Annotated in this window: 52 protein-coding genes; 33 read left to right on the top strand and 19 right to left on the bottom strand. The window is 63.1% G+C overall.

The genetic code is table 11. The features are described from left to right. Positions 1 to 117: 117 nt before the first annotated feature. Entirely contained in the window at positions 118 to 483 is a 366-nt protein-coding gene (locus WCY17_RS10800) for a hypothetical protein (RefSeq protein ID WP_372702196.1), read from the bottom strand. Positions 484 to 1,149: 666 nt separating this feature from the next. On the opposite strand from WCY17_RS10800, the gene WCY17_RS10795 reads away from it, so the two are divergent. Together WCY17_RS10795 and WCY17_RS10790 are read left to right on the top strand one after the other, a co-directional pair. Beyond that, a complete protein-coding gene (locus WCY17_RS10795; RefSeq protein WP_372702195.1) occupies positions 1,150 to 1,395 on the top strand; it encodes an AbrB/MazE/SpoVT family DNA-binding domain-containing protein in 246 nt (81 codons plus the stop codon). Beyond that, positions 1,395 to 1,742: a type II toxin-antitoxin system PemK/MazF family toxin gene (locus WCY17_RS10790; protein ID WP_372702194.1), complete on the top strand. Its 348-nt coding sequence runs from the start codon at positions 1,395 to 1,397 to the stop codon at positions 1,740 to 1,742. Before WCY17_RS10795 ends, WCY17_RS10790 begins: the two co-directional genes overlap by 1 nt. Before the next feature lie 2 nt (positions 1,743 to 1,744). Here the strand turns inward: WCY17_RS10790 and WCY17_RS10785 are convergent, their stop codons facing one another. Both WCY17_RS10785 and WCY17_RS10780 read right to left on the bottom strand, forming a co-directional pair. Beyond that, entirely contained in the window at positions 1,745 to 3,343 is a 1,599-nt protein-coding gene (locus tag WCY17_RS10785; RefSeq protein WP_372702193.1) for an amidohydrolase, read from the bottom strand. Between the two features lie 175 nt (positions 3,344 to 3,518). Continuing rightward, complete coding sequence (locus WCY17_RS10780) at positions 3,519 to 4,331, bottom strand: enoyl-CoA hydratase (RefSeq protein ID WP_372702192.1); 813 nt, start codon at positions 4,329 to 4,331, stop codon at positions 3,519 to 3,521. Positions 4,332 to 4,501: 170 nt separating this feature from the next. Here WCY17_RS10780 and WCY17_RS10775 point away from each other — a divergent pair, with 170 nt between their 5' ends. The 20 genes from WCY17_RS10775 (at position 4,502) to cas5e (ending at position 24,454) form a co-directional block, all read left to right on the top strand. Further along, positions 4,502 to 5,767, top strand: coding sequence for an ABC transporter substrate-binding protein (locus WCY17_RS10775; RefSeq protein ID WP_372702191.1), 1,266 nt, complete (start codon positions 4,502 to 4,504; stop codon positions 5,765 to 5,767). Between the two features lie 31 nt (positions 5,768 to 5,798). Beyond that, positions 5,799 to 6,545, top strand: coding sequence for an SDR family NAD(P)-dependent oxidoreductase (locus tag WCY17_RS10770; protein ID WP_372702190.1), 747 nt, complete (start codon positions 5,799 to 5,801; stop codon positions 6,543 to 6,545). A gap of 25 nt (positions 6,546 to 6,570) precedes the next feature. Continuing rightward, positions 6,571 to 7,341 (top strand): SDR family NAD(P)-dependent oxidoreductase, encoded by a 771-nt coding sequence (locus WCY17_RS10765; RefSeq protein WP_372702189.1) that lies wholly within the window; start codon positions 6,571 to 6,573, stop codon positions 7,339 to 7,341. 51 nt (positions 7,342 to 7,392) lie between these two features. Next, positions 7,393 to 8,661 carry an ABC transporter substrate-binding protein gene (locus WCY17_RS10760; RefSeq protein ID WP_372702188.1) on the top strand — a complete coding sequence of 423 codons (1,269 nt, stop codon included), beginning with the start codon at positions 7,393 to 7,395 and terminating at the stop codon, positions 8,659 to 8,661. A gap of 11 nt (positions 8,662 to 8,672) precedes the next feature. Beyond that, positions 8,673 to 10,319: an AMP-binding protein gene (locus tag WCY17_RS10755; protein WP_372702187.1), complete on the top strand. Its 1,647-nt coding sequence runs from the start codon at positions 8,673 to 8,675 to the stop codon at positions 10,317 to 10,319. Next, positions 10,316 to 11,074, top strand: a complete 759-nt coding sequence (locus WCY17_RS10750) for an SDR family NAD(P)-dependent oxidoreductase (protein ID WP_372702186.1) — start codon at positions 10,316 to 10,318, stop codon at positions 11,072 to 11,074. Before WCY17_RS10755 ends, WCY17_RS10750 begins: the two co-directional genes overlap by 4 nt. Positions 11,075 to 11,143: 69 nt before the next feature. After that, positions 11,144 to 12,322, top strand: a complete 1,179-nt coding sequence (locus WCY17_RS10745; protein ID WP_372702185.1) for an acyl-CoA dehydrogenase family protein — start codon at positions 11,144 to 11,146, stop codon at positions 12,320 to 12,322. Positions 12,323 to 12,345: 23 nt separating this feature from the next. Next, complete coding sequence (locus tag WCY17_RS10740) at positions 12,346 to 13,488, top strand: acyl-CoA dehydrogenase family protein (RefSeq protein ID WP_372702184.1); 1,143 nt, start codon at positions 12,346 to 12,348, stop codon at positions 13,486 to 13,488. Then, on the top strand, positions 13,485 to 14,279 hold the full coding sequence (locus WCY17_RS10735; RefSeq protein ID WP_372702183.1) for an enoyl-CoA hydratase/isomerase family protein: 795 nt from the start codon (positions 13,485 to 13,487) through the stop codon (positions 14,277 to 14,279). The genes WCY17_RS10740 and WCY17_RS10735 overlap by 4 nt, the downstream gene beginning before the upstream one ends. A gap of 35 nt (positions 14,280 to 14,314) precedes the next feature. Then, positions 14,315 to 15,097: a hypothetical protein gene (locus WCY17_RS10730; protein WP_372702182.1), complete on the top strand. Its 783-nt coding sequence runs from the start codon at positions 14,315 to 14,317 to the stop codon at positions 15,095 to 15,097. Positions 15,098 to 15,102: 5 nt separating this feature from the next. Then, the gene (locus WCY17_RS10725) at positions 15,103 to 15,975 is read left to right on the top strand and encodes a branched-chain amino acid ABC transporter permease (protein ID WP_372702181.1); all 873 of its coding nucleotides are present in this window, start codon (positions 15,103 to 15,105) and stop codon (positions 15,973 to 15,975) included. Next, entirely contained in the window at positions 15,972 to 16,949 is a 978-nt protein-coding gene (locus WCY17_RS10720) for a branched-chain amino acid ABC transporter permease (RefSeq protein ID WP_372702180.1), read from the top strand. Before WCY17_RS10725 ends, WCY17_RS10720 begins: the two co-directional genes overlap by 4 nt. A gap of 50 nt (positions 16,950 to 16,999) precedes the next feature. Next, on the top strand, positions 17,000 to 17,722 hold the full coding sequence (locus tag WCY17_RS10715; RefSeq protein WP_372702179.1) for an ABC transporter ATP-binding protein: 723 nt from the start codon (positions 17,000 to 17,002) through the stop codon (positions 17,720 to 17,722). Beyond that, positions 17,709 to 18,413 carry an ABC transporter ATP-binding protein gene (locus WCY17_RS10710; protein ID WP_372702178.1) on the top strand — a complete coding sequence of 235 codons (705 nt, stop codon included), beginning with the start codon at positions 17,709 to 17,711 and terminating at the stop codon, positions 18,411 to 18,413. The genes WCY17_RS10715 and WCY17_RS10710 overlap by 14 nt, the downstream gene beginning before the upstream one ends. Beyond that, the gene (locus WCY17_RS10705) at positions 18,410 to 19,003 is read left to right on the top strand and encodes an acyl-CoA thioesterase (RefSeq protein ID WP_372702177.1); all 594 of its coding nucleotides are present in this window, start codon (positions 18,410 to 18,412) and stop codon (positions 19,001 to 19,003) included. Before WCY17_RS10710 ends, WCY17_RS10705 begins: the two co-directional genes overlap by 4 nt. Before the next feature lie 115 nt (positions 19,004 to 19,118). Then, positions 19,119 to 19,817, top strand: coding sequence for a TetR family transcriptional regulator (locus WCY17_RS10700; protein WP_372702176.1), 699 nt, complete (start codon positions 19,119 to 19,121; stop codon positions 19,815 to 19,817). 193 nt (positions 19,818 to 20,010) lie between these two features. Beyond that, positions 20,011 to 22,050: a type I-E CRISPR-associated protein Cse1/CasA gene (gene casA, locus WCY17_RS10695; protein WP_372702175.1), complete on the top strand. Its 2,040-nt coding sequence runs from the start codon at positions 20,011 to 20,013 to the stop codon at positions 22,048 to 22,050. Continuing rightward, on the top strand, positions 22,047 to 22,697 hold the full coding sequence (gene cas6e / locus WCY17_RS10690) for a type I-E CRISPR-associated protein Cas6/Cse3/CasE (RefSeq protein WP_372702174.1): 651 nt from the start codon (positions 22,047 to 22,049) through the stop codon (positions 22,695 to 22,697). The genes casA and cas6e overlap by 4 nt, the downstream gene beginning before the upstream one ends. Then, positions 22,694 to 23,713, top strand: a complete 1,020-nt coding sequence (gene cas7e / locus WCY17_RS10685; RefSeq protein ID WP_372702173.1) for a type I-E CRISPR-associated protein Cas7/Cse4/CasC — start codon at positions 22,694 to 22,696, stop codon at positions 23,711 to 23,713. Before cas6e ends, cas7e begins: the two co-directional genes overlap by 4 nt. Before the next feature lie 9 nt (positions 23,714 to 23,722). Then, the gene (cas5e, locus tag WCY17_RS10680; RefSeq protein ID WP_372702172.1) at positions 23,723 to 24,454 is read left to right on the top strand and encodes a type I-E CRISPR-associated protein Cas5/CasD; all 732 of its coding nucleotides are present in this window, start codon (positions 23,723 to 23,725) and stop codon (positions 24,452 to 24,454) included. 89 nt (positions 24,455 to 24,543) lie between these two features. Here cas5e and WCY17_RS10675 read toward each other — a convergent pair whose 3' ends face one another. From WCY17_RS10675 to mfd, 6 genes are all read right to left on the bottom strand, one after another. Further along, a complete protein-coding gene (locus tag WCY17_RS10675) occupies positions 24,544 to 25,437 on the bottom strand; it encodes a TOBE domain-containing protein (protein ID WP_372702171.1) in 894 nt (297 codons plus the stop codon). Beyond that, positions 25,421 to 26,152 (bottom strand): sulfate/molybdate ABC transporter ATP-binding protein, encoded by a 732-nt coding sequence (locus WCY17_RS10670; protein WP_372702170.1) that lies wholly within the window; start codon positions 26,150 to 26,152, stop codon positions 25,421 to 25,423. The genes WCY17_RS10675 and WCY17_RS10670 overlap by 17 nt, the downstream gene beginning before the upstream one ends. Beyond that, complete coding sequence (modB, locus tag WCY17_RS10665) at positions 26,149 to 26,829, bottom strand: molybdate ABC transporter permease subunit (protein WP_372702169.1); 681 nt, start codon at positions 26,827 to 26,829, stop codon at positions 26,149 to 26,151. The genes WCY17_RS10670 and modB overlap by 4 nt, the downstream gene beginning before the upstream one ends. Before the next feature lie 6 nt (positions 26,830 to 26,835). After that, complete coding sequence (gene modA, locus WCY17_RS10660) at positions 26,836 to 27,543, bottom strand: molybdate ABC transporter substrate-binding protein (RefSeq protein WP_372702168.1); 708 nt, start codon at positions 27,541 to 27,543, stop codon at positions 26,836 to 26,838. A gap of 212 nt (positions 27,544 to 27,755) precedes the next feature. After that, positions 27,756 to 28,634 (bottom strand): DMT family transporter, encoded by an 879-nt coding sequence (locus tag WCY17_RS10655; protein ID WP_372702167.1) that lies wholly within the window; start codon positions 28,632 to 28,634, stop codon positions 27,756 to 27,758. 16 nt (positions 28,635 to 28,650) lie between these two features. Beyond that, entirely contained in the window at positions 28,651 to 32,118 is a 3,468-nt protein-coding gene (mfd, locus tag WCY17_RS10650) for a transcription-repair coupling factor (protein ID WP_372702166.1), read from the bottom strand. Positions 32,119 to 32,423: 305 nt separating this feature from the next. On the opposite strand from mfd, the gene WCY17_RS10645 reads away from it, so the two are divergent. After that, entirely contained in the window at positions 32,424 to 33,455 is a 1,032-nt protein-coding gene (locus WCY17_RS10645; protein WP_372702165.1) for a sugar kinase, read from the top strand. On the opposite strand, the gene eda is transcribed toward WCY17_RS10645, so the two are convergent. Beyond that, positions 33,415 to 34,038, bottom strand: a complete 624-nt coding sequence (eda, locus tag WCY17_RS10640) for a bifunctional 4-hydroxy-2-oxoglutarate aldolase/2-dehydro-3-deoxy-phosphogluconate aldolase (protein WP_372702164.1) — start codon at positions 34,036 to 34,038, stop codon at positions 33,415 to 33,417. The genes WCY17_RS10645 and eda overlap by 41 nt on opposite strands. Positions 34,039 to 34,177: 139 nt before the next feature. On the opposite strand from eda, the gene ispF reads away from it, so the two are divergent. Further along, positions 34,178 to 35,389 (top strand): 2-C-methyl-D-erythritol 2,4-cyclodiphosphate synthase, encoded by a 1,212-nt coding sequence (gene ispF / locus WCY17_RS10635; protein WP_372702163.1) that lies wholly within the window; start codon positions 34,178 to 34,180, stop codon positions 35,387 to 35,389. A 58-nt stretch (positions 35,390 to 35,447) separates the two neighbouring features. Here the strand turns inward: ispF and WCY17_RS10630 are convergent, their stop codons facing one another. The 3 genes from WCY17_RS10630 to ompR are packed head-to-tail and all read right to left on the bottom strand — an operon-like array spanning position 35,448 to position 38,180. Then, positions 35,448 to 35,996, bottom strand: a complete 549-nt coding sequence (locus tag WCY17_RS10630; protein ID WP_372702162.1) for a peroxiredoxin — start codon at positions 35,994 to 35,996, stop codon at positions 35,448 to 35,450. Between the two features lie 47 nt (positions 35,997 to 36,043). Beyond that, complete coding sequence (locus tag WCY17_RS10625; protein ID WP_372702161.1) at positions 36,044 to 37,474, bottom strand: ATP-binding protein; 1,431 nt, start codon at positions 37,472 to 37,474, stop codon at positions 36,044 to 36,046. Next, on the bottom strand, positions 37,446 to 38,180 hold the full coding sequence (ompR, locus tag WCY17_RS10620) for a two-component system response regulator OmpR (RefSeq protein WP_372702160.1): 735 nt from the start codon (positions 38,178 to 38,180) through the stop codon (positions 37,446 to 37,448). The genes WCY17_RS10625 and ompR overlap by 29 nt, the downstream gene beginning before the upstream one ends. Before the next feature lie 101 nt (positions 38,181 to 38,281). On the opposite strand from ompR, the gene tsaB reads away from it, so the two are divergent. Together tsaB and WCY17_RS10610 are read left to right on the top strand one after the other, a co-directional pair. Next, entirely contained in the window at positions 38,282 to 39,505 is a 1,224-nt protein-coding gene (gene tsaB, locus WCY17_RS10615) for a tRNA (adenosine(37)-N6)-threonylcarbamoyltransferase complex dimerization subunit type 1 TsaB (protein WP_372702159.1), read from the top strand. Beyond that, positions 39,502 to 40,377, top strand: coding sequence for a uracil-DNA glycosylase (locus tag WCY17_RS10610; protein ID WP_372702158.1), 876 nt, complete (start codon positions 39,502 to 39,504; stop codon positions 40,375 to 40,377). The genes tsaB and WCY17_RS10610 overlap by 4 nt, the downstream gene beginning before the upstream one ends. Before the next feature lie 129 nt (positions 40,378 to 40,506). Here WCY17_RS10610 and lplT read toward each other — a convergent pair whose 3' ends face one another. Further along, the gene (gene lplT, locus WCY17_RS10605) at positions 40,507 to 41,811 is read right to left on the bottom strand and encodes a lysophospholipid transporter LplT (protein WP_372702157.1); all 1,305 of its coding nucleotides are present in this window, start codon (positions 41,809 to 41,811) and stop codon (positions 40,507 to 40,509) included. A gap of 180 nt (positions 41,812 to 41,991) precedes the next feature. Between lplT and smc the strand changes: the two genes are divergently transcribed. Genes smc through ligA form a run of 3 tightly spaced genes read left to right on the top strand, consistent with a single transcriptional unit; the run spans position 41,992 to position 48,726 of the window. Continuing rightward, the gene (gene smc / locus WCY17_RS10600; protein WP_372702156.1) at positions 41,992 to 45,549 is read left to right on the top strand and encodes a chromosome segregation protein SMC; all 3,558 of its coding nucleotides are present in this window, start codon (positions 41,992 to 41,994) and stop codon (positions 45,547 to 45,549) included. Between the two features lie 16 nt (positions 45,550 to 45,565). After that, complete coding sequence (locus WCY17_RS10595; protein WP_372702155.1) at positions 45,566 to 46,660, top strand: cell division protein ZipA C-terminal FtsZ-binding domain-containing protein; 1,095 nt, start codon at positions 45,566 to 45,568, stop codon at positions 46,658 to 46,660. Beyond that, entirely contained in the window at positions 46,657 to 48,726 is a 2,070-nt protein-coding gene (ligA, locus tag WCY17_RS10590; protein WP_372702154.1) for an NAD-dependent DNA ligase LigA, read from the top strand. Before WCY17_RS10595 ends, ligA begins: the two co-directional genes overlap by 4 nt. Positions 48,727 to 48,800: 74 nt before the next feature. Here ligA and WCY17_RS10585 read toward each other — a convergent pair whose 3' ends face one another. Genes WCY17_RS10585 through msrB form a run of 4 tightly spaced genes read right to left on the bottom strand, consistent with a single transcriptional unit; the run spans position 48,801 to position 50,867 of the window. Next, positions 48,801 to 49,592: a peptidylprolyl isomerase gene (locus WCY17_RS10585; protein WP_372702153.1), complete on the bottom strand. Its 792-nt coding sequence runs from the start codon at positions 49,590 to 49,592 to the stop codon at positions 48,801 to 48,803. Next, entirely contained in the window at positions 49,589 to 49,894 is a 306-nt protein-coding gene (locus WCY17_RS10580; protein ID WP_372702152.1) for a BolA family protein, read from the bottom strand. Before WCY17_RS10580 ends, WCY17_RS10585 begins: the two co-directional genes overlap by 4 nt. Beyond that, the gene (locus tag WCY17_RS10575) at positions 49,891 to 50,475 is read right to left on the bottom strand and encodes a septation protein A (RefSeq protein ID WP_372702151.1); all 585 of its coding nucleotides are present in this window, start codon (positions 50,473 to 50,475) and stop codon (positions 49,891 to 49,893) included. The genes WCY17_RS10580 and WCY17_RS10575 overlap by 4 nt, the downstream gene beginning before the upstream one ends. Next, on the bottom strand, positions 50,472 to 50,867 hold the full coding sequence (gene msrB / locus WCY17_RS10570) for a peptide-methionine (R)-S-oxide reductase MsrB (protein WP_372702150.1): 396 nt from the start codon (positions 50,865 to 50,867) through the stop codon (positions 50,472 to 50,474). The genes WCY17_RS10575 and msrB overlap by 4 nt, the downstream gene beginning before the upstream one ends. A gap of 239 nt (positions 50,868 to 51,106) precedes the next feature. Between msrB and WCY17_RS10565 the strand changes: the two genes are divergently transcribed. From WCY17_RS10565 to WCY17_RS10550, 4 genes are read left to right on the top strand one after another with little or no spacing between them, the layout of a single operon-like run. Beyond that, positions 51,107 to 52,276: an ABC transporter substrate-binding protein gene (locus tag WCY17_RS10565; protein ID WP_372702149.1), complete on the top strand. Its 1,170-nt coding sequence runs from the start codon at positions 51,107 to 51,109 to the stop codon at positions 52,274 to 52,276. A 40-nt stretch (positions 52,277 to 52,316) separates the two neighbouring features. Beyond that, positions 52,317 to 53,354, top strand: a complete 1,038-nt coding sequence (locus WCY17_RS10560; RefSeq protein ID WP_372702148.1) for a branched-chain amino acid ABC transporter permease — start codon at positions 52,317 to 52,319, stop codon at positions 53,352 to 53,354. Between the two features lie 4 nt (positions 53,355 to 53,358). Continuing rightward, entirely contained in the window at positions 53,359 to 55,176 is a 1,818-nt protein-coding gene (locus tag WCY17_RS10555; RefSeq protein WP_372702147.1) for an ATP-binding cassette domain-containing protein, read from the top strand. After that, positions 55,173 to 56,003, top strand: coding sequence for an ABC transporter ATP-binding protein (locus WCY17_RS10550; RefSeq protein WP_372702146.1), 831 nt, complete (start codon positions 55,173 to 55,175; stop codon positions 56,001 to 56,003). Before WCY17_RS10555 ends, WCY17_RS10550 begins: the two co-directional genes overlap by 4 nt. 114 nt (positions 56,004 to 56,117) lie before the next feature. Here WCY17_RS10550 and tnpA read toward each other — a convergent pair. After that, positions 56,118 to 56,339: IS200/IS605 family transposase (gene tnpA, locus WCY17_RS10545; protein WP_372702145.1), on the bottom strand; the 222-nt coding region annotated here is incomplete at its 5' end.

The following is a 56,339-nucleotide window of genomic DNA, read 5'->3' as shown; positions in this document are numbered from 1 at the left end:
CTATGCCCACCTTGGCCTTGAATTCCGCGCTGTGAACCTTGCGTTTCCTGACCTCTGTCACGCTGTTTTCCTCCTCGGATTACAGCTTAAACCGCTGTCTCGATTCTGGGGTCCACTTTAGTCGATGAATAGGTCGGAGTCCCCGCGTCGGTCGGTATAGATGCCTAGCCGATTTTTATATGGGCTTTGCAGGATGTGGCTGTTGATGACCGTGAAATATATTCCCGGTGGGGCGTCCTGCTCTGTCTTGTGGGCGAACTGCTGATGAACGCGGCTACCGTCGAACACGGAAAACAGATGGGCAAACTCGACCGTGGAGAAGGTGCCGAATGGCAACGAGAATTGATCATTTGGAAGCAACTCTATGCCGTCGAGTCGGATGGCTGTGCCATTGAAGTAGGTGTGAACAATTGGGCTGGTCAACAGTTTTTGATGAAGGCCAGCCAAGTGTGTCAGGTAGAAGTTAGAGGGAGCGAGCGGCACTAGGATACCCTGTCAGCAAATAGCCTGACAATGCCACATTGAGGTGATCTTGGGAACCGATTAAGGCGTGTTCAGGCATAGTGGAAATTGTGGCTAGGCATGCTGGAGAGGGTCGAGGTGAGCCGTGGCAAAGTATGCCCGCACACGCCAAGATATGCCATAAGTTGACGGTCAAATTTTTGGGACAAATTTGGGATAATTTAGTCGCCAAAACACGCCAATTCATGCCCATAACAGGTCAGGGAGGGGTAGGACGTAGTTTGCTTTATATGATTGATTTTAAAGTTATATTTTGAGTTTTTGTCCCAGGTTTTAGCTATTCTTGATCCACCATTGGCGTGTGGCTGGAGAGATCGGGCTGGGTCATCAGTGTCGCAGGTCGAGTGAAGCCGGGATGGTGCCGTCATTGTAATGACTGCGCAATCCGGGCGAAAAGGATTGCGCTGTGAATCACAGGTGGAGAGCTTCGTCTTCAGTTATGTTCCCGGCATGAGGAAACAAGGCCTCATTCTGGAATTTTCAATGACTTGATCAGATAATCCCTTCGGAGCTTCTTGCTGCAGCAGGCATTACACGAACTCCATAGGATGTATTTATCCTACTTGAATAGGATATTTAGTTCTATTAAAATAGAACCTGTCCAGTCTGATGAAACAGGGAGCTCCCATGCTTCAAACTCTACGCAAAGCAGGCGGCTCGCTCGTGATGACCGTTCCCAAGGTATTTGTTGACCAAAACGGCCTCAGTGAAGGTTCCCAGGTTGAGCTTCATCTTCAAGGCAAGAAGATGACTGTCGAGGCGCCAGTCCGTCCGCGCTATAAGCTGACCGACCTGATGGCTGAAATGTCCGAAGGCTTGCCCCGTGTCGAGGGTTGGGAAGACATGCCTGCTGTCGGGCTGGAGAACGGCTGATGCCGTATGTACCCAGCCGTGGTGACATCGTGCATCTGGATTTCGACCCATCTTCTGGTCGAGAGATGAAAGGGCCACACTTCGGTCTGGTGCTGAGCGGCAAGGCTTTCAACCAGCAAGGGTTGGCGATGATTTGTCCGATTTCTCAGGGGGCTGCGGCGGCGCACCGAACCTACGGAACGGTGGTCACGCTGATGAGGGCGGGTACCGACACCCAGGGCGCTGTGCACTGCCATCAGTTGAAGTCGCTGGATTGGCGGGCACGCAAAGTGCGTCTCAAAGAAAGGGTGCCGCAATTCATCGTTGACGAGGTTTTGGCCCGAGTCGAGGCCATTCTATTTCAGTGAGTTCAGCCGGTCAGCGTGCCGTCGCCATAGGCTTCCACGCCACCGACGAGCGTCAGTCTCGACCGTGCCCCCTCGATTTCCGAGGACGGAATCGCAAGGATGTCCCGGTCCAGCACCGCAATGTCCGCGAGTTGGCCGACCTGCAGGCGACCGCGTCGTGTCTCGTGGCCCATGACGTAAGCGCCGCCGACGGAATAGGCCAGCAGTGCTTCCTCGGCCGTCAAGGCTTCATCGGCATTCAGCACCAGGCCGTTCGATGCCATGCGATCCATGGCAGCGGCGATACCCAGATAAGGTGACAGCCCGCCGATCGGATGGTCTGAACTCCCGGCGACGGGAATTCCGGCCTGGCACAGGGTGCAGCCGCGGTACAGCTGTGCCGCGCGCTGCTTTCCTACCGCCTCGGCGAAAGACTGGCCCAGGCGGCGCAGGAAGCCATACTGTGGAACGATCACCGCGCCAAGCGCCTGTACTTTTGCCAGGGCCTGCAAGTCCGACACTGCGAAGTGTTCGAGCCGGTGCCGTGCATCGTGCCTGGGGCAGGCCTGCTGGGCCTGGGCCAGGCAGTCGAGCCAGTGATTGATCCCGCGGTCGCCAATGACGTGCCCCGCAAGCTGCCAGCCCTGCGCATGGGCTTCAGCCACCTTGGTACGCAACGCCTCTGGTTCGTCCATCAGGATGCCGCAGGTGTCGCGGTCAGCATAGGGTTCCCGGAATGCGGCGGTACGGGCGCCGATGATGCCATCCACAAAGAACTTCAGGGTCCGTGCCTGCCAATGGACATCAATGGCGCCTGGTTCAAGGCTTCGCGCTTGAGCATCGCGGGGATCGATCCTCAGCATGAACCCCATGCGCAGAGGAAGGCCGCCCTGATCCCGCAGCGCATTCCAGATCTTCCACTCGACGTCGAAACCGTTGTTGAAACCCACGGCCGCTTCGACGACAGCCACAATGCCATACTGCAGGCATTCGTCAGCCAATTGCCGCAGGGTGTCGATTTTCCGGCCAGTGGAAGGCGGTGGCGCCAATGCGGCGACCATGTCCGCGGCGTTTTCCGTCAGGACGCCCGACAGCTTGCCATCCGCGCGCTCTATGGTACCGCCCAGCGGGTCGGGTGTCGTGTCGTCGAAGCCGGCGTGCTTCAGGGCGGCCGAGTTGGCCACCGAAAGGTGGCCACCCGTACGGCGCAGCAAGACCGGCTTGCCCGCCGATACAGCGTCCAGTTCCTGGCGGCTGGGATGGCGGCGCTCGGCCAGAAACTGCTCGCTGTAATCGGCTGACAGTACCCATTCGTCTGGACCAGCGGATGCGCACGCCGCCCGCACGCGCTCGAGCAGTTCGGAGAGGGTCGTTGTGCGCGGACCAAGCCCAAGGTTCATCAGCTCTTGAGCACGCATATAAAGATGCGCGTGCGCATCGGTCAGACCTGGAATGACGCGACTGCCGTCCAGCTCGATCACGCGCTTCGCAGAAGGCGCATCCTTTGCGCGCCCGATCCAGACGATACGGCCATCTTCGATCAGCACGCTGTTCATGCTGGTGTCAAGGATGCCCGTCAGGCGGCCCCCCCGGAGGAGCGTGGTCTTTTGCCGGTCAGTCATTCATTGTCCCCGTCTCAATGATACGTGTACCAATCTTCGACCCAGCGTAGCGGATTGAGTTTCCTGCGTCTGTATCCATGGATACAGATCTCGCATGCTTGTTCGGGCTTTGAACACTGTTCTGTCAAGGCGACTGGGGCCGCTTGTGTGCCACCCGACACAGTTTGCAGATCATTTATTTTTCTTCATCATGCGTTCTGACCTTCCCATGCCTGATCGCGCTGGCAAGGCCGGCTTCCTTCGTCTGCAGGTACTCGCTGCTCACGTGGCTGAGCTGGTGCAGATCAAAGTGAGCGGACAGCGCCTGCCGCATGTTCTGGACTTCGGCTGAACGGTTCAGTGATTTCTTGAGAATTTTCAACGCAAAGGGTGGTGCTTGCGCGATGCGCCCGGCCAGTGCCAGGGTCGCCGGGTCCAACTGGTCTCTGGGAACAACTTGATTCACGAAGCCGATCGCCTTGGCTTCGGCGGCCGTCAGCTTCGATCCGGCAAAGAGAAATTCCTTGGCCTGGCGCAGGCCCATGACCCATGGGTGTATCAGAACCTCGGTTGCTGCTGCGCCCATCGTGTGTGTCACGGGGTCGGAAAACACGGCGTCCTCTGAAGCTACGAGGAGATCGCACATGTTGGCCAGCATGAATCCCGCTGCAATGCAGGCCCCTTGCACCTGCGCGATCGTTGGCTTGGGAAAATCCCAGATCCGCATGCAGTATCCGTAATAGCGCTGCTCTTCGTAGGACCAGCGTTCTTCCACGGTGAATTCTGCCCGTTCCTCTTGCGCCTGCTTCAGGTCATGGCCAGCCGAGAAATCAGGCCCTTTTGCTGCAAGCACGACGACACGGGTGTTTTCGTCGCCCCGCGCATCGTTGAAGGCCGCATCGAGCTGATCCAGCATCTGGCGGCTTTGCGCGTTCCTCTTCTGGGGGCGATCCAGCCAGATTCGACGCACCGGACCGACCTGCTCAATATACAGGAATGATTCGCTCATGGTCCCTGATCCAGGCTGTCAATGACACAGAATTTATCATGAAACGAATTTGTATTCAAATTTAAAAATCCGTTGACTTGTTTCGTTTGGACGTGCTGAAATGATTTCAACCGATGCAGGAGACACGCGCATCACATGCGCTCGAATAAAGATCTCAACAAGGAGCAGAGATGACTAATCGGATATCACGCCGTCGGGTTCTGGCCGGCGGGGCCACACTGGGTTTGTTCGGGGCCACAGCGCTGCTTCCCGTCGTGGCGCGGTCGCAGCCGGCAGAAACGCTGAAGATCGGCGTGTTGTTGCCGCTCACCGGTTCACAGGCCACTTATGCACCAGATTGCCAACTCTCGGCACAGATTGCCGTCGATCAAATCAACGCCGCTGGCGGGGTGCTCGGGCGCAAGCTCGAAGTCGTGTTCCGTGATGACAAGGCCAACCCCAATGCGGCGATCGCGTCTGCGAAAGAGTTGATGGGGCAGGGCATCAATCTCTTTGTCGGTGGCCTCAATACGCCGTCTGCGCTGGCCCTGGCCGGTATCATGCACGATTCGAACGCCGTGCTGATCACCATCGGGTCCGTTGCCGATTCGCTCACGCATGAATCCTTCAGCAAAAACGTGTTCCGCATCACAGACAGCGCCTACGCACGCGCCCAGGCGCAGGCCCGGCTGGCGGCCGAAAAATACCCCGAAATCACGCAATGGGGTGCGATGCTGCCGGATGTGGAGTTTGGCCATGCGCTTTGGCGTTCGTATACGGCGGGGCTGCACAGATACTATCCCGAACTGGCACACAAAGAGCCACAGATTTCAGAGGCAGTGCTGTTCAAATTCGGCGCAATCGACTTCAAGAATCAGGTTGCGGCCATGATGCGCCAGCCGGTCGAAGGGATCTATCAATCACTGACGGGTGAGGACTTCCTCACCATGATCACGCAGGCCCGGCCGCTGGGGCTCACCCGCAAGCTCAAGGTCATCATGGACCTGAGCGGCGAGCTCGTCTTTGCGCAGACGCTCAAGCAGAATTTGCCAGAGAATTTCTGGTCCGGCAGCCACTGGTACTACGATGCCTACCAGGACGTCAAAGCCGGCAAGGAACTGTACGACGCCTATGTGGAAAGAACGGGCGACACCACACCGACCGGCTACGTCGGCCCTGCGCATATGGCGCTGAACGCCTATGTGCGGGCAATTCAGGCAGCCGGTGGCACTGACGCATCGGGTGTGATCCCGGCGCTCGAGGATCTCAGCTTTGAAAGCGCCAAGGGTGTGATTTCCTTCCGCAAAGAAGACCATCAAGTGGTCGCGGATATCAACATCATCAAATTGGGGCCAAAAGACAGCGAACCTGGATGGGTGGTATCGGACTCCGTGAAGGTGCCCGGGGGTGCGGTCATGGAGCCCGCTACGCCGGGCAAGGCCCTTGTCATCGGGTGAGAACCAGAACTTCGATTGAGTGGATTTGACCATGTCATTCAACGGGCTTTCAGGAAAGACTGCACTCGTTACGGGCGCAGCAGGCGCGATTGGTGGCGCCGTTGTCGAATTGCTGCTGGCCGAAGGGTGTCGCGTGGCCGCACTCGATCGCGATCAGGCCGCATTGCAGCGCCTCGCACAGCAACGTGCCGGCAGCGGCTCGTTGCTCTGCGTCGAGGCGGATCTGGCCGATGATGTCGCTGCACGCGATGCCGTGGGCCGTGTCCGTGAGCATTTTGGCAGCCTCGATCTCGTATCGAACTGCGTCGGGATCCTCGGCAAGTCAGGGCCTGTCGCGGAACTGGATGTGGCTGATCTCGATGCGGTGTTTCACGTCAATGTACGTGCGGTTTTCCTGGCGCTCAAATATGCGCTGTTGGCCATGATCGAACAGGGGCGAGGTGGCGCGATCGTCAACTTCGCATCGGTCGCAGCGCTGCGTGCACGGGCGGATCGCGCCCTGTATGGGGCATCGAAGCGCGCAGTGATTGCTCTCAGCTCCTCTGCTGCCCTGGAGAACGAACGGCATGGCATTCGTGTCAATGCGGTGGCTCCGGGTGCCATCGAGAGTCCGATGTACCAGCAACTCGTGCAGGCCGCGGGGTCCGGCCCCTGGGGTGGGGCAGCCAGGCCCGGCCGGCCTGACGAGGTGGCCCGCATGGTGGCGTTCCTGTTGAGTGATGATGCCAGCTACTGCACTGGTGGCGTCTATACCGTCGACGGTGGCCTGATTACCTGAAATTACGAGCAAGGAGAATACGGAAATGATTGCAGCGCCTGCCACACACACCGATCTTGCCGGACGTCTGGCCGTGGTTACGGGCGCGGCCAATGGCATTGGCCGCGCTTCGGCAATTCATTTGGCGCGCAATGGCGCCGACCTGGTACTGATCGACCTCCAGCAGGACGCGTTGGCTCAGGTTGCCAACGAAATTGCAGCTTTGGGCAGACGGTGCAGCACCAGAGTGGTCGATTGCATGGATCGCTCGCAGATCACGGATGCCTGGGATGAGCTGGTGCGCGATTGCGGCGATGTCGACATCCTGGTCAACAACGTGGGCCAGAGTGCACGGGAGCGTGCGTCCGAGTTCTGGTGTTCGGAGCCCGAGACCTGGGATTTCATCCTGCAGCTCAACCTCATGTCGATGATGACCTTTTCCAGGCTGGCCGTGCCTGGCATGCGCGAGCGCGGGCGCGGCAAGATTGTGTCCATTGCCTCCGAAGCAGCCTATATGGGATCCATCGGCGTGGCGGACTATGCGGCTGCGAAGGCCGGCATCATTGGCCTGACTCGTTCGCTCGCGCGCGAGCTCGCGCCGTTTCATGTCAATGTGAACGCGGTCTGTCCAGGCCCGATCCGAACTGCGGCAGCCGACCGTCTGCCCATCTGGGAGCAGTACCTCAAGGAAACGCCCATGGCCTTTGCTGGGGATCCTCAGGATATCGCCAATGTGGTCGTGTTCTTTGCCAGTGATCAAAGTCGCTACATCACGGGGCAGTCGCTGATCGTGAACGGCGGGCGATGGTGGAGCTGATACGGTCCATCAAAAATACAGTTTCGAGAAGGTCAACAGGAGACAGAAATCGTGAAAGGTTCTTTCAATCGGCGGCAGATGCTCGCCAGTATGTCCGGGCTTGCGCTCGCCACAGGAACAGGGCTGTTCGGACGCCTGGCCTGGGCACAGGATGCGCCCATCAAACTGGGGTTTCTTGGGCCCTTGAGCGGTGCCCAGGAGATACTCGGTTCCCCAACGCTGCTGGGCGCACAGATCGCAATCGACCAGATCAATGCGGCCGGGGGTGTGCTCGGGCGCAAGCTCGAAATCATCGCTCGGGATGACAAGGCGTCCGGCCCGGAGGCGGTCAAACAGGCTCAGGATTTGATTGGCGAGGGCGCCCATCTGATGTTGGGCACGATTCAGACTGCCGTGGCGTTGGCCGTCATGCCGATGCTGAAAGAAAACGATGCCGTGCTGATTTCCTGCGCGGCGATCGCCGATAGCCTGACGCACGAAGCCTTCGTGCCGAATTATTTCCGCATCAGTGACAACTCGTACATGCGTTATCGCGCGCTGGCGCGAGTCATGGCCGAAAAGTATCCGCATGTCACCAAATGGACGGGCATCTTTCCAGATGCTGCGTATGGCCACCAGTCATGGGACGGTTTCGTTGACGGTCTGAAACAGTATTACCCTGAAATCGCCAAACAGGAAGTCGAGATCTTCGAGCCGGTGTTGACCAAGTTCGGTGCCACCGATTTCAAGACGCAATTGACGGGTCTGATGCGCAGTCCCGCGACGGGGCTGTTCAACAACACCAATGGTGCGGATGCCGTCACGCTTCTTGCCCAGGGTGCTGCGATGGGGTTGGACCGAAAATTCAAGGTGATTGCGGATGGTGCCAATGAATTCAACGTGCCCAAGGCGCTTGGCAAGCGCATGGTACCCAATTTCTGGACAGCCATGCACTGGTACTACGGTGGCTATCAGGACACGCCGGTGGGCAAGAGGCTTTACGACGCGTATATGAAGAAGACCGGCGATCGCTTCCCACTGGGCTATGTCGAACAAGGGCATGCAGCTGTATTGGCCTATGCCAAGGCAATCGAACTGGCAGGCAACGCCAACCCGGCCGATGTCGTGAAGGCGCTCGAAGGTCTGAGCCTGGACACTGCGAAGGGCACCAGGATTCTGCGCAAGGAAGATCACCAGGCTGTGCTGGATCTCAACTTCATCAAGATCGATCCTGACTCGTCCGATCTGGGTTGGACCGTATCCGATTTCGTGAGGATTCCAGGTGCCGAAGTGATCGAGCCCCCGAGCCCCGGGAAAGAGGTTGAATTCAAATACAAGTAATGGAAGGCAACATGCGTGAGGATATCAGCGGCTGGTCGATCCTCTGGGACGAGGGCCGCGCCCGGCAACTCAAGGCGAAAGGCATCTGGGCCGGCAAAACCATCGCCGACTATGCGGATGCCATGCTGGCCGCAACACCTGACCGTGTGCTCGTCATAGAGCGTGAAACTGAGCATACCGTGCGTACATTGCACGCAGAATCGCGCAGGCTGGCACGTGCATTGATTCAACGGGGTTACCGGCCCGGCGATACCGTTTCCTTTCAGCTGCCGAACTGGTATGAGGCCGTGATCGTCAACCTGGCAGCTGCAATGGCGGGGTTGGTGGTGCAGCCGCTGGTCCCCATCTATCGTGATGCGGAAGTCGGTTTCATGTTGGCCGACAGCCGCAGCAAGCTGATCTTCATCCCGGCGTCTTTCCGGGGCTTCGACTACAAGGCCATGATGCGCCGGTTGCTGCCCGGCCTGCCGCGGCCCGTCGAAGTGGTCGTCTTGCGCGGCCAGGCCGATGAATTCCTGGATTATCGCGCCCTGCTGGATAGCGCCGATGAGGCCACGCAATTGCCACGCGTCGATCCGGATGCCATCAAGATGATCATGTACACGTCGGGCACGACGGGGCGCGCCAAGGGCGTATTGCATAGCCACAACAGTCTGCAGGCCGAAAACTGGATGCGCCTGACGCATCTTGGCCTGACGCCCGATGATGTGATGTTCAACCCGTCACCGGTGACCCACGCGACGGGCGCATTGTATTCGTTGTGCCTGCCGTTCACAGTGGGCATCACCACCGTCATGCTCGATGCCTGGGATGCGCCTCTGGCGCTGGACATGATGCGGCGCCGACGGGTCACGGGTATCGTGGCGGCCACGATTTTCCTGCAGGGGCTGGTGGATGAAGCCAAACGGCAAGGCGAACATCTGCCCGCGCTCAGGTTCTTTCTGTGCGGTGGTGCGCAAGTCCCACCTGACCTGATACGCGAGGCGGGGCGCGTCTTTTCCAACTGTGTCGTATCGCGCATTTACGGCTCCACCGAAGCGCCCTGCATCACTGCGGGCGTGAACACGCGCAGCCTGGTTGATGAGGGCGCGGAAACCGATGGCGAAGTCTGGCATTCAGAGGTGCGCATTGTCGACCCTGTGGATGGCTCGCCTGTGCCGATGGGGCACGAAGGTGAAATCATCACGCGGGCGCCGCAACTCTTTCTCGGTTATGCGCATGCGGAAGACAATGACGATGCATTCGACCCCGACGGGTTTTTCCGCATGGGCGACTTGGGTCGCCTGACAGAGAACCGGTTCGTCACGGTCACGGGGCGCAAGAAAGACCTGATCATTCGTGCTGGCGAGAACATCAGTCCAAAGGAAATTGAAGACATCCTGTTCAACCATCCGGCCATTGCCGACATCGCGATCGTGGCAATGCCCCATCCACGAACCGGTGAAGCCGCCTGTGCCTTTATCGTCCTGCGGCCAGACCAGTCTCTCGATTTGGCGGATGTTGCACGATTTCTGGATGACGCCGGCGTAGCAAGACAGAAGATTCCCGAGCGGCTGGAGATCGTCGAAGAGTTCCCGCGGACCAGCGTCGGCAAGGTGCGCAAGGATCAACTCAGGCAGATCATCAAAGACAAGATTGCTTCGGAGGCCAGGCAATGACTACCCAGGGTGCAGAAATGCCAGAGCCGGTGCGACAGCTCGAGGGGCGCCGCATCATCATCACGGGCGCATCGGCAGGCATAGGGCGCGCGACGGCCGAACTGTTCGCCCGACATGGTGCACGGCTGACGTTGTTCGATCGCGAGCCGGTGGATCTGGCCTTGCCGTTGCAGAATGCCATGGTCCTGGACGTCACCGACGAATTGGCCGTGGCCGACGCGGTGGCTCGGGCGGCTGCGGACATGGGCGGTATCGATGGTCTGGTCAATGTGGCCGGGGTGTTCCCTGTGGCCCGGATCGAAGACACGACATTGGCACTGTGGCAGCGCACGCTCGAGGTAAATGCGACCGGGCCGTTTCTGATGCTCAGGGCCGCCGTGCCGCATCTGCGCGCTGCGGGCCGCTCGACCGTGGTGAATCTCGGTTCGGCTTCGGCGATCGTCCCTTATGGCGAACTGGGTGCCTATGGCGCCAGCAAAGGCGCGCTTTCGGTGGCCTCAAAGGTGTGGGCAGCCGAACTGGGGCCCGAGATTCGTGTGAATGTCATCGCCCCAGGGATGACGCGCACGCGCATGGTCAGTGATTGGTATCCGGACACCGAACAACTGGCTTCGCGTGCAAAAGCGCTTTATGCGTTGCAGCGTATTGCAGAACCCTCGGAGATCGCCGAGGGGATTCTGTTTCTGAGTTCACACGCCTCCAGCGTCATTACCGGCACCACACTGGTGATGGATGGCGGCCGAACTTTTCATTGAGCACCGAGCAACCAGCAACCAGCCGATGGCAAGGACCATGGCACCCAAGGATTTGAGATGGATTTTGGAGTGACCGCAGCAGATGAAGTATTCCGAACCCATGTTCGGGAATTCGTTCGTGCACACGTGCCGCCGGACATGGCGGCGCGGACGCGCCATGACGTACACGCCACAAAAGAGGATCTGCAGCGCTGGAACCGTATTCTGTATGAGCAGGGCTGGGCAGCACCGCATTGGCCCATGGAGTATGGCGGCACGGGCTGGACGCCTCTGCAGATTCATATCTTCGAGGAAGAATGTGCGGCAGCAGACGCCCCCTTCATGAGTTATTTTGGTTTGCGGCTCATCGGGCCGCTCATTTACACCTTCGGCTCCGCAGAGCACAAGAATGCGCACCTGGAGGATATTCTGCGTGGCGATGTCTTCTGGTGTCAGGGGTTTTCTGAGCCGTCCTCAGGTTCGGACCTCGCCTCGGTTCGAACCACTGCTGTGCGCGACGGCGATACCTATGTCATCAATGGTCAGAAGCTCTGGACCACTGAGGCTCATTACGCAGACAAAATGTTCTGCCTGGCGCGCACCGATCCAGACATCAAGCCGCAGAAAGGCGGGCTGACGATTTTCTTCATCGATATGAAGCAGCCCGGCGTCACGGTCAGGCCCGTAATCACAATTGATGAAGGCCATAGCGTAAATGAGGTGTTTCTCGACAACGTTCGGGTGCCGGCATCCGATGTTCTGGGCGAAGAAGGACAGGGTTGGGCGCAGGCCAAGTTTTTGCTTGGCAACGAGCGCGTCACCAATGCGCACGTGCCCCGTGCCAAGCGGGACCTTGTGCTGCTCAAACGCATGGTGAGCCGCGCCATCGGGCGCGGCGTGACGCCTACGACAGAGGCGCGCCTGAGTGAGCGCATTGCCCGGCTCGAAATCGACCTGGCCGTGCTTGAATGGTCTGTCTTGCGCGAACTGTCGACGTCAGGCCGCACCAGGAGTCAGATTTCCGCCTCGGGCCTGAAGATATTGGGCAGTGAACTGCAGCAGAGAATGTCCGATCTGGCGATCGATGTCGTCGGCCCGCAGGGCCTGATTTTCTTCGAGCCGCACCATGACCCGTCCGCTGTCTTGCCAGGCGGCGCGGATGACGAACTGCCCGGGCTGGCAGCACGCCAGCTGTTCTTTCGTGCGACCACCATCTACGCTGGCACGAATGAAATTCAGCACGAAATCATCGCACGTGAAGTGTTTTAGTCGGGCCAACGTGGAGAATACTCTTGGAATTCAGTCTTACATTCGAGCAGGCCGCGCTCAAGGATGCCGTTGCGCGCTTTGTTGCAGACTCTCACAGCTTTGAGGTGGCGCGCAGTCTCGCCGCGTCCAGTGGTTTTTCATCGGATCACTGGAACAATTTCGCCGATTTCGGCTGGCTCGCCTTGCGTGTGTCGGAAAATCGTGGTGGGCTGGCAGCCAGCCCGATCGAGGCGGCGTTGATCATGGAGGAGTTCGGCCGTGGTTTGGTGGCGGCACCCTATGTCTCCACTGCAGTGCTTGCAGCCCGATTGCTCGACGGTGCAGGCGGCGCCCAGGCGGCGGTCGATCGGCTGATTGCGGGCGAGGCCGTGTTTTCCGTGGCGCCGCTCGAGGGCACCGTGCCGGCCGGTGAGGTCCTCCGCGCCAGAGATGCCGGCAACGGGTACGTATTGTCGGGCCGGGTGCCACTGTGCCTCGATGGTGGCGTGGCAACAGACTTCATTCTGCCAGCCCGGCTCGATGATACGCAGGGCTGGTGTCTGTTCCATGTGCCGGCTTCGACTGCTGGCCTGGGGCGCCGCACATATCGCAGCATCGATCAGCGCAGTATCGCCGACCTGCAACTGGATTCGGTCCGTATTGGGCCAGAGGGTCTGCTTGCAGGCTCGACTGATGCGTCGAAGCGTCTCGGCGAGGCATTCGATGAGGCACGTCTGGCACTGGCAGCAGAGGCGCTTGGGTTGATGGAGGCGGCGATCGACGTGACAGCGGCGTATCTGGGCCAACGCAGGCAATTTGGTCGTCCACTGTCAAGCTATCAGGTGCTGACACATCGGGTGGCCGATATGCTGGTGCGCAAGGATCACGCCCGCTCGATGCTGTACCGCGGCCTTGCACACCTGTGCGAGATCCCAAGCGTGCGTGAAGCTGCAGTATCTGCAGCCATGGTGGCCATCATCGAGCGCGGCGAGTTCATTTGTTCACAGGCGATCCAGCTGCATGGCGGCATCGGCATGACGGAGGAACATGTGGTTGGGCATTACTACAAGCGCCTGCGTGCCATTGGCAGGACCTGGGGGGATTTGAACTGGCATATGGATCGCTTCATGGCGCGCACGGGGGCACGCGCGCAGGTCCAGCCCACGCACGAGGAGATGGTGGCATGAGACTTGGAGAGCTTCAGTACATTGACGTGTCCATCGCGGATCGTATCGCAACGGTCACGCTGCAACGCCCCGACATGCTGAATGCCGTTGGTGCCCGCATGCATTACGAGCTGAGTCAGGTATTCCGCCTGCTTGAAGCGGATCCGGCGTGTGACGTGGTGGTGTTGACGGGTGCAGGTCGCGCCTTTTGTGCAGGTGGCGATCTGGAATGGCTGCAGAGCATGGTCGAGGAGCCGGCACGCTTTGACGCCATCATGGATGAGGCCAAGGCCATCATTTGCTCGATGCTCGACATGGGCAAACCGATGGTCTGCCGCATGAATGGCGATGCGATTGGCCTGGGGGCCAGCCTGGCCCTGTGCTGCGACATCATCATAGCGAACGAGACCGCGCGCTTTGGCGATACCCATGTCCGCGTGGGCCTGGTGGCGGGTGATGGCGCGGCCGTTGTCCTGCCTTATCTCGTCGGCTACATGCGGGCCAAGGAGATGTTGCTCACGGGCCAGTTGCTGTCCGCCCAGGAGGGGCACCAGATGGGGCTGATCAACCATGTCGTACCCGAGGATGAGCTCGACGCCCGGGTGGCGCTGATCGTCGGTCGGCTGGTCAAAGGCGCCAGGCAGGCCATTCGCTATACAAAGCTGGCCCTGAATGCACGGCTTCGCTCGGATGCGCAGGGCATGATGGGCATGTTGATGGCGTACGAAGCACTCTCGAGCCGGTCGGCAGATCATGCCGAAGCCGTTGCGGCGATCCGGGCCAGACGCAAGCCAGAGTTCACGGGGAATTAGCCATGTCCGGGCGAATCCGATTGCGACAGATCTGCATGGTCGTTGAACAGCTGGAACCGATCCTGGATCGACTGATTGAGGTCTTCGATCTCCGGGTCTGCCATGGCAAGGGTGACTTGAGCCGCTACGGGGTACCCGATCAGGCGCCGCCGTCGTACCAGGCCGCGTTCTTCGCTCATCACGGTATCCGGGGCGCGTTGCTGCCAGTCGGTGATACGTTTCTTGAAGTCATCGCCCCATTGCGTCCGGATGTATCCGCAGCCCGCTACCTGCAGCGGCGTGGTGAAGGGGGCTATATGGTCATCACCGAGGTCGATGACCTGCAGCGTTGGCGTGATCGTGCTGCCGCACAGGCGGTTCGCATTGCCGGGGCCGTCGACTATCCAACCTATCAAGAGCTTCAACTCGATCCGCGGGATGTCGGGGCATCGATACTGTCATTTTCGATGCAGCGGGTAGGGCGGCCTTTTGATGGCGGCTGGTTTCCCGCGGGCGAGGCCTGGCAGGAACGTGCAGCACCTGGGTGGCAGGGCATTGTTTGTGCGCGGCTGTCTTCAACGGATCCCGAGGGGCTTGCAGGGCGCTGGTCCAACGTGCTTGACCGGCCGCTGATGGCCGATCGTGGTGTTCCGCGCATCGATCTCGATGAGGGCACGATTGAATTCCAGCGGATCAATGGCCCCGCTCGGCTCTCGGGCATCGATCTGGCAGGGGCGTCGTTTGGCCCGTCACTCGCCCGCGCTTGCGAAGCCGAGCGTACTGCAGATGGCCAGGGGATTCGCATTGCCGGCCTGGAGTTCCGCGAGGGTTCGACATGAACGCGATGGATCTTCTCTTTTCGCTGACGAACGGTTTTGCCACCGGCATGGCGATTTTCCTGGTTGCGGCCGGCTTGACCCTGATTTTCGGCATCCTGAAGATCCTGAACTTCGCGCATGGGGCATTCTTCATGATCGGGGCCTATATTGCCTATACCGTTGTCGGCACGTTCCCATCATCGCTTGGCCTCTACGTTCTTGCAGCGTTCGTGGCCGGCCTGGTGGTGGCCGCACTGGGTTATGTGGCCGACCGCATCGTATTGCAGCGACTTCGGGATGTCGATGAGGCCTATATGCTGATTGCGACGTTCGCCGTCCTGCTGATCTGTACAGGCGTGGTCAAGATCATCTGGGGCGTCAACTATGCCTCTGTCAATCCACCGCCATTGCTGGACGGCGCACTGGATGCGGGCGGGCTGCTGATGCCGACCTATTCGATTTTCCTGATGGTCTGTGGGGTACTGGTGTACCTTGGGCTTGATTTTGCAATCCATCGCACCTGGCTGGGCAAGTTGCTGCAATCGGTGGCCAACGACAGCTGGATGTCGAGCCTGTTGGGCATCAATGTGCCGGTTGCGCTGATTGCCACTGTGATCGTGAGCTTCTTTCTGGCCGGGTTGGCTGGTGGGTTGTTGCTTGCGAACCAGACGCTCTCGCTGCTTCTGGGAGAAAGCTATCTGCTGCTCGCTTTCATGGCGGTGGTCATAGGCGGGCTGGGCAATGTGCGAGGCGCCTTTGTGGCCTCCATCCTGCTCGGGGTCATCGAAAGCGCCAGCTCGATCATCATGCCCAACATGCCGGGCATGGCAACCTATCTGTTCGTGATCATTTTCCTTGTCATCAAGCCCCAGGGCCTATTTGCAGGGCATCAGGTATGAAGCTGCTCAAGATCCTTCTGCTGGCTGCCGCTGTCGCCGCCTTTGTGAGCGTCCCCGCATGGGCGGATCAGGGTGTGGTATTTCTGGCCGGCCTCGTCATCATAGAGACCATTTTTGCGTTGTCCTGGAACCTGTTGTTCGGCTATACCGGTCTGGCGAGTTTTGGCCATGCGGCGTTCTTCGCGATGGGTGCGTATCTGACCGGTCTGGCACTGCGTACCGCATTGGGCGTGCCGTTTCTTCTGCTGATCGTTGCCTCCGGTATCCTGGGGGCTGTTGTTGCAGCCATTGCTTCACTGGTGCTGTTGCGCCGCACGACCGGGATCCATCTCGCCATCCTGACCCTGGCGCTGGCCGAAGTGCTGCGCATCATCATTTCCTACAGTACCACGCTGGGCCGGGAGGACGGTTTGGCCTCGATTCCGCGGCCTTCCATCGATCTGGGCTTTGTGATGCTGAATCTGTCACACGGAACGGCATACTATTTATTTCTGTGTGCCATCGGCGCGCTGCTTGCCGGGTTGCTCTGGGTCATCTGCAGCGGACCATTTGGCCGGACACTGGTCAGTATTCGCCAGGATCCCGAGCGTGCCGCGTTCATTGGCATCAATGTCGGGCGTTACAGGCTTCTGGCGTTCACGCTGTCCGGTGGTGCAGCGGCAATGTCGGGTGCGCTTTACGCGCCGTGGGCCCAGATTGTGACGCCTGAATCCGCCCACTGGCTGCATTCGACCCAGCCTATACTTGCGTCGCTGCTGGGCGGTGCCTATTCGTTCTGGGGGCCCTTGATCGGTACAGTGCTGTTTTCCATCATCAATTATTTGACGAGAGGCCTGGTGGGGGCATCGGAGATCGTGATCGGTACGATTTTGCTGATCATCATTCTGGCTGCGCCCAGTGGCGTGGCAGGGCTCCTGAAGGCGCTTGGTTTGCGTCTTTCTGCAGGCACCACCAACGAGGGGAAGAAGCAATGAGCGCCATTCTTCGTGTGGCGGGTGTTGACAAGAGCTATGGCAGCCATCACGTGCTCAAGGCGATCTCCATGGAGGTCATGTCCGGTGAGACCTTCGCGATCATCGGGCCCAACGGTGCGGGCAAGACTACGCTCTTCAAGGTCATGACGGGTGAAGTCTTTGCCGAGGCCGGTGAGCTTGAATACGCCGGGCAGAATATTACGCAGATGCCTGCGCATGCACGTGTCGCAATCGGCATGGGGCGCACCTTTCAGATCGCGCGAATCTTTCCGGACGTGACCGCGCGCGAAAATCTTGTCGTGGCCATCGAGGCGCGCCGCCGCATGCGCCGCGAATCGCCGCAGCCCTGGTTTTTGGTGACGCCGCGCGCGCAGACCATCGAGGAGGCGGATGCACGGTTGCGCGATGTGGGGTTGCTGGAAAAGAAGGATATCGAAGCGAAATTCCTGTCGCACGGCGACAAGAAACGCCTGGAGATTGGTATTGCATTGGCTGGCGAACCGCGCGTGCTCATGCTGGACGAGCCCACTGCAGGCATGTCCCCGTCGGATCGCGTGGAAACCAGTGAATTGCTGGGCCGACTGCGTGCCAGTACCGGCGTCACGATCGTCATGACGGAACATGACATGGATGTGATCTATGGCCTGGCCCATCGCATATTGGTGATGAATCAGGGCGAGGTCATTGCCATTGGGGACATTGATGAAATCCGGGCCAATGCGACCGTGCGCGACGTATACCTCGGTAAGGAAATGTACAGTGCTGACGATTGAATCCATCGATGCTTTTTATGGTGAGAGCCAGATTCTGCATGGCGTGTCATTGGAGATTGCCGATGGCGAACGCGTAGCGGTCATTGGGCGCAATGGCGCCGGAAAATCGACTCTGTTCAAGAGCATCATGAACGCAGGGCCCCGGGTAGCGGGCCGCATTGTCTGGGATGGTGCGGAACTCGGGTCGCTGGCACCCTACCGGCGGGCACGGCGTGGTTTGGCTCTGGTGCCCGAAGATCGCCGCATCTTTGGCCACGTAACAGTATTGGAGAACATTGAAATGGCACGCCATGCGGCGCGCCCTGGCACCGAGCCCGATTCTGCCGAGGCAGTGCTCAACCGTTTCCCGATGCTGGTCCCGCTTCGGGATCGTCTGGGCAGCCAGCTGTCCGGTGGGCAGCAGCAAATGGTTGCGGTAGCGCGCGCTGTGGCTGCCAGGCCGCGCCTGATGTTGCTGGACGAGCCCACCGAGGGTCTGGCGCCCGTGATCATCGAGAAATTGGCACACGATGTCGTTTCGGTTTGCGATGAAATCCGTGCGGGCTTGTTGTTGAGCGAGCAGAACCTGTGGTTTGCCCGACAATGCACCACGCGGCTATATATCATCGATACCGGTGGTATCGTGTTCAAGGGCGATTGGAAGGCACTCGACGCCCAGCCTGAGATCAAGCAACGCTATCTCGCTGTATGAACCGCGTCGTGCATGCGAACCCACTGCGGTTGCCAGGCCACGGCCTTCCTGTGGGTGACCCAAGGCTGCCCAGGTATCGGATCCGTGTGCAGCCAGAGTGGATCGACGGCAATCGTCACATGAATGCAAGTTATTATCTTGCTGCGATCAAACAGCCGGCAATCGATCTGCACCAATACCTCGACTATGGCGATGATTTCCGTGCGCGCTCGGGTGAGTCGAACTTTGTCCTCGAAGCGCAGGTGGTCTATCTGCGCGAATTGCTCCTGGATGATCCGGTTGTCATTACTGCGCGCATTACGGCGCTGGGCGAGAAGACGATGACGGTGCTCTTCGAACTCATTCATGAAAAGCACAATTACCTTGCCGCACTGGTGGAATATCTTCTGGTTCATGTGGCGCTCGGGCCTCCGCCAAGGACAAAGGCGATCCCACCCGGCCTTCATGCACGCTTGCATGCCGCATTCATCGAGCATGCGCAGCTTTCTTTTCCGGATGGGGCGAATCGCCTGGCATCCATGAAATTTCGCAAAACCGAGGCCAGCAGCGGGAACGGTGCTGGTAAGGATGGCGCTGGTAACAGAGCTTGACGTTGTTGCAGTCTCTGAGAAAATGTGGCGACTACAGGCCGGATGAAAACGGGCCTGCCTGGGGGATGATCCACACTGCCAGAGCCACAGGAACAGGAACAGGAACAGGGGCGCTATGCCAACCAGGAAGAAATCCATTGTCAGGACGCCGGGAAGAAAATTGAGGAAAAAACCTATTGAACAGCAGGATGTCGTTGCCGAGTTCATCGCCCGGCATAATCGCCGGCCCAAGAAATCCGAACTGACCCGGGCGCGTCTGCTCGATGCGGCAGCCCATACATTCAAGGAAAAGGGATACGCCCTGACGCGATTGACGGATATCGCCAAGCGTGCGCATGCGCAGACCAGCAGCATCTATTATTATTTCGAGTCGCGTGAGGCCATTGTCGTTGAGGTGCTCCGAATTGCGAATGATCGTACCTTGCAGCGGGTAAACGATTTCCTTGCCGAGCTCCCCCTGGATGCGACCGTCGAGGACAGGCTGACTGCGGCAATCCGTGGGCACTACGATATTGTGCTTTCGCAGGATCCATATACGATGGCGCACATGCGGATTTTCGATCAGGTGCCACCGAACATCAAGAAGCAGTTCCTGGGTGTGCTGGATGAAACAACAGCGATATGGCGCCAACTGCTTCTCGAGGGTCAGGCCAGCGGTGCCATTCGGGCAGACATCGATCTTTCTGTCACCCGGCAGCTTTTATTGGGCATGATGAACTGGTCGATTGAATGGTTCCGGCCAGGCCGTCTCAGTGTAGAGGACATCGCGCAGCAGACCGCAACAATTCTTTTCGACGGCATCTGTACCAGGTAGGCACGCTTTGACCCGAGCAGTCGAAAGCGTAACCGTATGGCGCCGTCGGATGCATCCCGCACTGTGCCGCTCGCATCCCCGCCACCGCACAATTGCTGCACTGCCCGTACTCAAGACTCGCTCAGGCTGGTAATCTGCAACCATTCGACCGGCCTGGTCCGGCTGAGCATTGCGAGTACAGGTAGGTGGGCCGATGATCGACAGTTCGATGAATCGATTCAATCTGGTGGATGAGCCATGGGTGCCCATGGCCGATGTGGGGCGGGTGAGTCTGCGGCAGGTATTCAGCACACCCGGGTACCGCATTCTTGCGGGTAACCCGGTCCAGATGACCGCTGTCCGCCGCTTGCTGCTGGCGATCGTGCAGATGGCCTGTACCCCTGTGGACGAGCCGCAATGGCTCGCCATGGGTCCGGATGAGGTCGCCCGGCAGTCCCTGCTCTACCTGGAACGTTGGCACGATCGCTTCTGGCTGTATGGCGAGCGGCCTTTCCTGCAGATGCGGGCGATTTCCCGGGCCAGGGTGCAGGGTTTTGATGCATTGCTGCCCGAAGTCTCGGCTGGCAACACCACGGTGCTCACGCAAAGCCAGCAGGCGCCGGTCTTGGATGATGCCGACAAGGCGCTTCTGATCGTAGTGCTGATGGGGTTTCCGCTGGGCGGCAAGAAGGCCGACAACAGCGTGGTGCTGACACCGGGCTACACCGGCAAAAGCAACCCGCAGGGCAAGCCGGCGACTGCGCGGCCAGGTCCGGCCATGGCCCACAGGGGGTTGTTGCATAATTACCTGCTCGCGCAAGATCTTTGGCACACCTTGTGGCTCAATTTGCTGACGGCTGAGCAGATCGGGAGCCAGGGCCTGTTTCCCAATGGCTGTGGCGTCGCGCCCTGGGAACGGATGCCCGAAGGTGAGGCCTGTCCCGTGGCTGAACGGCTCAAGGGGTCGCTCATGGGGCATTTGGTCCCCATGGCGCGGTTCTGCTATCTGGCCAGGGATGGCGTACATTATTCCGAGGGGCTGGCGTACCCGGGCTACAAAGAGGGCTTTGCGGACCCGAGCGTGGCCATCGACTACTCAGGCAAGGAGCCCAAGGCGCTGTGGGCGAACCCCGACAAGCGGCCCTGGCGCGAGTTGTCCTCATTGCTTGCGTTCGTGCCGCAGCACAAGCGCCAGAGTTTCCAGTGCTGGCGCATTCAGATCGGTTTGAACCGGGCCCATGACATGCAGGGCCGCGTGCTGTTCTGGTCCGGTGGCTTGCGGGTGTCCACCCGGGCTGGCGAGCAGTATGTAGGCGGACGGGATGATTTCGTCGAATCCCAGGTCTGGCTGCATACGGACAGGCTGGATGAACTCTGGTTCCGCGAGCTTGAATCGGACATGCAGGCCCTGAATGATCTGGCCAAGTCTCTTTATGCCTGTGTCATGGCATATTTCCGCGACTTGTCCAGCGATGGCAGTACCTGGGCGGCGCGGGCCACCCAGGCTTTCTGGCAGCAGTGCGAGGCTGATTTCCAAACCTTGGTGGATCACTGCGGGCAGTCCGGCTCCGATCGGCATGCGCACCTTTTCCGGGGGTTTTCCGATTATGCCTGCGCGGCCTACGATCAATACTGCCCCAGGGAAACCGCCCGGCAGCTCGATGTCTGGGCCAAGTGCGAACCCATCTGGGCATCCGGTGCGGTGCAAGCGCGCGGGGCCACGGATGCCATGGCGGGTGCACAGACCGCGTCGACGGAAGCATCCATTGTCCATGGCTTGCTGGCCAGCATGCGCCAGGACGCGCGCCTGGTTGCGCGCTTGCGTCGGTCTGACAGCCTGGCCATGGATCATGCGCATTGGAAAATCCTGGCGGGTCTGGGGGTGGATCTCGAAGAGCCCACCCAGCGCATACCCTTTGCCATCGTCGCGACGGCGCTGGCGAGGGCCCATGCGAAATGCAGCGGGCACCTCGGCCTGGGGCAGGCGATCGCCGCGTGTCACGTGCATGGCGCCCAGAGCAGGATGGGCAGGACTCGCCTGCGTCATTTGCTGGCCTGTACCGACCTGTCCGAACTGCCCGATGCCCTGTTTCCGCTCCTGACGCTGATCAACACACGGGTGAGCGTGCCCCTCGATCATGTCCGCCTGCTACGGCAGTTGCGGCAATTTGCCACTGAGCCACAGGCCGTCAGGGAACAATGGGCGCGCGAATTCCATGCCGGCCGCCGGGCCGGTCTCCCGGAGCCCGCATGAACCTGGTTGCCAGCATCCTGTCACTTGATCGAGTTGCGGTGCAGGCATTGCGCCTGACCGATCCCTATTCGGTTCATCGAATCGTCTATAGTCTGTATCCTGATGTGCGCAGTGTTGCGCAGAAGGCGGCTGGCGAACCGAGCGGGATTCTGTACGCTGATCGGGGTGCGAATCGCTGGGGCCATACGGTTCTGCTGCTGGCCAACCGCATGCCGGCCGGGCATGCCGTCGATGATCAGGGGCAGGCGTGCGGTGCAGTCGTCAGCCGTTCGATTCCGTCGGGTTTTCTGGATCACGACGAGTACCGGTTTCGCGTCGTGGTCAATCCAACGCGCCGTGATGCAATCACACGCAGGCGAATGGCGCTGCTCGATCAACACGCCGTGGCCCAATGGTTCGAGGCCCGCGCATTGTCGAACTGGGGGTTTGCAATCCCCGCTGGGCATCTGCGTGTGGGCCGGCTCAAGACGCTGCAGTTCACCGACAAGGCGCGGCACCCCGTCACCCTGGTACAGGCGCCGGTGCAAGGTCGCCTGGTCGTGATCGACCGGACGCGGTTTCGCCGCAGTTTTTGCCGTGGCATCGGCCGCGGGCGGGCGTTTGGCTGCGGCTTGCTGCAGATTGTGCCTTCTGGAGAACCTTCGTGAATGCGCCGATCCGCATTGAATTTCACATATTGCAGTCCTTCCCCGTGACGTGTCTGAACCGGGATGATCTGGGTGCCCCGAAAACGGCACTGATCGGTGGCGCCTTGCGTGCACGGGTTAGTTCCCAGTGCTGGAAACGGCAGGTGCGTCTGGCCCTGCCCACGTTTGGCGTCAAACTGGCCACGCGCACCCGGCAGGCACAGCTGCTGTTTGCCCGAGCCTGCCGGCGGGTGGGGGCCAGTGATGCCCTTGCACAGGAATGCGGGCAGTGTCTGGCCGACCTGATCGTCAGTGACGCGCTGCTTTTCATCAGTGATACCGAGGCGGCCGCATTTGCCGAGTATGCCCGGGCGCTGGATTTCGAGAAGGCGCGTTTCAAGGAGAGGGATCTTGCCCGAATTGCGAAGAAGGTCATCAACCCGGCGGTGGATGCCCTGGATATCGCGCTGTTTGGTCGCATGGTGGCCAGGGCACCCGACATGAACATTGAAGCCGCGGCGTCATTCTCCCATGCCATTTCCACGCACCGGGTCGCCAATGAACTCGAATTCTTCACCGCGCTGGATGACCTTCAACCGGGTCCGGGGTCGGCCCACATGGGCAGCATGGAATTCAACTCCGCCACATACTATCGCTACATCAGCCTCGATGTGGGGCAGCTGGCCCAGACGCTGGCGTCCGAAGACCTCCAGCAGGCGGTCGACGCGTTTGTCCGCGCGCTCTTCGTCGCCGTGCCGGGCGCGCGCCAGGCCAGCCAGTCGGGGGCGTCCCCCTGGGAGTTCGCCCGAGTGCTGGTGCGCAGGGGGCAGCGCCTGCAAGCGTCGTTCGAGGCGCCGGTCACGGATCAGGGCCATGGCTACCTGCAACCCAGCATCGAGGCGCTCAAAGCATACCTCGACAAAAAAGAGAAGCTTTCCGGTTCGCTGTTCGGCAAGCTTGCCGCTTATGATTGGGGGGAGGATGAGCGCTTCAGTATCGATGACCTGATCGGTCGGCTGCGCACCCACGTGTCCTGAGAGTCGATCATGCGGGATCCCTATCTTTTGCTGTGGCTCGAGGCGCCTTTGCAGGCCTGGGGCCATGATTCCAAATTCGGCCGCCGCGAAAGCCTGTGCTTTCCGACGCGCTCGGGGGTATTGGGCCTGATCTGCTGCGCGCGTGGGGCGGGCGGCGCCCAGGCCGAGTGGCTGGCCGCCTGGCTGGGGCTGGACATGCAGGTCATGGCGTATGCGCGTGCGGATGCCCAGGGCGCGCCATTGCCTCATCCACCCGTGCTGCGTGATTTCCAGACGGTGGGCAGCGGCTACGATGATCGTGATCCGTGGCAGACGCTGCTGATCCCCAGAAAAAGCGATGGTGGCAAGGCGGTCGGCGGTGGTACCCGGCTGACCTGGCGTGACTATCTGCAGGATATGGCGTATGCCGTCATACTGCAGGCACCGGGCCCGTTGGTGGACGAGGTCGTGGCTGCATTGCAGGCGCCCGTCTGGGATGTCTATCTGGGACGCAAGCACTGTGTCCCGGTCGAATTCATCTACCAGGGGCGCTACGACAGCCCGGCCGCAGCGTTCGATGCGGGGCAGCGCATGGCGCTTGCCAGGCAGCGCGGCCTGGCCCTGCGTGTCCTGCAGGGTGAGCACGAGGGCAAGGTGATGATACTGAACGATGTACCATTGCAATTTGGTCTGCAAAAAAAATATCGGGATCGCCGCGTCACCGTGCAGCAGGTGGCGTATGCTGGCGCCATGCCCCTGTGAAGACAGGCGCCTGCAGAATGCCTTCAGTGCCTGCAAAGGGCGGGTTTTCCCCACCATGTCGTGGGGGTGTTTCGCGTCGTTACTATGCGTCAGAAGACGACGTTTTCCCCACGCTTGTGGGGGTGTAGGTCGGGGGTGGCCAGCAACACATCGCGCGCCGGGAAGCTGGCCACGGCCGGCTGCCCGGCCTGCAGCGCGGGCGTGTCCGGCGAGGCTTTGCCCAGGCCAGTTATATGCACGCCGCCGCCTGCATCCAGGCGAGCTTCGACCACGCCGCTGCGGCCTTCGTGGTACTCGGCCTGGCCCGGCCACTGGTTCCAGGGTGGCTCCTGTACCCGATCGGGCGAATCAGGCTCCGGCAGGTGTCCGGCGCCTTTCTGTACGCGCCCTGTCGCTGGCGCTGCCCGTATACGGACGGCCTGTGCCTTGATGATGGCCAGTGCCCGGACACCGGGCTGCAGACCCAGGCGTTCGGTACTGGCCCGGGTGATCACGGCCAGCAGCAGCGGGCCATCACCCAGGGCCAGGTGGATCAGGTGGTTCACGGGGTCGAGTGCGTCCACGCGCACCACGGTGCCGGCGAAGCGGTTGCGCGCCGATGTCATCAGCGGCAGGTTCTGCAGAAGATCCAGATGATCGTGCGCCAACTGGCCATTTTGCGCCAGACGCTGCATGATGTGCTGCTGCGCCTCTTGCAGGGCCTGGAACCAGGCCAGCAGATCACGCGCCTCTTTCGTCAGCCGGGCGCCCCCGCCGCCGGCACCCCCGGTCGTGCGCTGCACCAGCACCTGGCCCGAAGCGCGGTTCATCAGGGCAATGGCATCCCAGGCGGCCTTGTAGCTCATGCCGACCTGCTGGGCCGCCGCCCGGATGGAGCCTTCGCTTTGAATGGCGGCAAGCAGGGCCATGCGCCGCTCGCTGCCCCACTGCTGCCCGCCGCTGCGCAGGCCGAGGCTGAAGGTCAGTTCAAGGGGTGGGGGCATCGGATTGGCGGCCGTGAGTAGCGGGTGGGTCGGGTGGCCGGGTCGATGCCGGTGGCAGGATACGCCCGTGGTCCATGTGAAAGACTACATCAGCCAGTGCGGCGGCATCGTCCGGATCGTGGGTGATCAGGATCGTGGGGATATCGATGGCCTGTTGCAGGGCCCGAAGCTCGTTGCGCAAGTGTCCGCGCAGGGTGGCATCCAGGGCTGAGAGGGGCTCGTCCAGAAGCAGCAGGCGGGGCCGGGTGGCCAGCGCGCGCGCCAGGGCAATGCGCTGGCGCTGGCCGCCCGAGAGTTGGTCGGGGTAACGCTCCAGCAGCGACTCGAGATGGAAAGCGGCTATCCAGCGCCGTGCGGTCTCTGGCAAGGCCGCACGCGGCGCGGGGTTCAACCAGCCGTGGCGCAGACCGAAAAGAATGTTCTGGCGTGCGGTCAGGTGGGGAAACAGGGCGTAATCCTGAAACAGGAAACCCAGGCGCCGCTGCTGTGGTGTCAGATGGATGCCAGCCTGGCTGTCGTACAAGGTGCGTCCGCCCAGCCGGATATGGCCCCGGTCGGGTTGCAGCAGCCCGGCGATGGCCTGCAGCGTCAGGCTCTTGCCCGCGCCCGAAGGCCCGAACAGCGCCATCCGGTGGCTCTCGGTGGACCAGCAGGGCTGCAGCAGAAAGCCGTCGGGGCCGCCGATTCTGCACGAAAAATCGACCTGCAGGCTCATGGCATGCTCCGGCGCATGCTCCGTTGCCGGTGCCGGCCCGGCATCAGCCAGGCCGTCAGGCACAGGATGACGACGCAGGTGATCGATGTGATCACGACCAGCAGATTGGCCAGAGAATCGTCGCCGGCCTGAACTGCTTCGTAGATTGCAATCGATAGCGTCTGGGTGCGCCCGGGGATATTGCCGGCGACCATCAGGGTGGCACCGAATTCGCCCAGGGCACGGGCGAAGGCCAGCAGCACTCCGGCCAGGATGCCACGCAAGGCCAGTGGCAAGCTCACGCGGAAGAATACGGCGGCCGGTGACACCCCCAGCACCGCGGCGACCTGCTCCAGCGCGTGATCCACGTCCAGAAAGGCGGCCCGCGCGGCTTTCAGCACGAGTGGAAACGCCACCACCGAGGCGGCGATGACGGCCCCGTGCCAGGTGAAGACCAGTTCGATGCCCTGCGCCTGCAACCAGGCCCCAAGAGGGCTGCGCCGACCCAGCAGCACCAGCAGGTAATAGCCGATCACAGTGGGCGGCAGCACCATGGGCAGGGTCAGGATGGCATCGACCAGATCGCTCCAGCGGGATGGCCAGCGCGACAGACCCCAGGCGACTGCGATCCCCGCCACGCCGGCGATCAGCGTGGCCCAGCCCGCGACCTTGAGCGACAGGAGCAGGGGCACCCACATGCTGGCTCAGGGCTGCGCAAAGTGGTAACGGGCCAGGGTGGCCTGCCCCGGTGCAGACAGGATGTAGTCGAGAAAATCGGCTGCCTTCGCGGAGCGGTTTGCCCGGGCGACCAGGGCCACTGGATAGATCACGGGCACGGGCGAGTCCAGCGTCTGCACGACCTTGACCTTGTCGGCCGCAATGGCGGCGTCGGTGGCAAACACAAAGCCGGCGTCCACCTCGCCGCGTTCGACGTAACTGAGCACCTGGCGTACGTTCTGCCCGAGGATCTGGCGGCTTTCGAGCACCTCGGCCAGCCCCGCGTGCTGCAGGGCGGCCTGCGTATAGCGGCCCACCGGCACCGAGCCCGGATTGCCCAGGGCGATGCGCCGGATGTCGGGCCTGCGCAGATCCGCGAGCGTTTGAATGCCAAGGGGATCATCGGCGGGCACGATCAGGACCAGCTGATTGCGGGCGAAATCGCGGCGGGTGGCCGCATCGATCACACCCGCCTTCTGGGCCTGATCCATGGCGGCCTGATCGGCCGAGGCAAACAGATCGGCTGGCGCCCCTTCGAGGATCTGGCGCAGCACGACATCCGATGCGGCAAAGCTGGTCAGGACTCGTGTATCCGGATGGGCGTGCTCATAGCGGCTGGCCAGGTCCTTGAAGGCGTTGCTCAGGCTGGCGGCCGCGGCCACCAGGATGGTGTCGGCCCGAACCGGGCTGAGCATGCAGAACAAAAGGACCCACCCCAGACTGCAGCGCTGCAGCCATTTCACATGATTCATTGTTCGGCCTCGCTTGTCCCATGGCGTTATATACCAAAGTATATACCGAACGACCGCATCGGTGGCCGCGCAGTGTGCCTGGCATGGCAAGGTGGGCAGGGACTCGAGGCCAGTGCCGGGGTCGACGCCGGGGCGTGGGCCTGTCGCGCACCAGATCAGGGGCGTGGCTGCAGGCGCTGGCGTATCAGGACGGGTTGCAGGGCGACCGAGCCCACCACCACCAGTACGCCCAGGTAGAACAGCGGCCCGACTTCCTGCTGCTCGCCCAGCAGGGGAATGGCCAGGACGATGGCATACAGGGGTTCGAGGTTGGTGGCCATCTGAGTGGTGAAGGCACTGACCTTGCGCAGGATGTTCATGAGCATGATGAACGGCACCAGCGTGCAGGCGACGATCAGCAGCCCCAGCAGCCAGGCATCATGGCAGCCCGGGATCTGCAGGGCGGCGCCCTGATGTGGCATCCAGGGGGCCAGAAGGGTCAGGAACAGGGCCCCGGCCCCCATTTCGATGCAGGTGGCCACCCGCGGTTCGGTACGCCCGGCGACCCGCTTGTTGCAGGCGCTGAAAATCGCCAGGAACAGCGCCGAGCCCAGGCCTACCGCCAGGCCGAGGTACATGTCCTGGGGAATGCCGCCCATGACCATGGCCATGCCGGGCACCAGGACCAGACCCAGCAGCAATTCACGCGGGTTGAACGGGTTGCCGGTGGTGACGGGTTCGATGAAGGCCAGGAAGATCGGCGCAGCCGCCAGGCTGATGGCCCCCACCGACGCATTGGACAGGCGGATGGCGCCGTAGAAGAACATCCAGCTGACCGACAGCAGGACACCAATGCCCGCATAGGTGCCTATCAGGCGCCAGGGCAGCTGGCGCAGCACCCGGCGGGTGCCGGGCAATGCAATCAGGATGAGGGCCACCACGAGCATGCGCCACCAGACCAGCGACAGGGTTTCCAGCGTGATCATGCGCCCGAGGATGGGGGTGAAGCCCCAGAGCAGGACACACAGATGCAATTGCAGATAGGTCTTGCGCATCGCGGCGGCCCCGGGCTCAGGCGGCCAGTTGCTGCAGCAGGTTGCGTATCCTGCGCGTGCGGCCGGCGACATCCTCGCTGCCGCCATAGTTCAGCTTCAGGCGATCGGGCCCATGCAGGCGCACCTGGCGGTCACGCTGGACCATCTCGATGATGCGCAGGGGTTCGACGGCTGGTTCAGGGCCAAACTGTATGGCGGCCTGGGCATCGCCGGCATCGATCTTGATGATCCCCAGCGGCTCGGCCTGCACCCGCAACCGGTGCAGGTCGATCAGGGTGCGCGCGGCATCCGGCAGGCTGCCGTAGCGGTCGATCAGTTCTTCGTGCAGGCGCGTGAGCTCGTCTTCGTGGCGGCTGCCGGCCAGCCGCTTGTAGAAGCTGAGCCGGGCCTGCACGTCGGCGCAGTAGTCGGCCGGCAGGAGCGCCGGGGCATGCAGATTGATGTCGCAGCTGTCCTGGCCGGTCAGGTCGAGGTCGGGCTCCTTGCCCGCTTTCAGGGCCCGCACGGCGGATGCCAGCATCTCGTTGTAAAGCGAATAGCCGATTTCCTGGATATTGCCCGATTGGGATTCGCCCAGCACTTCGCCGCTGCCGCGGATTTCGAGGTCATGCATCGCAAGAAAGAAGCCCGATCCCAGTTCTTCCATGGCCTGGATGGCTTCTAGGCGCTTCTTCGCATTGCGGGTCATTGCGTCCTCGCCCGGTGTCAGCAAGTACGCGTAGGCCTGGTGGTGCGAGCGCCCGACACGCCCGCGCAGCTGGTGCAGCTGCGCAAGCCCGAGCTTGTCGGCCCGGTGGATGAGAATGGTGTTGGCGGTGGGGACGTCGATCCCGGTTTCTATGATCGTGGTGCACAGCAGCACGTTGAAGCGCTGCTGATAGAACCCTTTCATGACCGTTTCCAGTTCGCGCTCGCCCATCTGGCCGTGGGCCACGGCAATGCGGGCTTCCGGCACCAGTTCTTCGAGGCGGGCGCGCCGGTTCTGGATGGTGTCGACCTCATTGTGCAGGAAATACACTTGCCCGCCCCGCTTGAGTTCGCGCAGGATGGCTTCACGCAGGGTGCTGCCATCTTCACGGCGCACGAAGGTCTTGATGGCCAGGCGCTTTTGCGGTGCAGTGGCAATGACCGAGAAATCGCGCAGGCCCTCGAGCGACATGCCCAGCGTGCGCGGGATGGGCGTGGCGGTCAGGGTGAGCACGTCGACTTCGGCGCGCAAGGCCTTGAGCGCTTCTTTCTGGCGCACCCCGAACCGGTGCTCTTCGTCGACGATGACCAGGCCCAGTTGCTTGAAGCGGACGGCCTTCGAGAGAATCTTGTGCGTGCCGATCACGATGTCCACCGTGCCGTCTGCCAGGCCGGCGATGGCCTGTGCGGTCTCTTTGCTGTTGCGAAAGCGGGAAAGCTCGGCGATGCGCACCGGCCAATCGGCAAAGCGGGTGGCGAAGTTCTGCGCATGCTGCTCGGCCAGCAGCGTGGTGGGGCACAGCAGTGCAACCTGGCGCCCGTTCATCACGGCCAGGAACGCGGCCCGCAGCGCCACCTCGGTCTTGCCGAAACCCACGTCACCACAGACCAGGCGATCCATGGGCCGGCCCGATGTCATGTCTTCGAGCACGGCCTGGATGGCAGCCGCCTGATCGGGCGTTTCCTCGAAGCCGAAGCCTTCGGCAAACGCCTGGTAATCGCGTGCGGGCAGCCTGAACTTCAGCCCCTCGCGCGCCGCGCGCTGCGCATACAGGGCCAGCAACTCGGCAGCCGTGTCGCGCGCCTGGCGGGCGGCCTTGCGCCTGGCCTTTTCCCATTGCCCGGAACCCAGCGCGTGCAGGCTGACGTGCTCGGGCTCTGCACCGCTGTAGCGGGCGATCAGGTGCAACTGCGCTACCGGTACATAAAGCGTTGCGTCGTGTGCGTAGGCCAGATGCAGCAGTTCGATCGGGCCCTCGCCCATGTCCATGGTGACCAGCCCCTGATAGCGCCCGATGCCATGCTGCACATGGACCACCAGATCGCCCACGTGCAGTTCGGCCAGATCGCGCAGCATGGCGTCCGGATCGCTGTGCGCGGCCTGCTGTGCGCGCCCCCGTGCGGGGCGGCCTGCCTGGGCGGGGTACAGGTCATTTTCGGTGAGCAGCGCAAGACCCGCGGCGGGCCACTGGAAACCGCCGGCCAGGGGCGCTACCCACAGACCCAGGGCGGCGTCGTTCTCCAGGCAGGCAGGCCAGTCTTCGAGCAGCGCGTCCTGCGGCAGCCCGTAATCGGCCAGCAGGGTTGCAATGGTTTCACGCCGCCCCGCCGAATCCACGCAGAGGATTGTGCGCTGTCCGTGCGTGCGGGCCTGTGCCAGATGCGCACGCAGGCCCGCCAGGGGATCGTCGGCGCGCCGGTTCACGGCCACGGCCGGGCAGGGCGCGAAGTCCGGGTGGCTGCTGTCGCCCACCAGGGCCAGGCGGGGCCAGGGCTGGAGCAGACGATGGAACTGCTCGCTGTCGAGAAACAGCTGCCCGGGCGGCAGCACCGGGCGTTCGGGGTCCGACTTCAGGAACTGCCAACGCTTGCGGGTCTCTTCATGAAAGCTGCTGATGACGGCATCGGTATCACCCAGCGTCACGGCCAGGCCATCGTCGGGCAGATAGTCGAACAGGGTGGCCGTCTGTTCGAAGAACAGGGGCAAATAATACTCGATGCCTGCGAAGGCGACGCCGCTGCCGATGTCCCGGTAGGGCAAGGCGCGTGAAGGATCCCCTTCGAAGCATTCGCGGAAGCGAGCGCGGAACCGGTTGCGAGCCTCGTCATCCAGTGGGAATTCACGCCCCGGCAGCAGTTCGATTTCGCGTACCGGGTACAGGCTGCGCTGGGTATCGGCATCGAAACTGCGAATGGATTCGATCTCGCGATCGAACAGATCGATGCGGTAGGGCAGGGCCGAGCCCATGGGAAACAGATCGATCAAGCCGCCCCGGATGCAGAATTCCCCGGGTGCGCCCACCTGCGTAACATGCGTGTAATTGGCACGGGTCAGCTGTGCGCGCAGGCGGTCTTCGTCCAGGGCGTCGCCCTGGCGGAAACGGAACGTCCATGCCGCCAGGAATTCGGGTGGCGCAAGCCGGGTCAGTGCCGTGGTCACGGGCACGATGAGGACATCGACCTGGCCCTGGCCCAGCGCATACAGCGTGCGCAGGCGCTCGGAGATCAGATCCTGGTGGGGCGAGAAGCTGTCGTATGGCAGCGTTTCCCAGTCCGGCAGAAAGCGCAGTTGGAGCTGTCCGTCGAACAGCCTGATTTCATCCGCCAACCGGCGCGCCTGCAGGGGATCTGCACTGAAGATCAGAAGCGGCCGCCCCGCCTGCCGGGCCAGTTGGGCGAGCAGCAGCGCATCGCCCGAGCCCGGCGGGCACGGCTGGCGGTAGCGCTGGCCGGGGCGCAAGGCCGCCAGAGTGGGTGCCAGGGACGGCAGATCGTGGGTCAGGGTAGACGGTGGCATGATTGGAGAGGCGTACGGACCCGGGCGTCTGCCGCGGGAAAAGCGTCACTATAGCAAGCGCATGGCACGGGCAGGCTCGCCGCCCACGCCGTGGCATTGTTGTACGATACGCTCAATCGGGTCTTCCCGTGTCCTTCCCGGTGTCGCCATGTCCGAGATTTCTCCAGCGGGGGCTGCGCAACAGCCCCCATCGCCTGTTGCGCGATCGCGTGTGGTCCCGATGCCTCCTGTAGCCTTTGATGCCGGGCCATCGGGGCGGATCCGGCGTGGCGCGGGCTTGCTGCGCATCCGGGGGATTGTTGGCCATGCATGAACCGTTCGATGTGATCACGCTGGGCGAAGCCATGGTGCTGCTGGTGGCCGCCGAACCGGGGCCACTGCATGCCGTGCGGACTTTTCACAAGCGTACCGCCGGTGCAGAGACCAACGTGGCCATCGGCCTGGCCCGTCTGGGGCTCAGGGTGGGCTGGGGCAGCCGGCTGGGTGATGACTCCTTCGGCCACTACCTGCTGGCCAGCATGCGGGCCGAAGGGGTGGATTGTTCGCATGTGCAGTGCGTGTCTGGCGAAAAGACCGGCATGATGCTCAAGGGGCGCGTCCTCGATGGCAGCGATCCGCCGACCGAGTACTATCGCGCAGGCTCGGCGGCCAGCCGCATGGGCCATGAGCATGTCGATCCTGCCTGGCTGCAGGGTGCCCGGCACATGCATGCCACGGGGGTATTCGCAGCCATCTCGCGCAATTGCCTCGAGGCCTCGCGCCATGCGATGCAACGCATGCGTGCGAGCGGGCGCACGGTATCCTTCGATCCCAACCTGCGCCCGGCGCTCTGGCCCTCCATCGAGGCCATGCGCACCACGATCAATGCCCTGGCTGCCGAAGCGCACTGGGTCTTTCCCGGGCTGGCAGAAGGCCGCCTGCTGACCGGCGAAGATACGCCCGAGGCCATTGCCCGGTTTTACCTGGATCAAGGCGCGCGTATCGTGGCGATCAAGCTGGGCGACCGGGGGGCCTGGTTCACGGATGGCACGCAATCCAGCCAGGTGGCGGCCTGGCCCGTCGATCGCGTCGTGGATACCGTGGGCGCCGGTGATGGTTTTGCCGTGGGGGTGATCAGTGGCCTGCTCGAGGGCTTGCCCCTCGAACAGGCTGTGACGCGTGGCGTGTGGATCGGGGCCCGCGCGGTGCAGGTGCTGGGGGATACCGAGGGCTTGCCCACTCGGGCCCAGTTGCAGAAGGCCGGCCTGCAGGCCGGGTTCTCAACTGGCGGCCCGGCCTGCGCCGGCTGGCGCCAGATCAACGGGCCAGGGCCAGCGCCTCGCGGGCCAGGCGGGTGACGACATCCCATTGCCGGCCCGTCACGGCCGCCGCGGGCGTCAGCCATGAGCCCCCGACGCAGCCCACATTGGGCAGGGCCAGATACCGGCTTGCGTTGCCGGCATGGATGCCGCCGGTGGGGCAGAACCTCAGGTGCGGCAGGGGGCCGTGCCAGGCCTTGAGCAGTTCGACCCCGCCGATGGCTTCGGCAGGGAACAGCTTCTGGGCCATGAAGCCCCACTCTGCGGCGCGCATGGCTTCTGCGGCACTGGCCACACCGGGCAGGAACGGGATGCCGCGGCCCTGCACGGCCAGGGCCAGGGCCTCGGTCAGGCCGGGGCTGACGGCAAATTGCGCGCCGGCTGCGTGCGCGGATTGCAACTGCTGTGCATCGAGCACCGTGCCGGCGCCGACCAGCACTTCGGGGACGTGCTGACGGATGGCCTCGATGGCTGCCAGGGCGGCATCCGAGCGCAGGGTGATTTCCAGCGTACGCAGGCCACCGGCCGCCAGGGCGTGGGCCAGATCCACGGCCAGCGTGGCGTCGGCGATGACGATGACCGGCATGACCGGGCTGATATCGAGCAATTCCAGGGCGTTCATGGCATGGCATTCTGTAGGTGCTGGGTCTCCATTCTCGCACGCCTGAAAGCCCGCCAGCCACTGGCGCCACACCAGGCTGGCGGCCGTGCTTGCGGACAGGGCGCGCCCGCCAGGGCACAAGTCGCTACAATCGCAGACCATGGAGTCCCTGATTGCACTGGTGCCGGCAGCGGGTGTGGGCCGCAGGGCCGGGTTGCAGGCACCGCATCCCAAACAATATCACCATCTGGCGGGTGAGCCCGTACTGCGCCACACCGTGCGCGCCTTGCTGGCCGATGCGCGCATACGGCAGGTCTGGGTGGCGGTCGCGCCCGACGATACCTGGGTGGCCGATGCACTGGCGGGGCTGCCGCGCACCGTCTGGCGGGCCTGCGGGGGGCCGACTCGTGCCGACACGGTACAGGCGCTTCTTGCCGCCGCAGCGCCGGCGGATGCAGACTGGGTCCTGGTGCACGATGCGGCCCGCCCGGCCCTGCCGGCCGATGCGCTCGCGCGGCTCATCGATACCTGCCTGCGAGCGGGTCGCGGGGGCCTGCTGGCCCTGCCGGTCGCGGATACCGTCAAGCAGGCCTGCCCGGACAGTGACGGCCCGATTGCCGAGGTGGCCTGCACCCGGGATCGGCAAGGGCTTTGGCTGGCGCAGACACCGCAGATGTTTCCTGCGGCCCTGCTGCGACGGGCCCTGCAACATACGGCAGGGGATCCGGCGATCACGGACGAGGCCTCGGCCATCGAGCGGCTGGCGTCAACGGGGGCGCCCCGGCCATTGCTGGTGCCAGGTTCTGTTGCCAACGTCAAACTGACCTGGCCCGAGGATTTCGATCGACTGGAGGCGTCGATGACCGTTTCTCATCATCCGGAACCCGGGGCCCTGCCCTTCAGGGTTGGCCAGGGCTATGACGTGCACGCCCTCGCAGCCGGCCGGCCGCTGATCATCGGTGGGGTGCGGATTCCGCATGAAAAAGGCCTTGTGGGCCATTCGGATGCCGATGTGCTGCTGCATGCCATCACCGATGCGCTGCTGGGGGCGGCGGCCCTGGGTGACATCGGGCGTCACTTCTCGGATCGTGATCCCCGTTGGGCCGGGGCTGACAGCCGCGTATTCCTGCGCGAAGCCGCCCGCATGATTGCCGCGGCTGGCTGGCGGGTGGCCAACCTGGATGCCACGATTCACGCCCAGGCGCCCAGAATGGGGCCGCATGTGCCGGCCATGGCCGAGGTTCTGGCCAGGGACCTGGCGATCAGTGTGGGGCAGGTGAACATCAAGGCCAAGACCAATGAGGGCCTTGGCCATCTCGGGCGTCACGAGGGGATTGCCGCCACAGCCGTTGCCCTGCTGGTGCGCGGCTGACCGGTGCTGGAGACAGCCGTGCTGCAGGGTGGATCTGCGCGACAGGGATGCCACTGCACTACAGGGTAGGGCCCCCCACGGCCCGGTTGCACGGGCACAGGCAGTCGGTCAGCAGGGCATCGAGGATGCGCAGGGTTTCATGCGGGTTGCGACCCACATTGAAATTGTTGACCGAGACGTGCTGGATGATGTTGTCGGGGTTGACGATGAAGGTGGCCCGTAGCGCCACCCCTTCGGATTTTTCGCGGATGCCGAGCTGGTCGACCAGCGCACCCGTGGTGTCGCCGAACTGATAGTGGTTCAAGCGGCTGAGTTCGGCGTTTTCGCGACGCCAGGCGAGCTTGGCGAATTCGTTGTCGGTGGAGCCGCCCATGAGAACGGCGCTGCGATTCTCGAAGGCTTCGACCAGTTCGTTGAAGCCGATGATTTCAGTGGGACAGACCTGGGTGAAATCCTTGGGATAGAAATAGATGACCTTCCATTTGCCAGGGAAGGACGATTCAGTGATGTCTTCGAACGCCGAGACGCCGTTTTCCTCGTGCTGGTTGAAGCCCGGCTTGACGCCGGTGACTCGGAAGGCCTCGAGCTTGTCGCCTATGGTTTTCATCGGGGCTCCAGAAAGTGGGTTCATGGTCTTCTGACCATCGCTTCATTCTACGCCAGTTGGCCTGTCACGGAACGCGGCAGTTCGATGCGCGCGAGCAGGCCGGATGGGGCGCGCGAAGAAAGCACCAGCCGGCCCCCGACCTGACTCAGAAGCCGCTCGACGATGGCCAGCCCCAGCCCCGCCCCGCTGCCGCCCGTGCGGGCGGATTCACCACGGGCAAACGGGCGCAGCAGGCGCTGGATGTCCGTGGCCAGGATGCCGCTGCCTTCATCCTGGATGGTGATGACCACCAGTTTGCCTTCGTAGTCGGCGTGCACGTGGATATGGGCCTGCCCGTCCTTTGTGCTGCGCCCGTAGCGGCGGGCGTTTTCGATCAGGTTGCTGACGATGCGCTTGAGGTCATTGGCGCTGATGTGGGCCCGCAGGCCCGGGGCGACGTCCGCGCGCAGGCTGCCCCCCATCGCTTCGGTATGGGTACGCTCGCGCCCGGTCAGCTCGTGGAGCACCCGGCTGATGTCTATGCCATGCTCGGGTATCAGCCCGATTGGACGCGCGTACTCCATCAGCTGCCCGATGCTGTGGGTGATCTGGGCCAGATCCTCATCGATCGCCTGGCGTGCTTCGTCGCTCATGCTGGTCATTTCGACCTCGAGCCGGATACGTGACAGGGGTGTGCGCAGATCATGCGAAATCCCCGCCAGCATCAGCTCCCGATCGGCTTCGGTCTGTTGCAGATCGCGGACCATGCGATTGAATGCCATGTTCATGTCGCGAATTTCGTCCGGGCCTTTCTCGGGCAGGGGCGTGGGTGTCTGACCATGCGCCAGCTGGCGTGCCACGTTGGCCAATTGGGACAGCGGCTGGCTGATGAAGCGCACGCTGATGGCTGCACCCAACAGCGCGAGCAGCAGGGATGCGGTGACCCAGCCCAGCCAATCACGTCCGCTGGCCAGCCGCAACTGGTCGCGATCGAAGACCAGCCAGTATTGATCGTCATCGATATGGAAGCTGATCCAGATCCCCGGAACCTGATTCACGGCCCACATCACCAGCGTCTGGCTGCCCAGCAGCGAGCGGATTTCGTCAGCGACGTTGTGCCAGTAGGTGCTGCGCGGCAATGGCTCGAGTACGTCGTCGGTGGCGCGCGGCTGCACTCGCAGGCTTTCTTTCGTGGCCAGGTCGAGCAGCAGGGCGGGTCTGACCTTGGCTGGCGCGTAGATCAGGGCAGATCGGGTGATGGTGACGGTGGTGGCCAGACGTTGCGCCAGTTGCTTGGCACCAGGGCCTTCTTCGATGTTGAAGACAATCTGCAGCCAGGCCCCGAGGCTGACCAGCATCAGGCTGGCAATCAGCAGGAATGAGCGGCTGAACAGGCCCAGGCGGATACGCCTTGGGCCGGGTTTGAACGACGGGGTCTGTGCAATCCCCCCCGGGCGATGGCCGGATGGTTCATTGATCACCGTCGGGTACGAACACATAGCCCAAACCCCAGACGGTCTGGATGAAGACGGGCTTGGACGGGTTGGGCTCGATCAGCTTGCGCAACCTGGAAATCTGCACGTCGAGGCTGCGATCAAAGGCCTCGTATTCGCGCCCGCGTGCGAGTTCCATGAGCTTGTCGCGCGACAGCGGCACTTTGGGATGGCGGGCAAAGACCTTGAGTACGGAGAATTCACCCGTGGTGATCGATATGGGCTCGCCGTCACACGTGAGTGTACGGGTGGACAAATTGAGTACATAAGGCCCGAATGCAATGGACTCGTTGTCCTGGCTGGGGGCGCCCGGGTGCTCTTCGGCCCCGCGACGGCGCAGGATGGCGTTGACCCGGGCGAGGAGCTCACGCGGGTTGAATGGCTTGGTGAGGTAATCGTCGGCCCCCATCTCGAGACCCACGATGCGGTCGACGTCTTCGGCCTTTGCCGTGAGCATGATGATGGGCGTGTTGTCGTGGCTGCCCCGCAACCGCCGACAGATGGACAGGCCATCTTCGCCCGGCAGCATGAGATCGAGCACGAGCAGGTCGAAGTGTTCGCGCTGCCAGATCTTGGCCATGTCCTTGGCGTCTTCGGCCACATGGACGTTGAAACCCTGTTCGGACAGGTAGCGGCGCAGCAGGTCACGCAGGCGGGGATCGTCATCCACCACCAGGATCTTGCGGGGCAGGGGGGAAGTTTGTGTGCTCATCCTGAAAATGTAACAGGGTTCGGGGAAAGACGCCAGCGAAAGACGTTGGGGAAAGACGTTGGGAGAAGACGCCGGTTCGGACACTCCTTTAAAATGGCAGCATGACGACGCATCATCTTCTGGCGCTGGAGACATCCGGCCATACCTGCAGTGTGGCCGTGCTGTCTCGGGTGCATGGCGCAACCCAGGCATACGTTGAACGTGTGGCCGGGCCAAGGGGGCATGCCCGGCATGTGCTGGCGCTCGCCCACAGCGTACTCGCGCAGGCGCAACTCGTCCCTGCGGCGCTGTCGGCCATTGCGTTTGGCCAGGGGCCGGGCAGCTTCACCGGCCTCAGGCTCGCCTGTGGGGTCGCGCAGGGGCTGGCACTGGCCCTCGATATTCCAGTCGTGCCGGTCGATTCGCTGGGGGTGATCGCGGCCCGGATGGCCGGTGCCAACGCGCAGGGCACCTGGCTGGTGCTTCAGGACGCACGCATGCATGAGGTCTATGCAGCCGCATACCGGGCAGATCAGGGTCATTGGGTGTGCGTGCAGGCTCCGGTCCTGCTGGCCTGTAGCGCGGTTGCGGCGTGGGTGGCCGATCAGGCGGGTGCCTGGGGGGCTCAGGGTGCCGCGGCGTGGGTTGCCGTCGGCAGTGCCTTGCAGGCGTACCCGCAACTCGAACAGCAATTGGCCGAACTCGGTGCCAGCGTCCAGCCACAGACGACCGAGCCGGATGCCGAAACACTCGTTCGCCTGGGCGAGCAGGCCTGGCTGGCCGGCAAGGGGCTGGATGCCGCACTGGCCAGTCCGGCCTATGTGCGCAACAAGGTGGCCTATACGACCATCGAGCGCGCGGGCGGGCTGGGGGGCAATCCGGCAGCCGAGCCCACCGTGCAATTGCACGAGATGACCGCGGCGGACCTCGACGAAGTGCTGGCCATCGAACGGCAGGTGCAGGCCGTGCCGTGGAGCCGCCAGAATTTCACGGACGCCCTGCTGGCAGGCCATGCCGGCTGGATACTCCGGCGCATGGGGGCCGTGCTGGGTTTTGCCTTGCTGATGGATGCACCCGACATGGCTCATTTGCTGCTCATCGGCATCCGTCCCGATGTGCAGCGCCAGGGTCTGGGCAGCCGTCTGCTGCAGGCCTGTACCGCCCACGTGCGCCAGATGGGGCTGCCCGCGCTGACGCTCGAGGTGCGCGCGAGCAATGAGCCCGCCATTCTGTTCTATGAATCCCACGGCTTCAGTCGCCATGGTGTGCGCCGTGGATACTATCCGGGCCCGAACGGGCGCGAGGACGCCTGGATCATGACCCTGCCCGTGGGGGCCACGGCATGAAGCCGCTTGTCAATGCCATACAGCAGGCGTGGCTGGCCGAACTTGGGGTCGACCTGCAGGCCTTGCCTGGCGTGGCACCCCGAGACGCACGGCCGCGCCGATCCGTGGCCGGTACGCAGGCCGCACCGCAGTCCGATGCGGGCCCATCGCTCGGGGCCGCACACAGGCTGGTACGCGAAAAGCCCGGGGTTGCGTCTAGGAGTGTGCTCGACGCATTGGCTTCGGGGTTGGCTGTCAAGGGGCGGGGGGCACCCGTTGAAAGCGCTGCAGCGGCGGCAGCCGACGAGATCCCCTGCGCACGAAGCCTCGAGGCCCTGTCGCAGGCCGTCCAGGGGTGCACACGCTGCTCACGTGCGGCCGGGCGCATCCGCGCGGTTGCAGGCACGGGGGTGGACACGCAGCCCTGGTATTTCCTGGTGGGCGAGCAGCCCGGCCTGGAAGACGAGGCCGCCGGCCTGCCCTTTCAGGGGCAGTCCGGGCAATTGCTCGAAGCCATGCTGGCATCGGTGTCTCTGCCGCATCGTGAGTCCTGCTATCGTACGCATGCCGTGAAGTGCCGCGCGCCGGGGGGCGTCCGGCCCAATGGGACCGAAATCGCAGCCTGCCGCCCCTGGCTGCGGCAGCAGATCGAAACCCTGCAGCCGCGCTGGATCCTGGCCCTGGGCAGGGTGGCCACAGAGGCCATTCTGGGTACAGAAGAAAATTTCGAATCGCTGCGCGGGCGCACGTCGCGCTATACGTTGCAGTCCGGAGAGACCATCCCTGTTCGTGTCACGCATCTGCCGTCCTCGCTGCTCGTCCACGCAGGGCTCAAGGACGAGGCCTGGCGCGATCTGCTGGGTCTCGCGCAGGCCGTGCAGGCGCAGGGCTGATCCGGCAGGGCTGACCAGATATCTGCCTGATGGGCCGTGTGCCTGGTGCAGTGCGGCAATCCGATGGGCCGTGTGTCCGGTGCAGTGCCGTAATCCAGTGGGCCGCGATACCTGGCGCCGTGCCGCAATCTAATGCAGTGCCGTACCGTGCCCGGTCTGCCCGATCATGTGGGCAAGCTCGGGGTTGTTCTGGTGATTCAGGCGATTCCAGCGCATGAACACCAGCATCAGTGCGGCCACCAGAATGCCGAACAGGGCAATGATCAGGTTGATCGGCAGGCCCAGCCAGAGCAGCAGGCTGTAGATGGCGAGCATCAGCAGGATGTTCAGTTGCTCGTTGAAATTCTGTACGGCAATCGAGTGGCCTGCCGAGAGCAGTACGTGGCCGCGGTGCTGCAGCAGCGCGTTCATCGGCACGACAAAGAAGCCCGAAAGCCCGCCGATCAGCAGCAACAGGATATATACGGCCCAGGGGCGATACACCAGCGGCATGAACAGGACCACGATCCCCATGAGCACCCCCACGGGCAGCACCGACAACGCGCGGCGCAGGGGTACCCGCCCTGCTGCCGCGGCGCCGATGACCGTGCCGAAGGCCGCAACGCCCATGAGAATGGAGGCCTGGTCGAGCCTGTAACCCAGATGCTGGGCCCCCCATTCAATGACAATGAACTGCAATGTGGCACCGGCGCCCCAGAATAGCGTGGTGACGGCCAGCGAGATCTGACCCAGTTTGTCGGCCCACAGAATGCGTACGTAGCGGGAGAATTCACGGATCAGTGCCACGGGGCGGGTGTGCTGACGCGGATAGAAGGCGTGCGTATCGGGGATGAGCAGGTTGCACAGGGCGGCCGCCACATAGACCAGGCCGATGATGAGGATGGCGCTTTGTGAACTGCTGTGCACCAGACCCAGAACCAGATCGTGCGACATCAGCCAGTTCGAGACGGTGGGGCTGATGAGCAGGCCGCCCAGAACCGTGCCCACGATCACGGACAGCACCGTGAGGCCCTCGATCCAGCTGTTGCCCTTGACCAGCAGTTCGGGGGGCAGCATTTCGGTCACGATGCCGTATTTGGCAGGCGAATAAGCCGCCGCGCCGACCCCCACGATCGTGTAGGCGATGAAGATCACGACCAGTTGCTGGCTGTGGTCCAGGCCGAACGACCCATATGCGAACATCAGGGCGCAGCCGGCGGTCTTCAGGGCATTGGTCGTGAACATGACCTTGCCCTTGGGGAAGGAATCGGCAAATGCACCGACAAATGCCGCCAGGACCACGTAGGCCAGCGCAAACCACCATTTCATCATGGGGGCCATCCAGTCTGGCCCGCTCAGTTCAGCGATGAGACCGATGGCGGCGATCAGCAGGGCATTGTCAGCGAGTGATGACAGCGCCTGTGCTGCCATCACCATGTAAAAACCCCGGTTCAATCGCTGACCTCGAAGCGCATGTCTTCTGCTGTCATGGTATTTTGGCAAGCCTGTGAAAAGAGTTGCAGTATAGCGGGTAAGACCGACCGTTGCGTGTGCCCGCACCCGGCCGCGCAGGAGGGCGAGACAGCCTGCGGTATCATGTCATATTGAGGGACTGTCTTTGGTTCACCGCCTGCCGTGCGCCTGACGCAGATCAAACTTGCCGGATTCAAATCGTTCGTGGATCCCACCGTGATCCCCACGCCCAGCGACCTGGTTGGTGTGGTGGGCCCCAATGGCTGCGGCAAATCGAACATCATCGATGCCGTGCGCTGGGTGTTGGGCGAGACGCGCGCCTCCGAGCTCCGTGGCGCCTCCATGCAGGACGTCATCTTCAACGGGTCCGAACTGCGCAAGCCGGCGGCGCGGGCCTCGGTCGAACTGGTATTTGACAACAGCCTCGGGCGTGCGCTGGGTCCATGGTCACCCTTTGCCGAAATTTCGGTACGCCGGGTGCTTGCCAGAGACGGCACCAGCAGCTACTACATCAATCAGCAAGGGGTACGCCGTCGCGATGTGCATGACCTGTTCCTGGGCACTGGCCTGGGATCGCGCGGCTACGCGATCATCGGCCAGGGGATGATCCATCGGCTGATCGAGGCGCGCCCCGAAGAACTCAGGGTGACCCTCGAAGAGGCAGCTGGGGTATCGCGTTACAAAGAACGGCGCCGCGAGACCGAACACCGGCTGGCCGATGCGCGTGAAAACCTGTTGCGCCTCGAGGACATTCTGGGCGAACTCGCCAGCGGGCTCGAGAAATTGCAGAAGCAGGCCCGGGCGGCAGAGCGCTTCCGCAGCCTGCAGGCCGAAATGCATCTCAAGCAACATATGTCCTGGTGGCTCGGTGCACAGGCCGCCAAGGCCAGGCAGGCCCGATTGGCAGCGGAATACGAGCAGGCGCAGGCCGCACTCGAGTCCGATCAGAGCCGCTTGCGTGCGCTCGAAGCACGGCTCGAGGTTTTGCGTCAGGTGCATTTCGAGGCCAACGAAGCCTTGCACCGGGTCCAGGGGCAGCTGTTCGAAGCCGGTGCGCGTGTCAGCCGGCATGAAGCAGAGGCGCGCCATCGGTCTGAAACCCGTGCGCGCCTGCAGGCTCGCCAAAGGCGCCTGCAGGGCCGCCTGTCCGACTGGCAGGGGCAGCAGCGCGCCAGTCAGCAGGCGCTGGCCGGGCTCGAGGCTGATCTCCAGGGGGCCCAGGTGCAGGCGCAGGACAGCGCCGAAGCCCTGCGCCGCGTACAACAGGGCTTGCCCGAGCTCGAAGCGCAATCCAGTGCGCACGAGCAGGAACTTGCGGCGGCAGGGCGGGCTGTTGCGCGCCTCGAGCAGGACATCGCGCTCGCGCAACAGGCCAGCCGGCAGGCCGAGGCCTTGCATACGCAGGCACAGAAGCGCCAGGAACGCCTCCTGGCCGAGCAGGCGGCGCATGCACCCGCCGTCGAGTCCGGGCTGCCGGAGCTGGCGCAGGCCTGTGCCGATGCCGAGGCCGCCAGCCAGTCGGCACAGGCGCGCCTGCAGGCCCTCGAGGCCGAGCACATGGCCCTGGCCGCGCAGCGCGATCAGGCGCGCGAGGATACCCAGGTTGCCCGGCAGACGCTTGCGCGGCTCGAGGCGCGCCACCAGGCGTTGACCTCGCTTCAGCAACGGCCCGTGGGAGAGGCGCTGAACATCTGGCTCGAGGCGCATGGCCTCCAGGATCAGCCTGTCCTGTGGCAACGCCTGCGGGTGGAGCCAGATTGGCAAATCGCCCTCGAGGCGGTGCTTGGTGAACGCCTTCAGGCGCATGAGGCAGCGGATCTGGGCGCCGTTCGTGACGGGCTGCAGAATCTGCCGCCGGTGGGCCTGACGCTGTATCAAGGGGTGCGGCCACCCCAAGGGGCACGGCCACTGAATGACGCTGGTCCGGTTGCGCCAGGGCGGCCGCGCCGGCTGCTGGATCACATTCATGCAGCGGACCCGGCCCTTGACGGTGTACTGCAGGCCTGGCTCGGACACGTCTGGGTTGCTGCAGACCTCGATGAGGCACTGGCACAGCGGGCCCGTCTGGCGCCCGGGTGCTGCTGGATCGTGCCCGCAGGGCATCGCGTCCATGCATGCAGCATCCAGATGCATGCGCCCGACCCGCAGCGGGATGGCTGGCTGGCCAGACAAGACGAGATCGAAGACCTGCACGAAGCCGTGCTGGCCGCACATATGCAACTTGAACAGGCTGAAGACCAGGCAGAGCGGGCCGGGCACGCCTGCGTCCTGAGCGAACAGGCGCTGCAGGCGTGTCGCCAGGACGGCGCGGCCTGTACGCAGGCCTGGCACGAGTTGCGCCTGCGCCATGCGCAGCAGCAGGATGAACACGCACATGCGCAGGCCATGGCCCGGCGGATCCAGGCCGATCTGCTGGGTGTGCAGTCCCTGCTGCATGAACAGCAGGCGCAGCGTGCCGAAGCCGACCTGCAATGCGCCACGCTGCAGGCGGATCATGCGCGGCAGCACGCTGCCCTGCTGGCGCTGCAGCAGCGTCGGGCGCAATTGGCACAGGCGCTCGAAGCCCGGCAACAAGAGGTCCGTGCGCATGAAAACAGGGCCAGAGAGGCCGAATGGGTGGTACGCACGGCGCGCCAGCAATTCGAAGAACAGCAGCGCACCATAGACTGGGCACAGGAACAATACGCCCAGTCGCTGGTCGAACTCGAGGACACCCAGGGTGAGCTGTTCGAACTGGATGAAACCGAAGTCGACAAGGCCTTGCAGCAGGCGCTTGCAGATCGGGTCGACAGTGAAGTTGCCGTACAGCAGTCCAGGCAGGCGCTCGAGCAGGCGGCGCACGATCTTCGCCAGGCCGATGAGGCCCGGCTGGTGCTCGAACGGGGGCTGGAGCCCTTGCGCGGCCAACTCACGGCACTCCAGCTGGATGAGCAGGCGGCGCGCCTGGCGGCAGAGCAATGCGCCGGCCAGCTTGCGGCAGCAGGGGCCGAGCAGCACGTGCTGCAGCAGGCGCGCGAACAGCATGCGGCCGAGCCGGGCTGGCAGGATCCGGCGTGGCTGCAAACCGAAGTCCAGCGTGTTTCAGGCCTGATTCAGTCCCTTGGCGCGGTCAATCTGGCGGCCGTGGAAGAGCTGGCCGCACTGCAGGAGCGCAAGGGCTTTCTGGAGGCCCAGCATCAGGATGTCCAGACGGCGATCGATACGCTCGAAAATGCCATTCGCAGAATCGATCAGGAGACACGGGCCCAGTTGGCTGATACCTTCGAGCAGGTGAACGCGCATTTTGGACGTCTGTTTCCCCAACTGTTCGGTGGCGGGCAGGCGCGTCTGATCATGACCGGAGAGGAAATCCTGGATTCGGGCGTACAGGTCATGGCGCAGCCGCCTGGCAAGCGCAACACGAGCATCCATCTGTTGTCGGGTGGTGAAAAGGCGCTGACGGCCATTGCGCTGGTGTTTGCCTTGTTCAGGCTGAATCCGGCGCCATTCTGTCTGCTCGATGAGGTCGATGCGCCACTGGATGATGCAAACACTCAGCGGTATGCAGAACTTGTGCGCAGCATGAGCACACAGACACAGTTTCTGTTTATCTCGCATAATAAAATTGCCATGCAGATGGCGCGTCAGTTGATCGGGGTGACCATGCAGGAGCAGGGGGTGTCACGGATCGTGGCGGTGGACATGGAAGCGGCGTTGCAATGGGCAACGTCACAAGCCTGAAGCAAAAGGGGTTCTTATGACAGAGTTGCAGGTTTTGCTGATCACGATCGGGGTGGTATTGATCGTCATTGTTGTACTCTACAACGGTTGGCAAGATTGGCGGGCCCGGCGCAGCATGCGCCAATCCCTGCCCGACGCAGACCACGATGTGCTCATGCAGCCGGCTGGCGAGCGGCGCGAGCCCGTGCTCGGGTCGAATTCCGCCGATCCCGGGCCAACGGCCGCCGATACGGCCATCGGCGCGCATCCGGGGGCGCCGGTGGTGGCAGGCGCGGCGGCTTCTGCCGCTGATTCAGGGCCCGCCGTGTTCGTGCCCCACGACGAGGCGCCCGATATCGATGCCACCTCCGAGGTCGTCATCGATATCGCCTTTGCCCACCCCATAACGGGCAAGTACCTTGCCGCAGCCCTTGCCAAAGGCGCCCGCATGTGCAAGAAGCCAATGCGCTACTTTGCCGGGCGGGCACAGGGCGGGCACGTCCAGAACATACACGCCGATGAGCATTATGGCTCCGTGCATCTGGCAGTGGCGCTGGCCAATCGCAGCGGGCCATTGACCGACATAGACTGGTCTCATGTATGGGCATTGGCCCAGCAGCTCGCCGAACAGTTCGATGGCATGATAGAGGCGCCCGAGCAGGCCCAGGTGCTGCAGCAGGCCGCCGATCTGGACGCCCGTTGCGCTGCCCTGGATGCGCAGGTGGGCCTGACGCTGCACTTGCCGCGGCCACGTGCGGTGCGCGAGATCCGGCAAACTGCCACGCAGGCGGGGTTCCAGTCACGCGATGGCTGGCAGGCCTGGTTGTCCGATACGGGCCGGCCTTGTTTCATGCTGCTGATCGAAGAAGCGGATGATCAGATGGCAGACCGGGCGGATCTGCTGCTCGATGTACCCAACAGCCAGCCCGATGATCAGGCTTTCAGCCGCATGCTCGCGGTCGGGCGCGATCTGGCGTCGCGGCTCGACGCAGAAGTGCTCGATGACCAGGGCCGTACGTTTCACGACAGTTCGGCGCCTGCCATCGATGCGCAGATCAGCACGCTCTACGACCGCCTCGATGCGGCCGGCTTTCTCGCCGGGTCCGAGCGCGCAGCACGGGTATTCTCGTGACTGACACGCACGCGGTCCAAGAAGAGATCGATGCCCTGCGCCGCGATATCGAAAGCCACAATCGTCGATACTACATTGACGACGCTCCGACCATTTCCGATGCCCGCTACGACGCCCTGATGCGGCGTCTGCGCGAGCTTGAAGAAGCGCATCCCGAGCTGGTTTCGGCTGATTCACCCACTCAGCGCGTGGGTGCCGTCCCGGCGCACCAATTTGCGCCGGTCGTGCACGCAGTGCGTATGTTGTCCCTGGGCAATGCGTTCGACGACAATGAGATCCGGGCGTTTGATCTGCGCGTCAGCAGCGCCCTGGCCCAGGCCGGCTTGCTGGCTGATGCTCGAGTCACGTACATGGCCGAGTACAAGTTCGACGGGCTGGCGGTCGGTCTGCGTTATGAGAACGGCCTGCTGGTTCAGGCCGCAACCCGCGGCGATGGCCTGCAGGGCGAAGAGATTACCGCCAACGTGCGCACCATCCGTTCCGTGCCCCTGCGTCTGGATGGGCCGTGCATTCCGGCCGTGCTCGAAGTGCGCGGCGAGGTTCTGATGGCCCGCGCCGATTTCATCGCCCTCAATGAGGCTCAGGTGGCTCGGGGGGAAAAGCCGTTCGTCAATCCACGCAATGCGGCGGCTGGCAGCCTGCGTCAGCTCGATGCCCAGGTCACGGCCCGGCGCCCCCTGCGGTTTTATGCCTATGGCTGGGGCCAGGTCCAGGATGAACCAGGGCACGACTGGCAGCCTCGTGACCATCATTCCGCCATGCTCGACTGGCTGGCCGGGTTTGGTCTGGCCATCAGCCCGGGGCGCCAGCTGTGCGAGGGCGCACAGGCCCTGCTGGATTTTCATGTGCAGGCGGCCCGGGCGCGCGATCAGCTTCCCTACGAAATCGATGGCGTGGTCTACAAGGTCGATTCCCTGTCCGAGCAGGCCGTATTGGGTTTTGTGGCCCGCGCGCCGCGCTTTGCGATCGCGCACAAGTTTCCGGCGCAAGAAGAAACCACGCTGCTCGAAAGTATAGAAGTCCAGGTTGGGCGTACGGGCGCCCTGACGCCGGTGGCGCGCTTGCGGCCGATCTTTGTGGGTGGGGTGACGGTCACCAATGCGACCCTGCACAACGAAGACGAGATCCGGCGCAAGGACATTCGCGTGGGCGATACCGTGGTCGTGCGCAGGGCGGGCGATGTCATTCCCGAGGTGGTGGCGCCGGTGCTGTCATCGAGGCCAGCGGGTACGGTGCCTTTCGACCTTCTCGCGGTCTGCCCGGTCTGTCCCGTCTGCGGGTCGGCGATCGAACGCCCCGAAGGTGAAGCCATACACCGTTGCACGGGCGGCTTGTTCTGCCCGGCCCAGCGCAAGCAGACGCTCTGGCATGCCGCCAGCCGCAAGGCGCTGGATATCGATGGCCTGGGCGACAAACTGATCGAACAACTGGTGGATGGTGGTCGCGTACGCACGCTGGCCGATGTGTACAGCCTGACCGCCCTCGAATTGGCCGCGTATGCCCGCATGGGCGCCAAATCAGCCGAAAACCTCGTCGCTGCGATCGATCACAGCCGCCGGCCTTTGCTCTCGCGCCTGTTGTATGCACTGGGCATACGGCACGTGGGTGCGACGACGGCGCTGGCCCTGGCACGTCGTTACGGTTCGTTGCAGGCCATCATGGACGCCTCGATCGACGATCTGCAGCAGGTGCCCGATGTCGGCCCGGTAGTGGCGGCCTCTGTGCGGCGGTTTTTCGATGAAGCCCACAACCGTGATGTGATCGAGGCCTTGTTTGCTGCGGGCGTGGTGCCGCAGGTGGATCCCCCGCTGCGCGCCGGTGCAAGCCTGGAGGGCAAGACCCTGGTGCTGACCGGCACCCTGCCCACACTGACCCGCGACCAGGCGGCCCAGCGCATTCTTGCTGCAGGTGGCAAGGTCAGCAACTCGGTATCACGCAAGACCGCCTGGGTCGTGGCGGGTGCGGATGCCGGCAGCAAACTGGCCAGGGCCCGCGAACTGGGCGTCGAAATCCTCGACGAGCCTGGCCTGCTGACGCTGCTGGGGGGCGAACCCAGGGAAGGGTAAACCTGGCTCAAGCCCACGAGCCCACCCCGCGCGCCGGGGGCAGGCCCCAGACGCGCTGATGTTTCTGGCGTTCTCTATTGCGCCGGCATCTCGACGATCTTGGCGGATTCCATCAGGTCTTTCTGGTATTGAGCGAGGGCCGACTGGCGCATCATTTCTTCCAGCTGGGGCCTGGCGTCCTCAAAGGATGGAAAGGCCACGGGGCGGGTGTCCTCGACCTGGATCACGTGCCAGCCGAACTGCGTCTGCACGGGCGCGCTGGTGAGATCGCCCTTGTTCATCGACTCGACGGCTGCGGCGAATTCGGGTACGTAGTTGCTGCTGGGCCCCCAGCCGAGTTCGCCGCCCTTCTGGCCACTGCCGGGATCGATGGAATCCTTCTTTGCGGCATCCTCGAAGCTGATTTTCTTGTCCTTGATGGCCTGGATGAGCGATTTGGCGTCGTCTTCGGCCTTGACCAGAATATGGCGCAGCTTGTATTCCTTGCGGTTGCCCTGTTCGGCCTTGATGGTGTCGTACTCTTTCTGCAGATCCGCCTCGGTGATGGGGTGGTCCTTCAGGTACTGGTTCATGAGCGCGCGCACCAGAATGCCCTGCGAGGCGAGCTCGGTTTCGAGGCGGATGGCGGGTTCTTTCTGCAGCCCGGCCTTTTCGGCGGCCTGGACGGCAACCAGCCGGCTGATCATTTCCTGCTTGACCTGGTCACGCAATTGCGGGGTGTCCTGAGCGCCCTGTTCGATCAGCAGGCTGACGAACTGGTCGAGGTTTTCTTGCGAGATGCCCTGGCCGTTGACGGTGGCGATATCCTTGGCAAGGACCGGGAAGGCGAGGGTACAGGCGAGTGCAGCGACAGCGATTCGTTTCATGTGTTTCCTTCGGTTGGGGTGAAAGCCTGGATGGCCAGGGCATGGACGGGATGGGGCATCAGGTTCTGTACGCAGCCGAGAACCATGCGATGGCGCGCGAGCGCGCCGATCCCTTCGAACTGATTGGACACGATACGTACGTGAAAGTGCCGGGCGCCGCCACGCGCCCCCGGATGGCCGCGGTGGCGGTGGGATTCGTCGGTCAGGGTGCACTCGATGGGCTCGAGTGCCTGGAAGCGCCGCAGCAATTCAGCGTACAGGTCTTCCGGGTGTACGTCCTGTGGCGCATCGGGCCGGGTCATGAGGGATTCTCCGGCTGATCGTCCTTCGCGGGCAGGCCAGTGCCGTCTGTCTGCAGGTGCCGGCCCAGCCACAGGGATTGCACGACGACGAAGAGCAGCAGCAGGATCAGCAGGCCAAATACCTTGAAGTTGACCCATTGGGATTCGGTGAAACGCCCTGAAAAGGCGACGTACAGGTTAAGTGCACCCGAGGCGGTGAAAAACAGCACCCAACTGTCGTTGAGCCGGTTCCAGAGCTGATCGGGCAACTCGATTTTCTCGCCCATCAGCCTGCGCATGAGATTGCGGCCCATGAACAGCCGGGCGCCCGCCAGAATGGCGGCAAACAGCCAGTACAGTACGGTGGGCTTCCATTTGATGAAGGTGTCATCGTGCAGCAACAGGGTGGCGCCGCCAAAGATGACGATGACCCCCAGATTGATCCAGTGGGTGGTTTCGATGGGCCGGCGCATCAGGCGCAGCCAGCCAATCTGCAGGATGGCCGCTGCCATGGCCACCCCGGTGGCGACATAGATGTCGGCCACGCGAAAGGCCACGAAGAACAGGATCAGCGGGAACAGGTCGAAGAGCAGTTTTTTCATTCGGCCGGGATGAATTTGAGCGAAACGGAATTGATGCAGTAGCGCAAGCCTGTGGGTGGCGGGCCATCCGGGAACACATGCCCCAGGTGCGCATCGCAGCGGGCACAGAGAATTTCGGTGCGCACCATGCCGTGGCTGGTGTCGCGTTCCTCGCGTACTGCGTCGGGATCCAGGGGTTCGAAATAACTGGGCCAGCCGCAGCCGGCGTCGAACTTGCTGCTGGATGCGAACAGGGGTGTCTGGCAGCAGACGCAGACGTAGGTGCCCGGGGTGGTCGTATCCAGATACCGGCCGGAGAACGGTCGTTCGGTCTGTTTGAGCCGTGTGACCGCGAATTCTTCGGCAGACAGATGTACCTTCCAGTGGGTGTCATCGTGCAGGCTTTTTTTCACGAAAACCCCTCCTGTATGCATTCGGAACCTTTCATTGTAAACGACTTCCATATGACTTCCATGAACGGCCCCCGGTGCGGGGGCTCTGGCCGACAGAAATGGGTCCCGTGGCGCGGATCGCGAAGCAAATTGCAGCTGACTGCGATAAGATGACGCCCGACCCTGCGATCATGTGTCAGCCGCTTGTCGAATGATCAATTCGGGGCCTTGGCAGATCATCAGAAACTCTGGAGGCAAACATGACTTTCACTCGTTTTTTTAGAATGAGCCTGGGGGCTGCGGCCTTGCTGGCTGCCCTGCCGCTCGCTGCGTCGGCACAAATCAAGGTGGGTGTGACGGTTTCGGCGACCGGGCCGGCGGCATCGCTGGGCATCCCCGAGCGGGATACCATCAGCCTGCTGCCCACGGAAATCGGCGGGCAGAATGTGCAGTACATCATTCTGGATGACGCTACCGACACCACACAGGCCGTCAAGAACATACGCAAGCTGACCTCCGAAGATCAGGTGGATGTGGTGCTGGGCACTTCGGTGATGCCGGGTTCCCTGGCCATGTCCGATGTGGCGGCCGAGACCGGCACCCCCATGATCAGCGTGGCCGCCGGCACCAAGCTGGTGCAGCCCGTCGACGGGCCGCGCAAGTGGGTGTTCAAGACCACTCAGAACGATGTCCTGATGGCCAACGTGCTGGCCGACGCGATGGTCAAGCAGGGCGTCAAGACGCTGGGCTTCATCGGCTTCAGCGACGCCTACGGCGATGGCTGGGCACAGGAAATGAAAACGGCGGCCGATGCCAAGGGTATCGAACTCGTGGCCGAAGAGCGCTTTGCACGCGCAGACACCAGCGTCACGGGCCAGATCCTGAAACTGTTGTCCAGGCAGCCCGACGGTATCCTGATTGCCGCATCCGGCACCCCGGTGGCTCTGCCACAGCGTGAACTGGTCGAGCGGGGCTACAAGGGGCAGATCTATCAGACCCACGGGGCGGCCAATAACGACGTGCTGCGCGTGTGTGGCAAGGCGTGCGAGGGCATGATCCTGCCAGCGGGTCCGCTGCTGGTGGCGGCCCAGTTGCCGGATGACAACCCGGTGAAGGCCAGTGCGCTCAAGTACACGCAGGCCTATGAAGGCGCGCATGGGGCCGGCACCATCAACACCTTCGGCGGCCACATGTGGGATGCCGGCCAGTTGATCATCGACGCCATACCGCGTGCCCTGGATACCGGGGCCAAGCCCGGCACGCCAGAGTTCCGTGCCGCCTTGCGCGATTCACTCGAACAGGTCAGGGAACTGCCCGCATCCCAGGGGGTGTTCAACATGAGCGAAACCGAGCATGCCGGCATGGATGAGCGGGGTCGCGTGCTGGTCCAGGTGGTCGACGGCAAGTGGACGTACATGCCGGGCTTCTGATGATCCTGCCCGCTTGCCCTGATCCAGCGCCAGGGGTGTCATGGATCTGACCATCGCCCTGATCCTTCTCCAGGACGGCATCATGAACGGCGCCATCTACGCCTTGCTGGGCCTGGCGCTGGTGCTGGTGTTTCTGGTCACGCGGGTGATTTTCATTCCGCAGGGCGAGTTCGTGACCTACGGCGCCCTGTCACTGGCCTTCCTGGCCAATGGCAAGGTGCCCGGAACGGCCTGGCTGCTGGTCCTGATGGGGGCTCTGGTATGCCTGGTCGAGGCCGGTGCCTGCTGGCGGGCCCGACGGTTCAGGGGCTATCTGCGTACCCTGGGTTGGGCGCTCGTACTCCCCCTGGTCCTGCTGCTGCTGGCACCCTGGGTCGCCGGGCCCGATGTGCCTCTGTTGGTGTGCGTACTGTTTTCTCTCGCGCTGGTCATTCCAATGGGGCCCATGATCTACCGGCTGGTCTACCAGCCGGTCGAGCAGGCGAGCGTGCTTGTCCTGCTGATCATTTCGGTGGCCGTGCATTTTGCCCTGACCGGCTTGGGCCTGGTGTTTTTCGGCGCCGAAGGCTGGCGCACGCCGCCGCTCGTCGAAGGCTCGGTCCAGGTCGGGCCGGTGGCCTGGTCAGGCCAGACCTTTGCCGTACTGGCCACCTGCATCGTGCTCATCGGCGGCCTGTGGCTGTTCTTCAGCCGTACCCTGTATGGCAGCGCGCTGCGGGCGACAGCCGTGAATCGGCGCGGCGCACGGCTCGTGGGCATCAGTACCCGGATGGCGGGCAGCCTCACCTTTACCCTGGCGGCGGCGATCGGCGCGCTCTCCGGCATGCTGATCGCAGCCATCACCACCATTTATTACGACACGGGCTTCCTGATTGGCCTGAAGGGCTTCGTGGCGGCGATTTTCGGTGGTCTCGCCAGCTATCCGATCACCGCAGCGGGCGCGCTGTTCGTGGGTGTCCTCGAGGCTTTCGCGTCATTCTGGGCCAGCCCTTTCAAAGAGGCCATCGTCTTCACGTTGATCATTCCCGTGCTGTTGTGGCGCTCGTTTGGCAGTGTCCATCTGGATGAAGAGGACTGAGCCGATGCGAGCCCGTCCTGTGCTGATCGTCGTGCTGCTCCTGCTGGCTGCGCTGCCCTGGGTGGCACCGTCTTTCTGGATCACGCAGATGAACTACATCGGCCTGTACAGTCTGGTGGTGCTCGGTCTGGTGCTGCTGACCGGTATCGGGGGGCTGACCTCGTTCGGGCAGTCGGCCTTCGTGGGGCTTGGGGCCTACACCACCGCCTGGATGACCACGGCCGGCGGGATGTCGCCCTGGCTGGGGCTGATTGCCGCCCTGGTGTTGACCTGCCTCGTGGCATACGGGCTGGGGGCCATCACCCTCAGGCTGTCGGGGCATTATCTGCCACTGTGTACGCTGGCCTGGTGCCTGGCGCTGTATTACGTGTATGGAAACCTCGATTTCCTGGGGCGCTACGATGGCATCTCGGGGATCCCGTCGCTGACCATGGGGGGCTGGTCACTGGGCAGCACCAGTGCCATGTATGGCCTGATCTGGGTACTTTTGCTGCTGTCGATGTGGGCCACGCACAATCTGCTCGATTCCCGCTCGGGGCGCGCGATCCGGTCCCTGCGCAGCGGCACGATGGCCGAATCCTTCGGGGTCGATCTGGCGCACTGCAAGATCGTGATCTTTGTCTACGCAGCGCTGCTGGGCGGCTTGTCCGGCTGGCTGTACGCGCACATGCAAAGGGCCATCAGTCCCAGTCCTTTCGGCCTGAGCTACGGTATCGAATACCTGTTCATGGCGGTGGTCGGGGGCTCGGGCAGCGTCTGGGGTGCCGTGGTGGGGGCTGCTGCCATCCTGATCGTGAAAGATCAGTTGCAGGATGTGCTGCCCGGCCTGGTCGGTACGGGGATGAATGTCGAACTGCTGGCCTTTGGCGTGCTCATGATTCTGGTCCTGCAGTTTGCCCGCGACGGGATCTGGCCTGTGCTGTCGCGACTGGGGCGCGCCGATGAAGGGCTCAGCCCGGCTCGCCTCGAGATGTTGCGCGCCCCGGCCGCCGACCTGCCTTGCCGCGCGCGCCCTCAGGCGGGTGAGCCGGTATTGCAGGTCGACAGGGTGCGCAAGGAATTCGGCGGGCTGGTGGCGGTCAACGATATCAGCTTCACCTTGCGGGCGGGTGAAATCATGGGCCTGATCGGCCCCAATGGGGCCGGCAAGAGCACCACGTTCGATCTCATCAGCGGGGTCCAGCCACTGACCTCCGGGGCGGTGCAATTCATGGGTCAGCGCATCGATGGGCTGGGCGCACGCCGGATTGCGGGGCTGGGGCTGACGCGCAGCTTTCAGCACGTGCAATTGATGCCGGACATGACCGTGCTCGAGAATGTGGCGCTGGGTGCGCACCTGCGCGGTGATGCCGGGGCCTGGGCAGCCGCCTTGCGCCTCGATCGTGCACAAGAGGCCTCCCTGTTGCGCGAGGCCGCCCGCCAGCTCAAGCGTGTCGGGCTGGATGATGTCCTCGACCGGCCTGCCGGAAGCCTGCCGCTCGGGCGACAGCGCATCGTCGAGATTGCCCGCGCCCTGTGCAGCGACCCCATCCTGTTGTTGCTGGATGAACCGGCCGCCGGCCTGCGCTTCCAAGAGAAGCAGGCGCTGGCCGAAGTCCTGGATCAACTGCGCCAGGAAGGCATGAGCTTGCTGCTCGTCGAGCACGACATGGATTTTGTCATGGGGCTCACCGATCATCTGCTGGTCATGGATTTCGGCACGCGCCTTGCCGAAGGGCCGCCCGCGGCGATCCAGTCGGATCCGGCCGTCCTGGAGGCCTATCTCGGCGGGCTGGATGAGACCTGGGGGGTACCCGACAGGCCCGCCGAGGAGCCCGCATGAATACGCGGCCTGTTTCGGGGCAGTCCGTCGATGCCCGCTTCGCCACCGGGCCAGGGGTTGCACCTTCCGAGCAGGTCCTCTCGGTGCATGCGCTGTCGGCGCATTATGGCAAGGTGGCGGCGCTGGATCCCATCGACCTCACCGTGGGCAAGGGGCAGATCGTCACGGTCATCGGTGCCAACGGTGCCGGCAAATCCACGCTGCTCGGGGCGATCATGGGCGCGCTGCCCAAGCGGGGCCACAGTACCGGCGAGATCCTCTTCAATGGGGCAGCCGTGCAGGGGCGTGACATCGAGGACCGCGTGGCGCTGGGCATGTCGCTGGTGCCGGAGCGGCGTGAACTCTTTGCCAGCATGAGCGTGCGCGAAAATCTGCTGTTGGGCGGGTTCCGGCTGTACCGTGCCGGCGTGGCCGACTGGCGTGCCACGCTCGATGAGGTCTACGCCCTCTTTCCTCGGCTGAGCGAACGGGCCAGCCAGCCGGCCGGGACGCTGTCCGGCGGCGAACGCCAGATGCTGGCCGTCGGCCGGGCCTTGATGGCGCGCCCGGTGCTGCTCATGCTCGATGAACCCAGCCTGGGCCTCGCCCCCCGGGTGGTCCGCGAGATTTTCCAGACGATCGCCCGCCTGCGCAGCACCGGCGTGTCGATCCTGCTGGTCGAGCAGAATGCGCGTGCCGCCCTGCATGTGGCCGACCATGGCTATGTGCTTGAAACGGGTGCTGTCGTCCTGCAAGGCCCGGCGGCGATGCTGGCGGATCATCCGCGGGTCATCGAAAGCTACCTGGGGCTCGCGGGCCGGGCCGTGTCGCCGGATCGGGGCCGCTAGCAGCCCATGCACAGGGCGCTGTGCGCCCCGAACTTTCTTGACCCGGTGCGCGGCAAGCCTCGGTCTTCAGGCCGGGGAAGGATAGCGCGGACGCCGTAGGCGTTCTTTGGGCGGTCAGTGTGGCGTCTGCTGTTGTTCGATGTATTGGCGGATGATCTCGATGGGCGCACCGCCACAGCTACCGGCAAAGCAGGACGGCGACCAGAGCGCGCTGCCCCACAGATTCTCGCGGATGCTCGGGTGGTTCTGCTTGCGGATCATGCGGCTGGACACGCCTTTGAGGCTGTTCACCAGCGTCGAGACGGCCACCTTGGGCGGGTAGTTCACCAGCAGGTG

The sequence above is a fragment of the Castellaniella sp. genome (assembly GCF_041677825.1).
Lineage (GTDB): Bacteria > Pseudomonadota > Gammaproteobacteria > Burkholderiales > Burkholderiaceae_B > Castellaniella.
The sequence above is the reverse complement of the archived record's forward strand: the minus strand, read 5'-3'. Positions and strand labels throughout refer to the sequence as shown.

Coding starts and splice junctions, on each gene's coding strand:
- WCY17_RS10585 (WP_372702153.1), bottom strand. CDS start 49,592: ATGAAACGAATCGCTGTCGCTGCACTCGCCTGTACCCTCGCCTTCCCG.
- WCY17_RS10610 (WP_372702158.1), top strand. CDS start 39,502: ATGAAGCCGCTTGTCAATGCCATACAGCAGGCGTGGCTGGCCGAACTT.
- WCY17_RS10555 (WP_372702147.1), top strand. CDS start 53,359: ATGCGAGCCCGTCCTGTGCTGATCGTCGTGCTGCTCCTGCTGGCTGCG.
- WCY17_RS10705 (WP_372702177.1), top strand. CDS start 18,410: ATGAACCGCGTCGTGCATGCGAACCCACTGCGGTTGCCAGGCCACGGC.
- WCY17_RS10725 (WP_372702181.1), top strand. CDS start 15,103: ATGGATCTTCTCTTTTCGCTGACGAACGGTTTTGCCACCGGCATGGCG.
- tsaB (WP_372702159.1), top strand. CDS start 38,282: ATGACGACGCATCATCTTCTGGCGCTGGAGACATCCGGCCATACCTGC.
- cas6e (WP_372702174.1), top strand. CDS start 22,047: ATGAACCTGGTTGCCAGCATCCTGTCACTTGATCGAGTTGCGGTGCAG.
- ompR (WP_372702160.1), bottom strand. CDS start 38,180: ATGAGCACACAAACTTCCCCCCTGCCCCGCAAGATCCTGGTGGTGGAT.
- WCY17_RS10770 (WP_372702190.1), top strand. CDS start 5,799: ATGTCATTCAACGGGCTTTCAGGAAAGACTGCACTCGTTACGGGCGCA.
- modA (WP_372702168.1), bottom strand. CDS start 27,543: ATGCTCAGCCCGGTTCGGGCCGACACCATCCTGGTGGCCGCGGCCGCC.
- WCY17_RS10795 (WP_372702195.1), top strand. CDS start 1,150: ATGCTTCAAACTCTACGCAAAGCAGGCGGCTCGCTCGTGATGACCGTT.
- WCY17_RS10565 (WP_372702149.1), top strand. CDS start 51,107: ATGACTTTCACTCGTTTTTTTAGAATGAGCCTGGGGGCTGCGGCCTTG.
- WCY17_RS10785 (WP_372702193.1), bottom strand. CDS start 3,343: ATGACTGACCGGCAAAAGACCACGCTCCTCCGGGGGGGCCGCCTGACG.
- WCY17_RS10720 (WP_372702180.1), top strand. CDS start 15,972: ATGAAGCTGCTCAAGATCCTTCTGCTGGCTGCCGCTGTCGCCGCCTTT.
- WCY17_RS10780 (WP_372702192.1), bottom strand. CDS start 4,331: ATGAGCGAATCATTCCTGTATATTGAGCAGGTCGGTCCGGTGCGTCGA.
- WCY17_RS10550 (WP_372702146.1), top strand. CDS start 55,173: ATGAATACGCGGCCTGTTTCGGGGCAGTCCGTCGATGCCCGCTTCGCC.
- WCY17_RS10750 (WP_372702186.1), top strand. CDS start 10,316: ATGACTACCCAGGGTGCAGAAATGCCAGAGCCGGTGCGACAGCTCGAG.
- cas5e (WP_372702172.1), top strand. CDS start 23,723: ATGCGGGATCCCTATCTTTTGCTGTGGCTCGAGGCGCCTTTGCAGGCC.
- WCY17_RS10765 (WP_372702189.1), top strand. CDS start 6,571: ATGATTGCAGCGCCTGCCACACACACCGATCTTGCCGGACGTCTGGCC.
- WCY17_RS10560 (WP_372702148.1), top strand. CDS start 52,317: ATGGATCTGACCATCGCCCTGATCCTTCTCCAGGACGGCATCATGAAC.
- WCY17_RS10700 (WP_372702176.1), top strand. CDS start 19,119: ATGCCAACCAGGAAGAAATCCATTGTCAGGACGCCGGGAAGAAAATTG.
- WCY17_RS10595 (WP_372702155.1), top strand. CDS start 45,566: ATGACAGAGTTGCAGGTTTTGCTGATCACGATCGGGGTGGTATTGATC.
- WCY17_RS10775 (WP_372702191.1), top strand. CDS start 4,502: ATGACTAATCGGATATCACGCCGTCGGGTTCTGGCCGGCGGGGCCACA.
- WCY17_RS10675 (WP_372702171.1), bottom strand. CDS start 25,437: ATGCCCCCACCCCTTGAACTGACCTTCAGCCTCGGCCTGCGCAGCGGC.
- WCY17_RS10575 (WP_372702151.1), bottom strand. CDS start 50,475: ATGAAAAAACTGCTCTTCGACCTGTTCCCGCTGATCCTGTTCTTCGTG.
- mfd (WP_372702166.1), bottom strand. CDS start 32,118: ATGCCACCGTCTACCCTGACCCACGATCTGCCGTCCCTGGCACCCACT.
- ispF (WP_372702163.1), top strand. CDS start 34,178: ATGGAGTCCCTGATTGCACTGGTGCCGGCAGCGGGTGTGGGCCGCAGG.
- WCY17_RS10645 (WP_372702165.1), top strand. CDS start 32,424: ATGCATGAACCGTTCGATGTGATCACGCTGGGCGAAGCCATGGTGCTG.
- WCY17_RS10625 (WP_372702161.1), bottom strand. CDS start 37,474: ATGTGTTCGTACCCGACGGTGATCAATGAACCATCCGGCCATCGCCCG.
- WCY17_RS10580 (WP_372702152.1), bottom strand. CDS start 49,894: ATGACCCGGCCCGATGCGCCACAGGACGTACACCCGGAAGACCTGTAC.
- WCY17_RS10790 (WP_372702194.1), top strand. CDS start 1,395: ATGCCGTATGTACCCAGCCGTGGTGACATCGTGCATCTGGATTTCGAC.
- eda (WP_372702164.1), bottom strand. CDS start 34,038: ATGAACGCCCTGGAATTGCTCGATATCAGCCCGGTCATGCCGGTCATC.
- WCY17_RS10730 (WP_372702182.1), top strand. CDS start 14,315: ATGGTCGTTGAACAGCTGGAACCGATCCTGGATCGACTGATTGAGGTC.
- WCY17_RS10735 (WP_372702183.1), top strand. CDS start 13,485: ATGAGACTTGGAGAGCTTCAGTACATTGACGTGTCCATCGCGGATCGT.
- modB (WP_372702169.1), bottom strand. CDS start 26,829: ATGTGGGTGCCCCTGCTCCTGTCGCTCAAGGTCGCGGGCTGGGCCACG.
- casA (WP_372702175.1), top strand. CDS start 20,011: ATGATCGACAGTTCGATGAATCGATTCAATCTGGTGGATGAGCCATGG.
- WCY17_RS10670 (WP_372702170.1), bottom strand. CDS start 26,152: ATGAGCCTGCAGGTCGATTTTTCGTGCAGAATCGGCGGCCCCGACGGC.
- WCY17_RS10655 (WP_372702167.1), bottom strand. CDS start 28,634: ATGCGCAAGACCTATCTGCAATTGCATCTGTGTGTCCTGCTCTGGGGC.
- WCY17_RS10755 (WP_372702187.1), top strand. CDS start 8,673: ATGCGTGAGGATATCAGCGGCTGGTCGATCCTCTGGGACGAGGGCCGC.
- WCY17_RS10630 (WP_372702162.1), bottom strand. CDS start 35,996: ATGAAAACCATAGGCGACAAGCTCGAGGCCTTCCGAGTCACCGGCGTC.